Origin of the sequence: Paracoccus marinaquae (genome assembly GCF_018860165.1) — a bacterium.
Taxonomy (GTDB): Bacteria; Pseudomonadota; Alphaproteobacteria; order Rhodobacterales; family Rhodobacteraceae; genus Paracoccus; species Paracoccus marinaquae.
In genome coordinates this window covers 1-43,210 of the sequence record NZ_JAHKNG010000032.1, presented here as the reverse complement: position 1 = coordinate 43,210, position 43,210 = coordinate 1, and the positions used below count along the sequence as shown (strand labels likewise).

General features: G+C 67.9%; 39 protein-coding genes and 2 pseudogenes. 22 read left to right on the top strand and 19 right to left on the bottom strand.

The genetic code is table 11. From position 1 onward, the window contains the following. Positions 1–89 precede the first annotated feature (89 nt). The 5 genes from KNW02_RS15330 to KNW02_RS15310 all read left to right on the top strand — a co-directional run bounded on the left by KNW02_RS15330 (position 90) and on the right by KNW02_RS15310 (position 6,061). Complete coding sequence (locus KNW02_RS15330; RefSeq protein WP_216034155.1) at positions 90–287, top strand: hypothetical protein; 198 nt, start codon at positions 90–92, stop codon at positions 285–287. Between the two features lie 65 nt (positions 288–352). Next, positions 353–1,576, top strand: a complete 1,224-nt coding sequence (locus tag KNW02_RS15325) for an AI-2E family transporter (protein WP_216034154.1) — start codon at positions 353–355, stop codon at positions 1,574–1,576. A 9-nt stretch (positions 1,577–1,585) separates the two neighbouring features. Continuing rightward, positions 1,586–2,275: a P-loop NTPase family protein gene (locus KNW02_RS15320; protein WP_216034153.1), complete on the top strand. Its 690-nt coding sequence runs from the start codon at positions 1,586–1,588 to the stop codon at positions 2,273–2,275. Between the two features lie 28 nt (positions 2,276–2,303). Then, positions 2,304–4,469, top strand: coding sequence for an RNA degradosome polyphosphate kinase (locus KNW02_RS15315; protein ID WP_216034152.1), 2,166 nt, complete (start codon positions 2,304–2,306; stop codon positions 4,467–4,469). Positions 4,470–4,525: 56 nt separating this feature from the next. Beyond that, positions 4,526–6,061, top strand: coding sequence for a Ppx/GppA family phosphatase (locus tag KNW02_RS15310; RefSeq protein ID WP_216034151.1), 1,536 nt, complete (start codon positions 4,526–4,528; stop codon positions 6,059–6,061). On the opposite strand, the gene KNW02_RS15305 is transcribed toward KNW02_RS15310, so the two are convergent. The 4 genes from KNW02_RS15305 to KNW02_RS15290 all read right to left on the bottom strand — a co-directional run bounded on the left by KNW02_RS15305 (position 6,058) and on the right by KNW02_RS15290 (position 10,427). Continuing rightward, positions 6,058–6,825 carry an SDR family NAD(P)-dependent oxidoreductase gene (locus KNW02_RS15305; RefSeq protein ID WP_216034150.1) on the bottom strand — a complete coding sequence of 256 codons (768 nt, stop codon included), beginning with the start codon at positions 6,823–6,825 and terminating at the stop codon, positions 6,058–6,060. The two genes, KNW02_RS15310 and KNW02_RS15305, sit on opposite strands and share 4 nt — an antisense overlap. A 77-nt stretch (positions 6,826–6,902) precedes the next feature. Continuing rightward, the gene (locus KNW02_RS15300) at positions 6,903–8,063 is read right to left on the bottom strand and encodes an NAD-dependent epimerase/dehydratase family protein (protein WP_216034149.1); all 1,161 of its coding nucleotides are present in this window, start codon (positions 8,061–8,063) and stop codon (positions 6,903–6,905) included. Positions 8,064–8,172: 109 nt separating this feature from the next. Next, positions 8,173–8,841, bottom strand: a complete 669-nt coding sequence (locus tag KNW02_RS15295) for an ABC transporter ATP-binding protein (protein ID WP_216034148.1) — start codon at positions 8,839–8,841, stop codon at positions 8,173–8,175. Beyond that, the gene (locus tag KNW02_RS15290) at positions 8,838–10,427 is read right to left on the bottom strand and encodes a KpsE/RkpR family capsule polysaccharide export protein (RefSeq protein WP_252733949.1); all 1,590 of its coding nucleotides are present in this window, start codon (positions 10,425–10,427) and stop codon (positions 8,838–8,840) included. The genes KNW02_RS15295 and KNW02_RS15290 overlap by 4 nt, the downstream gene beginning before the upstream one ends. Positions 10,428–10,545: 118 nt before the next feature. Here KNW02_RS15290 and KNW02_RS15285 point away from each other — a divergent pair, with 118 nt between their 5' ends. Continuing rightward, entirely contained in the window at positions 10,546–11,391 is an 846-nt protein-coding gene (locus KNW02_RS15285; protein WP_216034147.1) for an ABC transporter permease, read from the top strand. A 12-nt stretch (positions 11,392–11,403) separates the two neighbouring features. On the opposite strand, the gene choV is transcribed toward KNW02_RS15285, so the two are convergent. The 3 genes from choV to choX form a co-directional block, all read right to left on the bottom strand. Then, positions 11,404–12,435 (bottom strand): choline ABC transporter ATP-binding protein, encoded by a 1,032-nt coding sequence (choV, locus tag KNW02_RS15280; protein WP_216034146.1) that lies wholly within the window; start codon positions 12,433–12,435, stop codon positions 11,404–11,406. Continuing rightward, positions 12,432–13,280: a choline ABC transporter permease subunit gene (choW, locus tag KNW02_RS15275; protein WP_216034145.1), complete on the bottom strand. Its 849-nt coding sequence runs from the start codon at positions 13,278–13,280 to the stop codon at positions 12,432–12,434. Before choW ends, choV begins: the two co-directional genes overlap by 4 nt. 118 nt (positions 13,281–13,398) lie before the next feature. Next, the gene (gene choX, locus KNW02_RS15270; RefSeq protein ID WP_216034144.1) at positions 13,399–14,349 is read right to left on the bottom strand and encodes a choline ABC transporter substrate-binding protein; all 951 of its coding nucleotides are present in this window, start codon (positions 14,347–14,349) and stop codon (positions 13,399–13,401) included. Between the two features lie 88 nt (positions 14,350–14,437). On the opposite strand from choX, the gene betI reads away from it, so the two are divergent. From betI to purN, 7 genes are all read left to right on the top strand, one after another. Beyond that, positions 14,438–15,004, top strand: coding sequence for a choline-binding transcriptional repressor BetI (gene betI / locus KNW02_RS15265; protein WP_216034143.1), 567 nt, complete (start codon positions 14,438–14,440; stop codon positions 15,002–15,004). A 2-nt stretch (positions 15,005–15,006) separates the two neighbouring features. Continuing rightward, positions 15,007–16,446 carry a betaine-aldehyde dehydrogenase gene (betB, locus tag KNW02_RS15260; protein WP_216034158.1) on the top strand — a complete coding sequence of 480 codons (1,440 nt, stop codon included), beginning with the start codon at positions 15,007–15,009 and terminating at the stop codon, positions 16,444–16,446. Positions 16,447–16,545: 99 nt separating this feature from the next. After that, positions 16,546–18,171 (top strand): choline dehydrogenase, encoded by a 1,626-nt coding sequence (gene betA / locus KNW02_RS15255; RefSeq protein WP_348524742.1) that lies wholly within the window; start codon positions 16,546–16,548, stop codon positions 18,169–18,171. A 204-nt stretch (positions 18,172–18,375) separates the two neighbouring features. Beyond that, positions 18,376–18,840, top strand: a complete 465-nt coding sequence (locus tag KNW02_RS15250; protein WP_216034141.1) for a MaoC family dehydratase — start codon at positions 18,376–18,378, stop codon at positions 18,838–18,840. 75 nt (positions 18,841–18,915) lie between these two features. Continuing rightward, complete coding sequence (locus tag KNW02_RS15245; RefSeq protein ID WP_216034140.1) at positions 18,916–19,188, top strand: DUF6489 family protein; 273 nt, start codon at positions 18,916–18,918, stop codon at positions 19,186–19,188. Between the two features lie 117 nt (positions 19,189–19,305). Then, positions 19,306–20,346, top strand: a complete 1,041-nt coding sequence (gene purM, locus KNW02_RS15240) for a phosphoribosylformylglycinamidine cyclo-ligase (RefSeq protein WP_216034139.1) — start codon at positions 19,306–19,308, stop codon at positions 20,344–20,346. Further along, positions 20,343–20,930, top strand: a complete 588-nt coding sequence (purN, locus tag KNW02_RS15235; protein WP_216034138.1) for a phosphoribosylglycinamide formyltransferase — start codon at positions 20,343–20,345, stop codon at positions 20,928–20,930. Before purM ends, purN begins: the two co-directional genes overlap by 4 nt. Before the next feature lie 78 nt (positions 20,931–21,008). Here the strand turns inward: purN and KNW02_RS15230 are convergent, their stop codons facing one another. Further along, on the bottom strand, positions 21,009–23,435 hold the full coding sequence (locus KNW02_RS15230; RefSeq protein ID WP_216034137.1) for a penicillin acylase family protein: 2,427 nt from the start codon (positions 23,433–23,435) through the stop codon (positions 21,009–21,011). 185 nt (positions 23,436–23,620) lie between these two features. Between KNW02_RS15230 and KNW02_RS15225 the strand changes: the two genes are divergently transcribed. The 3 genes from KNW02_RS15225 (at position 23,621) to KNW02_RS15215 (ending at position 26,595) form a co-directional block, all read left to right on the top strand. After that, positions 23,621–24,487, top strand: coding sequence for an NAD(P)-dependent oxidoreductase (locus KNW02_RS15225; protein ID WP_216034136.1), 867 nt, complete (start codon positions 23,621–23,623; stop codon positions 24,485–24,487). A gap of 29 nt (positions 24,488–24,516) precedes the next feature. Next, positions 24,517–24,885: a hotdog fold thioesterase gene (locus KNW02_RS15220; RefSeq protein WP_216034135.1), complete on the top strand. Its 369-nt coding sequence runs from the start codon at positions 24,517–24,519 to the stop codon at positions 24,883–24,885. Positions 24,886–24,969: 84 nt separating this feature from the next. Then, a complete protein-coding gene (locus tag KNW02_RS15215) occupies positions 24,970–26,595 on the top strand; it encodes a long-chain fatty acid--CoA ligase (protein WP_348524741.1) in 1,626 nt (541 codons plus the stop codon). A 40-nt stretch (positions 26,596–26,635) separates the two neighbouring features. Here KNW02_RS15215 and KNW02_RS15210 read toward each other — a convergent pair whose 3' ends face one another. The 4 genes and pseudogenes from KNW02_RS15210 to KNW02_RS15195 form a co-directional block, all read right to left on the bottom strand. After that, the gene (locus tag KNW02_RS15210) at positions 26,636–27,496 is read right to left on the bottom strand and encodes a CHAD domain-containing protein (protein ID WP_216034133.1); all 861 of its coding nucleotides are present in this window, start codon (positions 27,494–27,496) and stop codon (positions 26,636–26,638) included. 78 nt (positions 27,497–27,574) lie between these two features. Continuing rightward, a complete protein-coding gene (locus tag KNW02_RS15205) occupies positions 27,575–28,015 on the bottom strand; it encodes an acyl-CoA thioesterase (RefSeq protein WP_216034132.1) in 441 nt (146 codons plus the stop codon). 100 nt (positions 28,016–28,115) lie between these two features. Then, the gene (locus tag KNW02_RS15200; protein ID WP_216034131.1) at positions 28,116–28,898 is read right to left on the bottom strand and encodes an EcsC family protein; all 783 of its coding nucleotides are present in this window, start codon (positions 28,896–28,898) and stop codon (positions 28,116–28,118) included. Positions 28,899–28,995: 97 nt separating this feature from the next. Next, a pseudogene (locus KNW02_RS15195) lies at positions 28,996–29,475 on the bottom strand (GNAT family N-acetyltransferase); the annotation flags it as partial. Between the two features lie 109 nt (positions 29,476–29,584). Between KNW02_RS15195 and KNW02_RS15190 the strand changes: the two are divergent. The 3 genes from KNW02_RS15190 to KNW02_RS15180 all read left to right on the top strand — a co-directional run bounded on the left by KNW02_RS15190 (position 29,585) and on the right by KNW02_RS15180 (position 32,175). After that, entirely contained in the window at positions 29,585–30,187 is a 603-nt protein-coding gene (locus KNW02_RS15190) for a flavin reductase family protein (protein WP_216034129.1), read from the top strand. After that, positions 30,184–30,717, top strand: coding sequence for an adenine phosphoribosyltransferase (locus KNW02_RS15185; RefSeq protein ID WP_216034128.1), 534 nt, complete (start codon positions 30,184–30,186; stop codon positions 30,715–30,717). The genes KNW02_RS15190 and KNW02_RS15185 overlap by 4 nt, the downstream gene beginning before the upstream one ends. A gap of 222 nt (positions 30,718–30,939) precedes the next feature. Continuing rightward, positions 30,940–32,175, top strand: a complete 1,236-nt coding sequence (locus KNW02_RS15180; RefSeq protein WP_216034127.1) for an AGE family epimerase/isomerase — start codon at positions 30,940–30,942, stop codon at positions 32,173–32,175. On the opposite strand, the gene KNW02_RS15175 is transcribed toward KNW02_RS15180, so the two are convergent. After that, on the bottom strand, positions 32,176–33,045 hold the full coding sequence (locus KNW02_RS15175; protein ID WP_216034126.1) for a hypothetical protein: 870 nt from the start codon (positions 33,043–33,045) through the stop codon (positions 32,176–32,178). A 103-nt stretch (positions 33,046–33,148) separates the two neighbouring features. On the opposite strand from KNW02_RS15175, the gene KNW02_RS15170 reads away from it, so the two are divergent. Then, positions 33,149–34,873 (top strand): ABC transporter permease, encoded by a 1,725-nt coding sequence (locus KNW02_RS15170; RefSeq protein WP_216034125.1) that lies wholly within the window; start codon positions 33,149–33,151, stop codon positions 34,871–34,873. Between the two features lie 14 nt (positions 34,874–34,887). Here the strand turns inward: KNW02_RS15170 and KNW02_RS15165 are convergent, their stop codons facing one another. Together KNW02_RS15165 and hemE are read right to left on the bottom strand one after the other, a co-directional pair. Further along, positions 34,888–35,763 (bottom strand): DMT family transporter, encoded by an 876-nt coding sequence (locus KNW02_RS15165; protein ID WP_216034124.1) that lies wholly within the window; start codon positions 35,761–35,763, stop codon positions 34,888–34,890. Further along, positions 35,760–36,788, bottom strand: a complete 1,029-nt coding sequence (gene hemE, locus KNW02_RS15160; protein ID WP_216034123.1) for a uroporphyrinogen decarboxylase — start codon at positions 36,786–36,788, stop codon at positions 35,760–35,762. The genes KNW02_RS15165 and hemE overlap by 4 nt, the downstream gene beginning before the upstream one ends. Positions 36,789–36,873: 85 nt before the next feature. Between hemE and hemC the strand changes: the two genes are divergently transcribed. Next, positions 36,874–37,806, top strand: coding sequence for a hydroxymethylbilane synthase (gene hemC, locus KNW02_RS15155; RefSeq protein WP_216034157.1), 933 nt, complete (start codon positions 36,874–36,876; stop codon positions 37,804–37,806). Positions 37,807–37,825: 19 nt separating this feature from the next. On the opposite strand, the gene KNW02_RS15150 is transcribed toward hemC, so the two are convergent. After that, complete coding sequence (locus KNW02_RS15150) at positions 37,826–40,093, bottom strand: heavy metal translocating P-type ATPase (protein ID WP_216034122.1); 2,268 nt, start codon at positions 40,091–40,093, stop codon at positions 37,826–37,828. Between the two features lie 93 nt (positions 40,094–40,186). Here KNW02_RS15150 and KNW02_RS15145 point away from each other — a divergent pair, with 93 nt between their 5' ends. Beyond that, on the top strand, positions 40,187–40,627 hold the full coding sequence (locus KNW02_RS15145) for a MerR family transcriptional regulator (RefSeq protein WP_216034156.1): 441 nt from the start codon (positions 40,187–40,189) through the stop codon (positions 40,625–40,627). 30 nt (positions 40,628–40,657) lie between these two features. Here the strand turns inward: KNW02_RS15145 and KNW02_RS15140 are convergent, their stop codons facing one another. The 3 genes and pseudogenes from KNW02_RS15140 to pheS form a co-directional block, all read right to left on the bottom strand. After that, the gene (locus tag KNW02_RS15140; protein WP_216034121.1) at positions 40,658–41,083 is read right to left on the bottom strand and encodes a DUF4177 domain-containing protein; all 426 of its coding nucleotides are present in this window, start codon (positions 41,081–41,083) and stop codon (positions 40,658–40,660) included. A gap of 144 nt (positions 41,084–41,227) precedes the next feature. Continuing rightward, a pseudogene (locus tag KNW02_RS15135) lies at positions 41,228–41,497 on the bottom strand (transposase); the annotation flags it as partial. Between the two features lie 173 nt (positions 41,498–41,670). Next, complete coding sequence (gene pheS, locus KNW02_RS15130; RefSeq protein ID WP_216034120.1) at positions 41,671–42,750, bottom strand: phenylalanine--tRNA ligase subunit alpha; 1,080 nt, start codon at positions 42,748–42,750, stop codon at positions 41,671–41,673. Positions 42,751–43,210: the final 460 nt, after the last annotated feature.

The window sequence follows — 43,210 nt, the reverse complement described above, 5'->3', positions numbered from 1 at the left end:
GGCCGAAACGTCCGGGAATGGTTTGCGGCCCGCAACCAGTTCGCCATAATGTTCGGCGAGCGCTTCGCCGCTTGAGTATCTGAAACTGCATGGGCCGGATCAGATACACAGAGTTCCTGACACTCCCTGCCAGCGTCATCCTGCCGCCCGGCGTGACCCCGCCGTGGCACTGGCCGAAATGGGAGTTTCCGCCGTCTCCATTTGATGGAACGCCCACCTTCGACGACGAATGGCTCCGCTGGCGTGCCGATCCCGACGCCTACACCCCGCCACCAAAGCCCGATTGACCCCGCCCTTGCAACCCCGCCGCCAAGCCGGCACATACAGCCCGAGATCACAGAGGACACCGTCGATGCGCATCCCGGTCCAGAAGCAGCTGAAATGGTGGGGCATCGCGGCGGCGGTGCTGCTGGCGGTGATGTGGCTCTTGGGGCAGGCGATCCTGCCCTTCATCCTCGGCGCCGGCGTCGCCTATCTGCTGGATCCGGTGGCCGACCGGCTGGAACGCGCCGGGCTGTCGCGGCTCATGTCGGTGGTGGTGATCACCGTCGGCGCGGTGCTGATCTTCGCCGCCGTCATCCTGCTGGTGGTGCCGGTGCTGATCCGCCAGGCCGCCGCCCTGATCGAGACCGCGCCGCAGATGATCGAGCAGGGCCGCGCCTTCCTCAGCGCCCGCTTTCCCGACCTGCTGCCCGCCGGCGGCACCCTCGGCACGGCGCTGACCGATCTGGGCCGGGCCATGGGCGAGCATTGGAGCAATATCGCCCAGACCGTGCTCAGTTCGGTCGGCGGCGCCATCAGCGCCATCGCGATCCTGGTGATCGTGCCGGTGGTGGCCTTCTACCTGCTGCTGGACTGGGACCGGATGGTGGCGAAGATCGATTCGCTGCTGCCGCGCGAACATGCGCCCGTGCTGCGCCGCCTCTCGCGCGAGATCGACCGGGCGCTGTCGGGCTTCGTGCGCGGGCAGGGGCTGGTGATCCTGATCCTCGGCACCTGGTATTCCATCGCCCTGATGCTGGTCGGGCTGCCCTTCGGCTTCTTCATCGGCATGATGGCGGCGATCCTGTCCTTCATCCCCTATGTCGGCGTGCTGATCGGGGGCGCGACGGCCATCGGCGTGGCCCTGTTCAGCTTCTGGAGCGATCCGGTCTGGATCGGCGCGGTGATCGCCATCTTCGCCGCCGGGCAGGTGGTCGAGGGCAATTACCTGCAACCCAAGATCGTCGGCGGCCATGTCGGGCTGCATCCGGTCTGGCTGCTTCTGGCGCTGTCGGTCTTCGGATCGCTGTTCGGCTTTGTCGGCATGGTCGCCGCCGTGCCGCTGGCCGCCGGGCTGGGGGTGCTGGCGCGCTTTGCCATCGAGATGTACCGCGAAAGCGCGCTCTATACCGGGCAGGGCGTGCCTGCGCAGGCCGAGACGCCGCTGCTGGTCGAGATCGCGCCGCGCGGCACCGTCGCCGCCGAATTGCGCAAGGCCCGGCAGGATGCCGACCGGACCCTGGCCGCGGTCCATGACGAGGCCCGCCTGACCGGCACCCAGTCGGCCGGCGCCCCTCCGCCCGGCCGCGACTGAGCCCGCGCCTTGTCACGCCAGCTGACCCTCGATCTGACCACGCCGCCCGCCCATTCGCGGGCCGATTTCCTGCCGGCGGCGGCCAATGCCGCGGCGATGGCTGCGCTGGATCAGCCGCAGGGCTGGCCGCAGGGACGCATGCTGCTGATCGGGCCCGAGGGGGCGGGCAAGACCCATCTGGCGGCCTTCTGGGCGGCCGAGAACGGCGCCCGGCGGGTCAAGGCCGCGGCGCTGCGCCCCGAGGCCGCCGATCATCTGGCGGCCGAGGGCGGCGCGCTGGTGATCGAGGATGCCGACCGCGCGGGCCGCGCGGCCGGCGCCGAACAGGCGCTGTTTCACCTGTGGAACCTCTGCGGGGCGCGCGACTGCCTGCTGCTGCTGACCGCCCGGCATGCGCCGCGCGACTGGGGGCTGGTGCTGCCCGACCTGCGCTCGCGCATGGACGCGATGCCGCAGGTCCGGCTGGGCCCGCCCGACGAGGCGCTGATGGCCGCCGTTCTGGTGAAGCTGTTCGCCGACCGGCAACTGGCGGTCTCTGCGGGCTTGATCGACTGGCTGGTCTTGCGTATGGACCGCGATCTCGGTCAGGCGCGGCGGCTGGTGGCGGCGCTGGACCGGGCCGCGATGGCGCAGAAGGGTCCGGTGACACGGCGCCTCGCCGCCGCGTTGCTGGACAATCCGGTGCGCGCCGACGCATGATCGCGCGCCCATCCCGACACGAGAGACGATGACCCAGGCCGATTACCTCCGAACCCCCTTTCCCGAAGCCAGCGACCTGCCGGACGGCGTGCCCGAGGGGCCGGCGCGCTTCTTCAACCGCGAGATCAGCTGGCTCAGCTTCAACTGGCGGGTTCTGGACGAGGCGCGCAACGCGCGGGTGCCGCTGCTTGAACGGCTGCGCTTCATCTCGATCAGCGCCACCAATCTGGACGAGTTCTATACCGTCCGCGTGGCCGGGCTGCGCGAACTGGTGCGCGAGGGGAACACCACGCCCTCGGATGACGGGCGGACCGCGGCCGAGCAGCTGGCCCTGATCAATGCCGATGCCCGCCGCCTGATGGGGGCGCAGCAGGGCGTCTGGAACCGCCTCCAGCGCGAGATGGAAGAGGCCGGCATCGTCATCCTGACGCGCGACCGCCTGACGCCCGAGGACGAGGAATTCGGCCGGCGCTATTTCGAGGCCAAGGTCCTGCCGGTGCTGTCGCCGCTGGCCATCGACCCGGCGCATCCCTTTCCCTTCATCCCCAATGCCGGCTTCTCGCTGGCACTGGAACTGGCGCGCGAGACCGACGGCCGCAAGATGCAGGCGCTGCTGCCGATCCCGACCCAGCTGGGGCGGTTCATCCGCCTGCCGGGGGGCGAGCGTTTCCTGCGGCTGGAAGAACTGCTGCTGATGTATCTGTCGAGCCTGTTCCCGGGCTATCGCGATACCGGCCATTGCGCCTTCCGGGTGCTGCGCGACAGCGATCTGGAGGTCGAGGAAGAGGCCGAGGATCTGGTCCGCGAATTCGAGACGGCGCTGAAACGCCGCCGCCGCGGCAGCGTGATCCGGCTGAAGATCACCTCGGGCGCGCCCGAACGCCTGCGCCGGCTGATCATGGACGAACTGGCGGTCAACCCCGACGAGGTGGTCGAGGTCGAGGGCCTTCTGGGCATGGCCGATCTGCGCGAACTGGTGCTGGATCACCGCCGCGACCTCTTGTGGCCGGGCTTCACCCCGCGCGTGCCGGAACGGGTGCAGGACCATCACGGCGACATGTTCGCGGCGATCCGGCAGAAGGACATGCTGCTGCACCACCCCTACGAGACCTTCGACATGGTGGTGCGCTTCCTGCAGCAGGCGGCGCGCGATCCCGACGTGCTGGCGATCAAGCAGACGCTCTACCGCACCAGCCGCGACAGCCCGATCGTCGAGGCCCTGTGCGAGGCGGCCGAGGCCGGCAAGTCGGTCACCGCGCTGGTGGAACTCAAGGCCCGCTTCGACGAGGCCGCCAATATCCGCCAGTCGCGCCGGCTGGAACGGGCCGGCGCGCATGTCGTCTATGGCTTCGTCAACTACAAGACCCATGCCAAGATCAGCGCCGTGGTCCGGCGCGAGGGCGACAATCTGGTCACCTATACCCATTATGGCACCGGCAACTATCACCCGATCACGGCGCGCATCTATACCGACCTGTCGCTGTTCACCTGCGATCCGGCGATGGGGCGCGATGCGACCAAGGTGTTCAACTACCTGTCCGGCTATGTCCAGCCCGACAACCTCGAGAATCTGGCGATCTCGCCCATCGACCTCAAGGAGACGCTGCTGACGCTGATCGCGCGCGAGGCGGAATATGCGCGTCAGGGCCGGCCGGCGGCGATCTGGGCCAAGATGAATTCGCTGATCCAGCGCGACGTGATCGAGGCGCTCTATGCCGCCAGCGCGGCCGGGGTAAAGATCAGCCTGGTGATTCGCGGAATCTGCGGAGTTCGCCCCGGAATCAGGGGCTTGTCCGAGAATATTCGGGTGAAGTCGATCATCGGCCGCTATCTGGAACATTCCCGGATCGTCTGTTTCGGCAATGGCTTTGGCCTGCCGTCCAGAAGGGCGCGGGTGTTCTTTTCCTCGGCCGACTGGATGGGGCGGAACCTGTCGCGGCGGGTCGAGACACTGGTGGAATGCCACAACGACACGGTGAAGGCGCAGATCGTCAGCCAGATTATGGCCGCGAACATGGCCGACGAGGCGCAAAGCTGGCTTCTGCACCCGGACGGGCGCTATATCCGCTATCTGCCGGACGGGCGCGACGATCTGTTCAACTGTCATCGTTTCTTCATGGAAAATCCGTCACTTTCGGGTCGGGGGACGGCCGGGGCGCGTGACGTGCCGGCATTGACCCATTCCCCGGATTGACCGACGCGGCATCAGCGGTCATTAACGGACCCGATGCGCAAGCAGGAGCCTTTGCCATGAACGGCGTGCTGACAACCTCGGGCAGGCAGGTCGAGCCTTTCGGCAGGACCTTCGAGAAACTGCCCAAGCGGGCGCTGTCGCGCGTCGGCGTGGTCGATGTCGGCTCGAACTCGATCCGGCTGGTGGTGTTCGACGGCGCCGCTCGCTCGCCGGCCTATTTCTACAACGAGAAGGTGATGGCCGGTCTGGGGGCCGAGATGGCCGCGACCGGGCGGCTGAACCCGGCCGGGGTCGAGCGCGGATTCAACGCGCTGCGCCGCTTTGCCGCGCTGGCCAAGGGCATGGATATCGAGCCGCTGACCTGCGTGGCGACCGCCGCCGTGCGCGATGCCGAGGACGGCCCGGCCTTCCAGCAGCGGGTCGAGCGCGAGACCGGGCTGAAGCTGCATGTCATCGACGGCGAGGAAGAGGCGCGGCTGTCGGCGCAGGGCGTGCTTCTGGGCTGGCCCGATGCGAAGGGGCTGGTCTGCGACATCGGCGGCAACTCGATGGAACTGGCCGAGGTGGCCGATGGCAAGGTCGGGCGCCGCGCCAGCTCGCAGCTGGGCCCGTTCCGGCTGCAGCAGGTCAAGGGCGGCAAGGACGGGCTGCGCAAGCATATCCGCGGGATCATGGCCGATCTGGTCGCCCGGCTGGGCACGGATCACGACCGCATCTATCTGGTCGGCGGCTCGTGGCGGGCCATCGCCCGCCTCGACATGGAGCGGCGCGGCTATCCGATGATCGTGCTGCACGAATACCGGATGACGCCGAAATCGGTCGAGGAGACCATCGACTGGATCGCCGCCAATGACCTGAACGATCTGCGCGGCCGGGTCGGCATTTCCGCCTCGCGGATGGAACTGGTCCCGCTGGCCTCGCAGGTCCTCGCCGAACTGATCGCGGCCTTCAAGCCGGCCGAACTGGCGACCTCCAGTTACGGCATCCGCGAGGGGCTGTTGTTCGAGCATATGTCAGAACGCCTGCGCCGGCGCGATCCGCTGATCGAGGCCGCCCGCTTTTCCGAACGGCAGATGGCGCGGATGCCCGGCTTCGGCCGAAAGCTCTACGAGTTCCTGCTGCCGATCTATGGCGATCTGTCGCCGCAGCGGGATCGCCTCGTGCGCGCTGCCTGCCTGCTGCATGACACCACCTGGCGCGCCCATCCCGAATACCGCGCCGAGGCCTGTTTCGACAATGTCACCCGCGCCAACATGGCCGCGCTGAGCCACCCCGAGCGGGTGTTTCTGGGGCTGGCGCTGCTGCACCGCTACAAGAACAGCCGGGCGAATTCGCCGATGGCGCCGCTGTTCTCGCTGCTCGACGAGGCCGAGCTTCAGGATGCCGAGATTCTGGGCAAGGCGATGCGCTTCGGGGCGATGTTCGCCATCGACGACCCGCAGGACGCGGCAGTGCTGAAATACCTGCCGAAGAAGAAAACCCTGCAACTCAAGCTGACCGCGACCGGGCGCGAACTGATGGGCGAGGTCGCCCATGCGCGGTTCAAGTCGCTGTGCAGCGCCATGGGGGCCGAGCCGCTGGTGCTGGACTAGCCGTCCCGCCCGGCCTTCTGCCCGCGCAGGGCCGGCAGGCCGACGCCGGTGGTCTCGAAGCCGCCATCGACGGCCAGAACCTGCCCCGAGATATAGCTGGCCCTGTCGCCCGCCAGAAAGACGATGGCATTGGCCAGTTCCTCCTCGGTGCCGTAGCGGTTCAGCGGGATCGCGTCGTGATAGGCGGCGATGATCTCGGGGCTGTGGACGGCCATGGCCAGCTTGGTGCGCACCGGGCCGGGGGCGACGCAATTCGCGCGGATGCCGTATTCGCCCAGTTCCGCCGCCTGCTGACGGGTCAGTTGGATCACCGCCGCCTTCGAGGTGCCATAGGCGACCCGCAGCGTCGATCCCCGCAACCCCGAGATCGAGGCGATGTTGACGATCGCCCCGCCGCGTTCCTTCAGCGCCGGGATGCAGGCCTGGCTGACCAGGAAGGTGCCGTCCAGATTGGTCGCCATGACCGCCCGCCAGCGGGCGAAATCGGTCTCTTCGATCGGGCCGAAATCGGCGACGCCGGCATTGTTCACCAGCGCGTCGATGCGGCCGGTCCGGTCCAGCACGCCTGCGACCATCGCCGCGACCTGATCGGGCTGCGAGATGTCGCAGTCGATGCCGAAGCCGGTCGCGACCTCGGGCACGGCCCTGGCCAGTTCCGGGCCGTCGCGGTCGATCATCGCGACCTGCCAGCCCTCGGACGCGAACAGTTTCGCCGTGGCGAGGCCAATGCCCCGTGCCGCCCCGGTTACGATTGCCGTCTTCATCTGCGGATTCCCCCAGCTTCTGTCGCGGCCAGTCTAGGCATGGGCGCGCGGATGAAAAGGGCGGTCGGCCCGAGCGCCTAGCCGCGCCATTGCGACAGGCAGGGGATCTTCTCGCGGTCGCAGCGGCCGGCATATTTGCGCGCGATCTCCTGCACCTCGGCCAGAAGCCCGTCCTCCAGCTTGATCGGTTCCAGCCCCAGCCCGAGGAAGCGGTCGTTGGCGACGTGCAACTCGTTCTCGTCGGCCTCGTTGCGCGGGTTCTTCAGGAAGGCCACCTCGACCCCGGTCTGATCGGCGATCATCCGCGCCAGGTCGCGGACCCGGTGCGTCTCGGTCATCTGGTTGAGGATGTTCACCCGGTCGCCGCGTTTCGGCGGGTTCATCAGCGCCAGTTCGATGCAGCGGCAGGTGTCCTGGATATGGATGAAGGCGCGGGTCTGCCCGCCGGTGCCATGCACCGTCAGCGGATAGTTCACCGCCGCCTGCATCAGGAAACGGTTCAGCACCGTGCCGTAATCGCCGTCATAGTCGAAACGGTTGATCAGCCGGTCGTCCATCCGGGTTTCCTCGGTCTGGGTGCCCCAGACGATGCCCTGATGCAGGTCGGTGATCCTGACGCCATCGTTCTTGTTGTAGTAGAAGAAGAACAGCTGATCCTGGGTCTTGGTCATGTGGTAGATGCTGCCCGGATTGGCGGGATAGAGGATTTCCTGCCGGTGCGGGCCGTTCTCGGTTTCCACCACCACATCCAGATAGCCTTCGGGGATCTTCATCCCGGCGGTGCCATAGCCATAGACGCCCATCGTGCCCAGATGCACCAGATGGATGTCCTGCCCGCTTTCGACGATGGCGGCCAGCACGTCATTGGTGGCGTTCAGGTTGTTGTTGACGGTGTAACGCTTGTGCCAGCTGGATTTCATCGAATAGGGGGCGGCGCGCTGTTCGGCGAAATGGATCACGGCATCGGGCTTTTCCTGCTGCAGCAGGGTCAGCAGCCGGTGGTAATGTTCGCCGACGGTGAAATTCTCGACGCGGATCGTGTGGTTGGTCAGTTCGTGCCAGGCCCTCACACGCTCGCCCAGGGGGCGGATCGGGGTCAGGCTGCTGACCTCCAGTTCCACGTCGATCTTTCGCCGCGACAGGTTGTCGACGATGATGATGTCATGGCCGCGCGCCGACAGGTGCAGCGCGGTGGGCCAGCCGCAGAACCCGTCTCCGCCCAGAACGATGATCTTCATGTTGGCAACGCCTTCGCAATCCGTCTTCGGGCGATGTTCTAGGACGGCTGCGAGGCGGTTTCCATCCCGTGAAACGCGACCGATACAAAGCCGTTACAATCGGCGGCGATCAGCCGGTCGGGCCGCGCTGCATGTTCTCCAGATGCACCTGGATCGCGTCGCTCACGTCATGGTAATAGCTGAGCCGGCCGTTCTCGAGCACGGCGCCGGCCTGGCAGGTTTCGCGCAGCATGGGCATCGAATGAGACACGACCAGCGCCCCGGCATTGGCCAGGCGGTTGTTGAAGACCCGGTTCGACTTCTCCTTGAAGGCCGCATCGCCGACGGCCGAGACCTCGTCGACGAGGTAGGTGTCAAAGCGCACCGCCATCGAGATGCCGAAGGACAGCCGCGATCGCATGCCGGCGGAATAGCTGCGCAGCGGCAGGTAGAAATGGTCGCCCAGTTCGGCGAAATCCTCGACGAAATCGCGCATCTCGTCGGTATCCACGCCATAGACGCGGGCGACGAAGCGGCAGTTCTGCTCGCCGCTCAGTTCCTGGTTGAACGAGCCGGCGAAGCCGACCGGCCAGCTGATCGTGCCGTTCGACAGGATCCGCCCCGAGGTCGGCAGCATCGCCCCCGAGATCATCCGCAGAAGCGAGGACTTGCCGGCGCCGTTGCGGCCCAGCAGCGCCACCGACACGCCGGTCGGGAAGACGGCGGTGATGTCGTCGGCCACCAGCTTGTGGCGGCCGTTCAGCGTGTACATCTTGGTCAGGTTCTGCAGCCTGATCATCGCCGGTCGCGCAGGCTGTAGAAGACCAGCACCCCGACCACCCACAGCAGCGCCAGAAAGCCGCCGATGATGATGATCAGCTTGCTGCGTTCGGGATATTCCGCCGCCTGCGCCAGCGTCGGCTTGACATAGGCGGCAAGATAGCGCGACTGCCGCACGGCCTCGGCCCGGGCGGTGTCATAGGCGGCCAGCGCGGTGATATAGGTCTGCTCGGCGAATTCGCGCTCGACCGCCAGCGTCTCGTACTGCCCGACCAGTTCCGACAGCACCTCGCCGCTGGCCGTCTCCGAGCCGAATTTCTGCCGTTCTTCCTTGATCTGCTCGCGGATCACGTCAACCCGCAGCTGGGTCTGCTCGATGCGGGGATCGTTGGGCTGGGCGTTGGCGCGCAACAGGCCCAGGGCGACCAGCTGCTCGGCCAGCTGCTGCTGCAGCGATGAGACGACGCCGATCTGGCCCTGCACATCGGCCGAAGGATCGACCAGCTGGTGACGGTTGCGGAACTCGGTCACCGCCTTCCGCGCGGCCTGCAGCCGGGTCTGGGCATCGTCCAGCTCGGTCCGGGAATAGCGCAGCGCGTCCTCGCGCGCGACATCGTTCAGATCGTTGATCAGCACCGTGCTTTCATCGAGGATCGCCTCGGCGATCCTGCGCGCATCGACGGGATCGAAGGCGTTCACCCGCAGATCGATCATGCCGTCGTCGTAATAGACCCTGACCTTGCGTTCCCATTCGTCCAGCAGATCCTCCAACGAGGCGTCGCCGGTATAGCGAAAGATGGGATCGCCCGGCGCCTTGGACCAGATCGCGCGCAGATCCAGATCGGTATCGACGCGCTCGACCAGATCGCGGCTCTGGATGAACTTGTAGAGGATGTCGGTATCGCTGCTGGAACTGCTGGTCACGCCGACCAGCGAGGTGGCCAGCCCGCCCAGCAGGTCGGTCGAGGTCCCGCCCGACTCGCTGCGCACCGAGAACCCGAGATAGGAGGCATATTGATCCACCGCGCGGGCATAGAGATACCAGGTGCTGCCCGCGATCGGCGCCAGCACGACGAGGAAGAAGCTGAGCAGCAGCCACAGATGCCGCCGCTCGAACCCGGCCGGTTTCGCGGGCGGGCGGACCTGCGGTTGCGGGTTCGCAAGCCGCTGCGTCTGCAGGCGCTCGGCCTGCTGGCGCTGGACCTGCTGGCGGTGGCGTTCCGCCTCGGCCGGACCCATGGGCCTTTGCTGCTGGCCGGGGCCGGGTTGCGGCCTCGGCGGCTGGCCCGGTCCGGGTTTGGGCTGCGCGCCGGCCTGAGCGCCGGGCGCCGGCTTCGGGGCCGGTTGCCCGGCTGCGGGGCCCGCTGCCGGTCCGCCCGGACCCTTGCCCGCCATCGGTGCAGGCCCGGGGCCGCGCGCCGCGGCCTGCGCCGCCGCATGGGCCGGGGCGGCCTGTCCGCCTGCACCCGCCGCCGGGGCGGGCGGGTTCTGCGGCGGCGCGGCGTGATCCAGAAAGGCCGGGCGGGCGCCGCCCGCCTCGCCCGGAGTGTCGCCGCCCCCCGGTTTCTGCGGGTCGGATTTCATCGAGTTGTCATGGGCGGACATGCGCGCGGACTCCCGCCTGTCTGTTGATCTGTCGGCAGTTCTCATACATAAAGCCCGGCGACAGTTCCAGCGCCGATCCCTGACGGGGTCGTGACAAGCACAGGCAGCCAGGCGGCCGATGCCCCAGACATATCCCTCATCGGCAGGCGGTGCCGCAGGCGAGCCGACCGAGCCGCGCCTGCGCCCGGTCCACCAGCAGCGTCCCTATGCCAGCCTGCGCTCGATCGGGGCGCTGTCCCTGCGCGAGATGGCGACCAGCTATGGCGGATCGCCCGGCGGCTATCTCTGGGCGATCGCCGAGCCGGTGGGCGGCATCCTGCTGCTGACGCTGATCTTCTCGTTCGGCTTCCGGTCGCCGCCGCTGGGCACGGATTTCGCGATCTTCTACGCCACCGGCGTCGTGCCCTTCATGGCCTTCCTCGGCATCTCGAACAAGCTCGGGCTGACGATCCGGCAGGCCAAGCCGCTTCTGGCCTATCCTGCGGTCACCTACATGGACGCGATCCTGGCCAAGGTCTTCTTCAATACCATCACGCAACTGCTTGTTGCCTATGTGGTTTTCTCCAGCATCACGCTGATGCTGGACACCCGGACCGATCCGCAGCTGTTCGAGATCGCGCTGGCCTTCGCGATGACCTTCACCTTCGCCATCGGGATCGGGATGCTGAACTGCTTCCTGTTCACCGCCTTCCCCTGGTGGCAGCAGATCTGGTCGATCGTCAACCGGCCGCTGTTCCTGCTGTCCTGCATCTTCTTCATCTTCGACGACGTGCCCGACCAGGTGCAGCCCTATCTGTGGTTCAACCCGCTGGTGCATGTCGTCGGGCAGATGCGCAAGGGGTTCTACATCTCCTATCGGGGCGACTATGTCAGCCCGCTCTATGTGTTCGCCGTCGGGCTGGTGCTGATGGTGATCGGCCTGCTGCTGCTGCACCGCTATCACCGGGATCTGCTGAACAGCTGAGCCCGGCAGGGCTCAGCCGCGCGGGTCGATCAGCCGGGCCAGCACCGTGTCGCGGGTGATGCGGCCGCCGCCCTCGACCGGCAGCGCCTCGGCCCCGGCCAGAAGGCCCATCACGTCCTTCACCGGCATGTCGGCCGGAACCGGCAGGCCTGCGGCCTCGCCGGGCTGGGCCACATCGGCGGCGGTCAGCACGCCCAGCGGGTTCATGTGGGCGACGAAATCGGCGACGTAATCATTGACCGGATTGGCGATGATCTCGCGCGCGGTGCCGATCTGGACGATCCGCCCGCCCTCCATCAGCGCGATCCGGTTGCCCAGCTTGAAGGCCTCGTCCAGATCGTGGCTGACGAAGATGATGGTGCGCTTGGTCTTCTGCTGCAGATCCAGCAACTCGTCCTGCAGCCGGTCGCGGATCAGCGGGTCCAGCGCGCTGAAGGGCTCGTCCATCAGCAGGATCGGCGCCTCGGTCGCGAAGGCGCGGGCCAGGCCCACGCGCTGCTGCATGCCGCCCGACAATTCGCCCACCTTGCGCTCGGCCCATTCGGTCAGGCCGACGGTCTCAAGCTGGTGATCCACCCGCGCCTTGCGGTCGCGGGGCGCGATCCCGGCCAGTTCGAGGCCCAGCCCGACATTCTCGCGCACGCTGCGCCAGGGCAGCAGGCCGAACTGCTGGAACACCATCGCCACATGGCGCAGCCGGATGTCGCGCAAGGCTTTCGCATCCGCCCCGGTGACCGGGATCATCCGGCTGCCGTCCCAGACCCGGACTTCGCCCCGGCAGACATCGTTCAGCGCATTGACCGCGCGCAGCAGCGTCGACTTGCCCGATCCCGACAGCCCCATCAGCACCAGGATCTCGCCCTCGCGCACGTCGATGCTGCAATCATGGACGCCCAGCACCTGCCCGGTCTCGTCCTTGATCGCGCCGCGTTCCTGCCCCTGATCCATCAGCGGCAGGGCAGCGTCGGGATCGTCGCCGAAGACGATGCAGACCCTGTCGAATTCGACGGCGTTGCGCGCGCCCGCGCTGATCGTGCCGGTCATTTCGGGCCCTCCATGCGCAGCATCCGGTCCAGCAGGATGGCGACGACGACGATCACGAAGCCCGATTCGAAGCCAAGCGCGGTGTTGACGCTGTTCAGCGCCCGCACCACCGGCACGCCCAGCCCCGAGGCCCCGACCAGCGCCGCGATCACCACCATCGACAGCGACAGCATGATGGTCTGGTTCAGCCCGGCCATGATCTGCGGCAGGGCGCTGGGCAGTTCGACCTTCCACAGAAGCTGGCGGCCGGTGGCGCCGAAGGCCGTGGCCGCCTCGATCAGCGCCGGCGGGGTCGAGCTGATGCCCAGCTGGGTCAGCCGGATCGGCGCCGGCAGCACGAAGATCACGGTGGCCAGCAGGCCCGGCACCATGCCGATGCCGAAGAACACGATGGCCGGGATCAGGTAGACGAAGGTCGGCAGCGTCTGCATCAGGTCGAGGACCGGCCGCATCCAGGCGTAAAGCCGCGGCCGGTGCGCGGCGGCGATCCCGACCGGCACCCCCAGGGCCATGCAGACGAGGCACGAGGCCAGCACCAGCGTCAGCGATTGCAGCGTCTCCTCCCAGTAGCCCTGGTTGAGGATGAACAGCAGCCCCGCCGCCACCAGCAGGCAGGTCTTCCAGCTGCGCTGCAGCGCCCAGGTCAGCGCCACGGCCAGCAGGATGAAGACGAAGGGATGCGGGAATTCCAGCCCGGCGAGGATGCGGCCGATCAGCCAGTCCATCGCGCCCGAGACGCTGTTGAACAGCAGCGCCGCATGCGCGTTCAGCCAGTCGAACAGGGCCTTGGCCGTCCTGCCCACGGGGATCTTGTTGTCGGTTATCAGCGTCGTCAGCTGATCCATGCGTCATTCCCTTGCTGCCGGGCCGCGTCCCGCTGCGACGGGGCAGGGGGCGCGGCGGGACGGGTTCTGGCAGGGCGCTGCCGCCCGCGCGGGGCGGCGCGCGGCAGCGCCCGCGGCATCAGCCGTTCAGCGCCGCGCTCAGCGCCGCCTGCGCGTCATTGCCATCGACCGTGGTCACGCCCTCCAGCCAGGGGGTGGCGGCATCGGGATTGGCGCTCAGCCAGTCCTTCGCGGCCTTCATCGGCTCCTCGCCGTCATTGAGGATCCGGCCCATCACCTCGTTTTCCATCGCCAGGGTGAATTCGAGGTTCTGCAGGAACTGGCCGACATTGGCGCATTCCGCGGCATAGCCCGAACGGGTGTTGGTGCGCACCTCGGCGCCGCCCAGATCGGGGCCGAACACGTCGTCGCCGCCGGTCAGATAGGTCATCTCGAACTGGGCGTTCATCGGATGCGGCTCCCAGCCGAGGAAGACCACCGGCTCGCCGGCGCTGCCGGCCCGGCTGACCTGCGCCAGCATGCCCTGTTCGCTGCTTTCGACGATCTCGAAGGTGCCCAGCCCGAACTGGTCGCCCGCCACCATCTCCAGAAGCAGGCGGTTGCCGTCGTTGCCCGGCTCGATGCCGTAGATCTTGCCGTCCAGCGCCTCCTTGTGCTCGGCAATCTTCGCAAAATCGTCGATGCCCAGATCGGCGCCGGCCTTGTTGGTGGCCAGGGTGTATTTCGCGCCGGTCAGGTTGGTGCGCAGCGTATCGACCGTGCCGGCCTCGGCATAGGGGCCGATATCGGCCTGCATGGTCGGCATCCAGTTGCCCAGGAACACGTCCACGTCATCGGTGGACATGGCCGTATAGGTGACCGGCACCGACAGGATCTTGGTCTCGGTCTCATAGCCCAGTGCCTGCAGCACGGTCGAGGCCAGCGCCGTCGTCGCGGTGATGTCGGTCCAGCCGACATCCGAAAAGACGACCTTGCGGCACTCATCGGGTTCGGCGGCAAGGGTCGCGGTCGCCGTGGCGGTCATCGCGGTGGCGATGGCCAGCCCGGCGGCAAAGCGGGAAAAGGTCATTGTTGGCTCCCTGTTCTTGATTGACCAGTCAATTAAAGATCGGCTACAGTCGAAAAGCAACCGGAAAGTCCGACAGCAGGTGTACCAGATGCCGAAACTTGGGGCCGAGCCTATCCGAAAAGCCGCGCTGATCAACGCTGCCATTGCCGAAGTCGGGCGGGCGGGGTCGCTGGATGTGACCGTGGCGCAGATCGCGCGGGCGGCGGGCATGTCGCCGGCGCTGGCGCATCACTATTTCGGCTCGAAGGAACAGATGTTCCTGGCGGCGATGCGCCATATCCTCAAGGGCTATGGCCAGTCGGTCGACAAGGCGCTGCCGGGCGCGGGGCCGCGGGGCCGGCTCGAGGCCATCGTCCGGGCCAGTTTCGCGCCGCAGAACTTCCGCCGCGAGGTGATCAGCGCCTGGATGAACTTCTATGCGCTGGCGGTGATCAACAACGAGGCCGAGCGGCTGCTGCGGGTCTATCACCGCCGCCTGAACTCGAACCTGATCGTCGCCCTGCGCCCGCTGACCGACCATCCCGCCCGCACCGCCGAGACGCTGGCGGCGCTGATCGACGGCGTCTATCTGCGCGCCGTGCTGAAACCGGGGCCGACCGACGCCAGGGCGGCCCTGCAGATCGTCAACGACTATCTCGATGAGGCCCTCGCATGAGTCTGAACGCCCAACCCGCCGCCAGCCTGTTCATCGACGGCCGCCCGGTCGAGGGCGAGGGGGTGGTGCTGCCGGTCCACTATCCCTACACGGGCGAGGAAATCGCCAGCCTGCGCGAGGCCAGCACCGGTCAGGTGGCGCGGGCCTGCGCCGCCGCCGCCGCCGCCCAGCCGGCATGGGCGGCGCTGCCGCCGGTGGAACGCGGCCGCGTCCTTGTCCGCGCCGCCGCCATCATCCGGGCGCGCAATGCCGAACTGTCGCGGCTGGAAACGCTGGATACCGGCAAGCCGATTCAGGAAACGCTGGTCGCGGACTGGGAATCGGGCGCCGCCGCGCTGGAATTCTTCGGCGGGCTGGCGGCCGGCCTGACCGGGCAGATGATCCCGCTGGGGCGGGACTGGGCCTATACGATCCGCGAGCCCCTGGGCGTCTGCGCCGGCATCGGCGCCTGGAACTATCCCAGCCAGATCGCCTGCTGGAAGACCGCGCCGGCGCTGGTCATGGGCAATGCCATGGTCTTCAAACCCTCCGAGGAAACGCCGCTGGGCGCCCTGAAACTGGCCGGGATTCTGGCCGAGGCCGGGCTGCCCGCCGGCCTCTTCAGCGTCCTGCAGGGGCGCGGCGCGGTCGGCGCGGCGCTGGTCTCCGACCCGCATGTGGCCAAGGTCTCGCTGACCGGCTCGGTGCCGACCGGGCGGCGCGTCTATGCGGCGGCGGCCGAGGGGATGCGCCATGTCACCATGGAACTGGGCGGCAAGTCGCCGCTGATCGTCTTCGACGACGCCAGCCTTGAAGACGCGGTCGGCGCGGCGATGCTGGCGAATTTCTATTCCTCGGGCCAGATCTGTTCGAACGGCACCCGCGTCTTCCTGCAGGACGGCATCCGCGAGGCGTTTCTGGACCAGCTGGCCGAACGGGTCCGCAACGTGAAGATCGGCGATCCCCTGGATCCCGAAACCCAGCACGGCCCCATCGTCAGCCCGGCGCAGGCCGGCCGGATCCGCGCCGCCATCGCCGCCGGCGAGGCCGAGGGCGCGCGCATCCTCTGCGGCGGGCCGGGCGAGGGCGCCTTCATCCCGCCCACCGTCTTCACCGGCGCGCGCGACGACATGACCATCACCCGCGACGAGATTTTCGGCCCGGTGATGACCACGCTCGGCTTCACCGACGAGGACGAGGTCATCCGCCGCGCCAATGCCACCGGCTTCGGCCTTGCGGCGGGCGTCTTCACCCGCGATCTGGCGCGCGGACACCGGGTCGTGGCGCGGCTCGAGGCCGGGACCTGCTGGATCAACGCCTATAACCTCACCCCGGTCGAGATGCCCTTCGGCGGCGTCAAGCAATCGGGGATCGGGCGCGAGAACTCGGCCGCCGCGATCGAACATTACTCGCAGCTGAAATCCGTCTATGTCGGCATGGGAGGCGTCGATGCGCCCTATTGATCCCGTCGGCTTCCCGGCCGGGACGCAACACGCAACGCCCGCATGCGGTGTACAACCTGTGCACGCGCCGTGCATTGCCGGTGCATCCGGGGTGATGCCGTGACCACGGCCGATTTCGTCATCGTTGGCGCCGGCAGCGCCGGCTGCGCACTGGCCTACCGGCTGACCGAGGCCGGCCGGACCGTCACCCTGATCGAATATGGCGGCAGCGACTTCGGCATCTTCATCCAGATGCCCGGCGCGCTGTCCTATCCGATGAACATGCCCCGCTATGACTGGGGGTTCTCGACCGTGCCGGAACAACATCTGGGGGGGCGGCGTCTGGCGACACCGCGCGGCAAGGTGCTGGGCGGATCCTCCTCGATCAATGGCATGGTCTTTGTCAGGGGCCACCGAAAGGACTTTGATTTCTGGGAAGAATCCGGCGCGACCGGCTGGTCCTACGCGGATGTCCTGCCCTATTTCAAGCGCATGGAAACCTGGCATGGTGGCGTCTCGGACTGGCGCGGCACCGACGGCCCTCTGCACATCACCCGCGGCAAGCGCCGCAACCCGCTGTTCGACACCTTCATCGAGGCCGGGCATCAGGCCGGTTGGCCATATACCACTGATTACAACGGAGAAAATCAGGAAGGTTTCGGGCCGATGGAGGCCACGATCTGGAAGGGCCGCCGCTGGTCGGCCGCCAATGCCTATCTGCGCCCGGCGCAGAAATCCGGCCGCCTGACCGTCATCCGGGCGCTGGCGCGGCGGGTCCTGTTTGAAGGAAACCGCGCCTATGGCGTTGAAATCGAACGAAACGGCAGGGTCGAGGCGATCCGGGCCGGGCGCGAGGTGATCCTCTCGGCCAGTTCGATCAACACCCCGAAACTCTTGATGCTGTCCGGCATCGGCCCGGCCGAGCACCTGCGCGACCACGGCATCGAGGTCCGGGCCGACCGCCCCGGCGTCGGCGCGAATCTTCAGGACCACCTCGAAATATACATGCAATACAAGGCCTTGAAGCCGGTCAGCCTCTATACCTACTATAACCTTCTGGGCAAGGGCCGGGTCGGCGTCGAATGGCTGCTGCAAAAGACCGGGCTGGGCGCCTCGAACCAGTTCGAAAGCTGCGGCTTCATCCGCTCCGGCGAGGGCATCGACTATCCCGACATCCAGTATCATTTCCTGCCGCTGGCGGTGCGCTATGACGGCAAGGCGGCGGCCAAAGGGCACGGCTTCCAGGCCCATGTCGGGCCGATGCGCTCGAAATCGCGCGGCACGGTTCGGCTGGTCTCGTGCGACCCGGGCGCGGCGCCTGAAATTCACTTCAACTATATGTCGCAGGCTGATGATTGGAAAGAATTTCGCGCCTGCGTCAAGCTGACGAGGAAAATCTTCGATCAACCCGCTTTCACCGAGTATCGCGGCGACGAAATCCAGCCCGGTGCAGAGATCCAGAGCGACGAGCAGATCGACGCCTTCATCCGCGAACACGCCGAATCCGCCTTCCATCCCTGCGGGACCGCCCGCATCGGTCAGGCCAGCGACCCGCAGGCGGTGGTGGATCCGGAATTGCGGGTGATCGGGGTCGAAGGGCTGCGGGTCGCCGACAGCTCGGTCTTTCCCCGCATCACCAACGGCAACCTGAACGCCCCCTCGATCATGACCGGAGAGAAGGCCGCCGACCACATTCTGGGCCGCCCGTTGATGCAGGACCGGATCGCGGCGCCGGCGGCGACCTGACGGTGCGACACCTCCGATCTTCGCCCTTGCCGAGGGGCGGACAAAAATGCCCAATGACAGGACGGCCCGGACCCCGGGCTTGCCGGCACCGCCGCGTCAACGGCGTGCCGGTCCGCGCCTTGCGCAGGTCTTTCGGGCGTCGCCTGCGCAACAGATCACCTCGTTTCGGGGGGCGACGCCGCATCGGAGAGGGAGAGTGCCGCCATGGCCGAGATCACCTGCGCAAATCTGTCGGAATATGTGGGCAAGGAACTGGGGGTTTCGGACTGGATCACCGTCGAGCAGTCGATGATCAACCAGTTCGCCGAATGCACCGGGGATCGGCAGTGGATCCATGTCGATGTCGAGCGTGCCAAGCGGGAGAGCCCGTATCGCTGGCCCATCGCGCATGGCTATCTGACGCTGTCTTTCGTCGCGCCGCTGTTGATGCAGGTCGGTGCCGTACCGACGGATGCCGCGGCGGCCTTCAATTACGGTCTGGACAAGGTGCGCTTCCTCGCGCCGGTCCGCGCCGGCGCCCGGGTGCGGCTGCGCGTCTCGGTCACCGATGTCGAGACGAGGAAGGACGGCCAGATCATGCTGAAGACCAGCAATGTCCTCGAGATCGAGGATTCCGACAAGCCGGCCCTGATCGCCGAGTCGCTTGCGCTGATCTCTCCGCGCGGCTGACATCGGATCAAGGGGGGCGACGGATCGGCGCTGTTCTGCGGCGCGGCTGCCCCGGCAGGGACTTCACGAGGGAGGATGACGGTGAAGATCGTGGTGGAAATGGACCTGACGCCGCTTGAGGCGCGTGAACTGATGGGCCTGCCCGACCTGCAGCCGATGCAGAAGGCGGTGATGGCGAAAATCGAACAGAAGGTTCTTGAGCAGGCTGAAAAGCTGTCGCCCGAGGGGATGCTCAGGACATGGTTTTCCGGCGAAGGAACCGAATTCCTCAGCAACATGCTGGGCGGCTTCATGTCTCAGGGCCGGGGCAGGGGCGGCAGTGCGGCCGGGAAGAAGGCCGAGGAATAGGGGCGCGACCGCGCGCGGGGCGAACCGCCCACCCGGCCCGCCGGCATGATCGCTTGACCGTTGCCCCGGCAGGCCGCTTCCGCTATCGGGGGCGCGACAGAAAGCCGGGGGTGGCGCATGACGAAGAACGGGATCAGCTATCGCGACGCGGGCGTGGATATCGACGCGGGCAATGCGCTGGTCGAACGGATCAAGCCCGCGGCCGCGGCGACGACGCGGCCTGGCGTCATGGACGCGCTCGGCGGGTTCGGGGCACTGTTCGACCCGCGCGCGGCAGGCTATGACGACCCGGTGCTGGTGGCGGCCACCGACGGTGTGGGCACCAAGCTGCGCATCGCCATCGATACCGGCCATCTGGACGGGATCGGCCAGGACCTCGTGGCCATGTGCGTCAACGATCTTGTCTGCCAGGGGGCAGAGCCGTTGTTCTTCCTCGACTATTTTGCCACCGGCAAGCTGTCGGTGGATGAGGGCGCGCGCGTCGTCGAGGGCATTGCGCGCGGCTGCCAGCAGGCCGGCTGCGCCCTGATCGGCGGCGAGACGGCCGAGATGCCGGGCATGTATCACGATGGCGATTTCGACCTTGCCGGCTTCGCGGTCGGCGCCATGCAGCGCGGCACGGCGCTGCCCGCAGGCGTGGCCGAGGGCGATGTGCTGCTGGGGCTGGCCTCGGATGGGGTGCATTCCAACGGCTATTCGCTGGTCCGCAAGGTGGCCGAGCATGCGGGCCTCGGCTGGAGCGACGCGGCACCCTTCGCCGACACCGATCTGGGCCAGGCATTGCTGGTCCCGACACGGCTCTATGTGAAGCCGGCACTGGCGGCGATCCGGGCCGGCGGCGTGCGTGCGCTGGCCCATATCACCGGCGGCGGCATCACCGAGAACCTGCCGCGCGTTCTGCCCGAGGGGCTGGGCGCCGAAATTGATCTGGGCGCATGGGACCTGCCGCCGATCTTCGGCTGGCTGGCGCAGGCCGGCGGGATCGAGCAGGGCGAAATGCTGAAGACCTTCAACAGCGGCCTCGGCATGATCCTCGTCGTGGCCGCCGACCGCGCCGAGGCGTTGACCGCCCTGCTGGTGCAGGCGGGCGAACGGGTTCACCGGATCGGCCGCGTCGCTGCCGGGGCGGGGGTGCGCTACAGCGGGACGCTTGCGTGAAGCGCGTCGCGATCCTGATTTCCGGCGGCGGCTCGAACATGCTGCGGCTGGTCGAGGACATGCAGGGCGATCATCCGGCGCGTCCGGTGCTGGTGGCCTCGAACGACCCGGCAGCGGCAGGGCTTGCCAGGGCCGCAGCAGCCGGGGTGCCAATTGCCGCCGTGGATCATCGCGGCTTTCCCGGCGACCGGGCGGGGTTCGAGGCGGCGCTGCTGGAACCGCTGCTGGCCGCGCGTCCCGACATCATCTGCCTCGCCGGCTTCATGCGCATCCTGACGCCGGATTTCGTGTCGCGTTTCGCCGGTCGGATGTTGAACATCCATCCGTCGCTTCTGCCGAAATATCCGGGCCTTCATACCCATGCCCGCGCGATCGAGGCCGGCGACGCCGAGGCCGGCGTCACCGTGCATGAGGTCACGCCGGAACTGGATGCGGGGCCGATCCTGGGGCGGGCACGGGTGCCGGTCCTGCCGGGCGACACGCCCGAAGCACTGGCCGCACGGGTGCTGGCGCAGGAACACCGCCTCTATCCGGCGGTGCTGCGCCGGTTTGCTGCGGGGGATCGCAGGCCGGTCTGTCTGTGAGATAGACGCCTGCTCTCTGGCAGGGCGCTGAAACAGTCGGAGCGTGCGCGCCCTCTCGCCGGGCGCCGGCGCGCGCCACTACCGGCTTTCGGGGATGAGGCGGGTGGTTCCGATGGCGGCCGCGCGCGCCAGATCGGGGTCGAGGGACATGCCGACATATTCGCCGCGCCGCCACAATGCGGCGAAATCGTCGAAATGGCGCGAGAGCGGATGGCCCGACTGGCCGGTCGAGGTGATGAAGACCGAACTGTCGGGATCGGCCAGGTCATAGACGCCGCGATAGCCCGCGCCGGTGGCCGCTTCATAGGGGTTCCGGCCCCGCCCCAGAAGGCCGCTTGTGGAAATCGTGAAGCTGCCGCCCGAAAGCGACTGGGTCAGGTTGACGACCCAGCCCAGTGCCGGCAGGCCGCCAAGGCCCGGATGCTGGTGGCGGGCCTGATGCACATCGCCCCAACGCCAGCTGGCGACCTGCGGGCCGAAGCGATCGGTCAGATCCAGAAGCGCGCGGTCCAGTGCCTGACGGGCGATCGTGGTGCAGTCCTCGGCCGGAGCGCTTTGAGCGATGTCGCACCAGCGCGCGGCCCCGCCGCGGTCGCGGAATACCGCGTCGATGAAGCCCGGATGCAGCGTGGCGATATCGTCGGCCAGCGGACCCAGTTCATCCCGGATCAGCCGGTCCTGCAATTCGCGCATCCAGGCCGCATAGATCAGCGGCTCGGGCAGGTGCTCGTTCATCTGCCCGTCCCATTCCGCCAGCAGGGCCAGCGCGTCCTGCCGCTGCGCGTCGATCGTGCCGGCCGGCGCGGGCTCGCCCGTGAACCACAGGTTGGCCCCCACCAGCGGCAGCAACGCGCGGGCGGCCGGGCTGACAATGTCGGTCTGGGCGGCGATGAAGCTGTCGCGGGAATGCACCTCGCGGTCCTGCAGCAGCCGGGTCAGGCGCCCGCGTCGCATGGCCGCCGCACCGGGTTCCTCGGTGGCGATGAGGATCCCGGCCGGGGCGCGCCCGCTCGGGTCGGCTGCGGAGGCCGGCATCTCGCCGTTCCAGCGGGTCGTCGCCAGCCAGCCCGGCACCGGCATGGCGCCGCCGGTCGGATGCTGTGCCGAGCGGCCCGGCAGCAGGCCGGCGCTCACCTGGCGGATCCCGTCGCCATCCGCCAGCGTCACCGTCATCGCCGGGGCCACCACGCGCGACAGTGCGGCCGCGGCGCTGTCGGTATCGGGTGCGCGCATCAGGCCGATCAGGGCCGACATGGTGCCGTCCTCGCGCGAGAGGCCGGTCCAGCCCAAGGCGGCGACATGGCCCTGCGGGATGATGTCGCGCAGGCCGCGTTCGAGCGCGGGCATCAGCGGCCCGTTCTCGGTCCGGCGCAGCGTGATGACTTGATCCTCGCCGTCAAGGATGCGGATCACCTCGCGCCGGCTGGCAAAATCTGCCCAGCCGTCCCGCCCGCGATAGCGGTCGCTGTTGCCGGGCTGGATCTCCTCGATGAAGATATCCGCGTCGTCGATGGCGGATGGCGTCATGCCCCAGGCCAGATGCGGGTTGCGCCCCGACAGGATCGCCGGGATGCCGGGGATGGTGGCGCCGATCACGCCGCCCGATGACAGCTGCAACCGCGCCAGGTAATAGAGCGAGGGTGCCGTCAGCGGCCCATGCGGGGCATTGGCCAGAAGCGCGCCGCCCGCCGCCGTCCGATCCGGTGCGGCCGCAAAGCCGTTGCCGCCAAGGCCGAGGGCGGGGCGCAGGAAGCCGGACGGATCACGCGGTGCCTCGGTGCCGTCCTGCGGGGCGGGCGCGCCGAATTTCGCGCCGGGGAACAGCGAGGCATAGACCGGCAGACCGGCCGGGGCCGCCTCGCCCGACAGCACGTCCGGGCCGTATTGCGGCGCCGCCAGAGACAGACGGGCGCGCAGGATCTCGGCCGGGACGGCATTGCTGGAGGCCGCGGCCAGAAGCTTGAGGATCGCCAGCGAATCGGCGGGCTGCCAATAGGCGATCTGCTCGGGGAAAAGGAAGAATTCGGGGGCGCCGCGGCCCAATGCGCTTTCGTTGACCTCGGTGATCCACTGGTTCACCCCGGCGGAATAGGCTTCCAGTGCCGTGCGCGTGTCGCTGTCCTGGGCGTCGAGCGAAGCCTGCGCGTTGCGATAGAGTTCGAGCCGCCGCACCAGAACGTCGCCGGCGAAGGCGCCGGCCCCGCGCACCTCGGACAGCCGGCCCTGCGCGGCGCGGCGCAGCATGGTCATCTGGAACAGCCGGTCCTGCGCATGGGCGACCCCCAATGCGAAGAACATGTCCTCATCGCTCTGCCCGAAGATATGCGGCACGTTCTCGGTCGAACGGACGATCTCGACCGGGGCCTTGAGGCCGCTCATGCCATAGCTGGCATTGTAGTCGGGCAGCGAGCGGACCGCGAAATACCAGGCCAGCACCACGGCCAGAACCAGCACGGCGATCAGGGCGACGGTCAGCCGGAGCAGCCAGCGGAAAAGGGTCAGCATGCGGAGAGGGCTTCCATGGGCGGGTCGTGCGGGCCTCGGCGGGGCGCGTCCGTCTCTTGACCGGGACACGCTGGGGTGGTGGGGTGCTGCATAAGCCAGCCGCGCCGCCATTTCAACGCGTCAGCGGCAGGGACAGGACAATCCCCGTCCGGTGGTCGGAACAGGGCAACAGAGAAAGGGAGTTCATGGCAAAGCTGGCGTTTCTGGGCCTTGGGGTGATGGGCTATCCGATGGCGGGCCATCTGAGGGCGGCGGGACATGAGGTGACCGTCTATAACCGCAGCCCGGCAAAGGCCGCCGCCTGGGTGGCGCAGCATGGTGGCGCCTCGGCCCCGACCCCGCGCGAGGCGGCGCGAGGGGCGGAGTTCGTGCTGGCCTGCGTCGGCAATGACGACGATCTGCGGTCGGTCTGTCTGGGCGCGGAAGGCGCGTTTTCCGGCATGGGGCAGGGCGCGGTCTTTGTCGATCACACCACGGTCTCGGCGGCGGTGACGCGGGAACTGGCCGAAGCCGCGGCGGCGGCGGGCAACGGCTATGTCGATGCGCCGGTGTCGGGCGGGCAGGCGGGGGCCGAGAATGGCCAGTTGTCGGTGATGTGCGGTGGCGGGCAGGCCGATTTCGACCGTGCCGCGCCGGTCATCGCCGCCTATGCCAAGATCTGCCGCTTGATGGGTGAGGTCGGAGCCGGGCAGATGACGAAGATGTGCAACCAGATCGCCATTGCCGGGCTGGTTCAGGCGCTGTCGGAATCGCTTGCCTTCGCCCGGAAGGCGGGGCTGGATGTCGAGAAGGTGGTCGAGGTGATCAGCCAGGGTGCCGCCGGAAGCTGGCAGATGGCCAACCGCCACAAGACCATGGCCGCGGGCGCGTTCGAGCATGGCTTTGCCGTGGACTGGATGCGCAAGGACCTTGCGATCTGCCTGGCTGCGGCAGACGAGGTTGGCGCCTCGATGCCGGTCACGGCGCTGGTCGACCAGTTCTACAAGGAGGTGCAGGGCATGGGCGGCGGTCGCTGGGATACATCCTCGCTGATCGCGCGACTGACGCGGTGAGGGGGGCGAGGGCCATGGGACAGGACAGCATGAGCGGGCAGATCGCCTTTGACCTCACCGGGGTCAGCGAAACCGGCGCCGAGGGTGAAATGGAGATCGGGCCGGGGATACTGAACCCCTTCGGCACCGTCCATGCCGGCGCGCTGATCTGGTTCGCCGATGTGATCGCGACCAATCTGGTGCTGGGCGGTCGCCCGGTCAGCGAGGGGATGGACAGCTTTCCCGTCGCGGTGACGCTGAATGCGCAGTTGTTGGCGAACCGGCGCGAGGGGCGGCTTACGGCCCGGTCGCGTTGGGTCAGGCGCGGGCGGCGCGTCTCGACCGTGCGCACCGAGGTCGTCGATGCCGGCGGGCGTGTACTGCTGGATCTGACCTCGACCCATATCGACGCGCGGTGACGCACCGTCGCGCTTGATCAGCAGGGGGCCTTTACGTCAAGTTCCGCGCCATGAAATGGAGGAGAGGACACCATGGATGGCCTGATGATGAATCGTCCGCTGCTGCAGAGCGGGCTTCTGGACTATGCTGCCGACATCTATCCGGCCGCCGAAATCGTCTCGCGCCGGGTCGAGGGCGACACGCATCGCGAAAGCTATGTCGAGGCGCGGGCGCGGACGGTGCAACTGTCCTTCGCGCTTGAGGACCTGGGCATCCGGATCGGTGATCGCGTGGCCACCCTGGCGTGGAACGGCTATCGCCATTTCGAACTTTATTACGCGATCTCGGGGATTGGTGCCGTCTGCCACACGATCAACCCGCGCCTCTCGGCCGAGCAGATGATCTATATCGTCCATCACGCCGCCGACAAGATCCTGTTCACCGACGCGACCTTCGTGCCGCTGCTGGAGAAGCTGAAGGACCATCTGCCGTCGCTGCGCTATGTGGTGATGACCGACCGCGCGCATATGCCGGAAAACAGCCTTGACGCCTTGTGCTATGAGGACTTGCTGGCGGGGCAGGCCACCGCGCGCGACTGGCCGGACCTGCCGGAAACCACGGCCTCGGGCATGTGCTACACGTCGGGGACCACCGGCGATCCCAAGGGCGCGCTTTACACGCATCGCTCGAACGTGCTGCACGCGGTCAGCATCGCGCTCAGCCTGTCCGCCGATCTGGGCAACCAGCCGCGCATCCTGCCGGTCGTGCCGCAGTTCCATGTCAACGCCTGGGGGCTGCCGTTCTATGCGCCCCTGGCAGGTGCCAGCCTGATCATGCCAGGGCCGCATCTGGACGGGGCCAGCCTGTGGGATCTGTGCGAGGAAGAACGCGTCGAAAGCGCCTGGGGCGTGCCGACGATCTGGCAGGGGCTGTTCGCCGAGATCGAGAAACGGGGCGCCAAGCCCTCGTCGATGCGTCATCTGGTCGTCGGCGGCAGCGCCATGCCGCGCAGCCTGATCGAAGGCTTCGAAAAGCTGGGCATCGAGGTCAACCACGCCTGGGGCATGACCGAGACCTCGCCGCTTGGCAGCCAGGGCTCGCTGACACGGGACCAGCGCGAACTGCCCTTCGAGCGGCAGATGGCGCTGAAGACCACCCAGGGGCGTCGCGTCTATGGCGTTGACATGAAGATCGTCGACGAGGACGGCAAGCGTCAGCCGCATGACGGCGAGGCGATGGGCGAACTCTATGTCCGCGGCAACGTGATCGCCAGCGCCTATTACAACAACGAGGAAGCGTCGAGAAAGTCGTTCGATGCCGAGGGCTGGTTCGGCACCGGCGATATCGCCTCGATCTCGCCCACCGGATATCTGACGCTGCGCGACCGGGCCAAGGACCTGATCAAGTCCGGCGGCGAGTGGATCAGTTCGATCGACCTCGAGAATTTTGCCGTGGCCCATCCCAAGATCGCCATCTGCGCGGTGATCTCGGTGCCGCATCCGAAATGGGACGAGCGGCCGCTGCTGGTCGTCAAGCCGATCTCGGCCGATGATCTGCCGACGCTGGACGAGGTCTATGAACTGCTGGCGCCGCATCTGGCGCGCTGGCAGTTTCCCGACGACATGGTCATCGTGGAGGAAATGCCGATGACCGCGACCGGCAAGATCAGCAAGCTGAACCTGCGCAAGCTGCTGAAGGATTACGTTCTGCCCGAACTGGCCAAGCGATAGGTGGGAGCGGTCCCCGAACCGGGAACCGCGCCCCGCAAACTCAGCAGTCGGACGCCGCCCACCACAGCGGCGCCTTTCGCAGTTTCCTCCAGGCATCGGTCGCGGATGTCCGTGCGACAGCCTCGCGCTCCTCGGCGTCATGGGGCAGGGGGCCGCTATCCTCGCCGCCGGCCATCACATGCAGGTCGTTCAGCGTGCCAAGCGAATCCTGCAAGACCTTCAACTGCTTGAGAGAGGCCGACGCTGCCTTGCCCGGGCAGAGCGGCCCGAAGGTCTCGCTCAGATAGCGGAAATCCTTTGCGCGCTTGCGGAATTCGTGCAGATCCACGGCCGGCAGCGCGGTCGGATCATCGCCAAAGGCCAGCAGTTCGGTCCAGGCCACCTGCAGCGCGCGCGAGGCAAGGACCGCGACCGGCGCGGCGGCAAGCCGGCGGCAGCGGTCGCCCCTGATCAGCCGTTCGTCATCGGCCAGCAGCGCCTCGATCTGCCCGGGCAGGGCGGGCTCGTCGCTTTTTGCCAGTTCGGCGCGAACCCCGGCGCGCAGCTCGGCTGCCTTCGCGGCGGCTTCCTTGCCGGGGTCGCCCGTCAGGGCCTCGGCCTGAACATCCGCGTCCCGCAGCGGGCCGAGAAAGCGGAACCGTTCTGCAAGATTGCGTTGCAGGCGACGCTCGGCCTTCTCGGTCAGCATGTCCGAAAAGCCCCGCAGGACCGATCGCATGCGGCGCAGCGCCACCCGCGCGGCATGGACATCCTCAGGCGTGCCGTCCTCGGACAGGATGGCCGCGCGCCGGGCTTCATAGGTCGCAGCACCCCGCCGCAGGGCCAATCGGAACGCCTCCTCGGCACTCATCCCCGGGGTCAGGGCGTCATCCGTGTGCTTCTGCTTGGACTTGGCGCTCATGTCGAACTCATCTTCAGGGGCAGGCCGGTTGTCAGGCGCCGCGCGGGCAGTCGTTCGGTCCGGAAGGCGGGCGCGTCCTCACGGCTGCATCAGCGTCTTCAGCCCGTCGCGCTGCGCCTCGGGCGTCGGAACGGGGCGATGCGTGGCATTGTCCACCGTCACCAGAATGAAATGCGCGCGGGCGGCTTCGCTGTGCTCGCCATCGCGGAACATGCCCATTTCGATCCGGCACGAGCTGCTGCCCAGCCCGGTCACGCGCAGCCCGATCACCGGCTGGTCGGGATAGGCGACCTCGCGGAAATAGGTGCAGCCGTTCTCGACCACCACCTGGATCGGATCGCCACCGTGATGGTCCAGCATGCCAAGCGCGCGCAGGCACCGGTTCATCGCCTCGTCGAACAGCTCGTAATAGGTGACATTGTACATATGGCCGAACTGGTCATTGTCGTTCCAGCGGGTCTGGATCGGCTGAAACGCCACATAGGCGTCACGGCTGCGGGGCGGCTCTCGGTCGGTCATCAGTCCCTCGATCCCGGGCAGAGGCTAGCCGCTTCCCGGCGCAGGGGAAAGCCCCAAGAACCCGGCATTCTTCCGAGACAGTCCCTGTCGGCGGGGCGCCTTAGCCCAGCCGTTTTCCGTGCCGCTGGATCGACAGCCGCAGCGCCTCGACCAGTGCTTCCTGCGGGATGCCGGTCTCGTTGGCCAGCCGCATGAGGCCGAAATGCACCCGCGCGATCTCCTGGTAATAGCGCACGAAGGTGTAGTTGATCGAGGCGCCGGCAAAGGCGCCGAGGACGGGCGCGGCCTGCGCCGCCAGCTTCTGGCCGAGCGTGATCGACAGTTTCGGCGCCACCTTTCCGATCAGTCCCTGAACGGTCTGGCCCGTCACCGACAGCCGCGCGGCGAGAAGGCCAAGATCGGTGCCATCGTCATCCTCCAGCGGGCCGGCCGTGGCAAAGATGCGCAGGCATTCCTTGCGCACCTCGTCGCTGTCGGGATCGAGCCCGTGTTCGGCCGCGATTTCAAGCATCGCGCGCAGCAGCAGCGTCACCGTGAAGGGCAACTCGATCATCGAGCCGGCAAATCCCCCGGCGCCGCCCGCCGCTCCGCTGACGGTCGAGGCCAGCCGGTTGAACCAGTCGCCCCGGTCGCGCAGCACCCGCCGCGTTCCTGCCGCCGCCGCAAAGGCACGGTCCAGCGCCAATCGGGTCACCCGGTCCAGCCGTTCGCGGGCGAAATCCGGCAGCTTCTTGATCAGGTCTTCGGCCGTGCCGCCGATGGCGGCCATGATCTCCATGCCCAGGCCCCCGGCATCGGCATAGCGCCGGGCAAGCCGGTCGATCTGTTCATGGACCGTCGGATCGTTGATCGGAGGCAGCACCTGCTGCGGATTCGTGTTCATTCCTGGCGCCCCTCGGATGCGGAAGCTCTTGACATGCCATCTGGATATGGGATGCCGCGCCGCGTTCGACCAGTCCCCCCGGCCTCTCGGGTGGCGCGTCGCGCGTGACTGGCCCGCTGATCCCGCGCCACGCGCCCTCGCGCAGCTCCAGCCCCAGAACCCGGTCGGGATTGGTGGGGGGCGGCATCTCGACATTGTCGAGCCGGGCGAAGCCGAAGCGTGAATAATAGGGCGCATCGCCGACCAGAAGCACCCGGTCCCAGCCGGTCGCACGCGCCCGCAACAGGCTGTCGCGCATCAGGATCCCGCCCAGACCTTCGCCCTGTGCCGTCGGATGCACGGCGATCGGTCCCAGCAGCAGGCTGCGGCGCCCGCCGACGCGCACCGGCCAGAACCGGATCGCGGCCAGCATGATGCCGGCCGAATCGCGCAGGACGAGGCACAGATCGGCCACCCGCGGCACGCCCTCGCGCAGCCGGTACGAGGACAGGGCGGTGCGCCCCGGTGCGAAGCACAGGTCGTAAAGCGCCTCGACCTCGTATTCATCCTCGGCCGTCTCGGGGCAGATCTCGTACATCGCGCCTCCTTGCTTCCGCGCCCCCTTAGCATGGTGATATGACAGGCGGAACATTGCAGAGCCTGAAAAGCAATGGCAGTTTGGGCCGGATCACGCCAGGAGGCTGCCCATGTTCTATCGCCCTGAAGCCGGACACGGCCTGCCTCACAATCCGTTCAACGCCATCGTGGCGCCGCGCCCGATCGGCTGGATCTCGACACGGGGCGCGCAGGGCGACAATCTGGCGCCCTATTCCTTCTTCAACGCTGTCGCCTATGTGCCGCCGCAGGTCATGTTCGCCTCGACCAGCGCCAAGCCGGATCGGCCGGGCACCAAGGACAGCGTGGCCCAGATCGCCGAGACCGGGGTGTTCTGCGTCAATATTGCCACCGGCGATATGCGTGATCAGGTCAATGCCAGTTCCGCCGCATTGCCCGCCGGGACCAGCGAGTTCGAGGCGGCGGGCATCGCCGCCGCGCCCTGCCAGGGCATCGACTGCGCGCGGGTGGTCGATGCCGCCGCCTCGCTGGAATGCCGCATGACCCGGATCCTGCCGCTGGCGGGTCGGGCGAATTTCGCCGTCTTCGGCGTGGTCACCGGGGTTCATATCCGCGACGACTGCCTCATCGGCGGCCGCTTCGATCCGCGCCCGGCGGGCGGCTGGATCGCCCGGCTGGGATACATGGACTATGCCGCCGTCCACGATCTCTTCGAGATGGAGCGCCCGGCATGACCCCGACGATCCGCGACTATATCCGCACCATTCCGGACTTTCCGCATGCGGGGATCATGTTTCGCGATGTCACCACGCTCTTTGCCGATGCGCGCGGCTTTCGCATGGCGGTCGATCAGTTGCTGACCCCCTATGCCGGTATCCGCTTCGACAAGGTCGTGGGGCTGGAGGCGCGCGGCTTCATCCTGGGGGGCGCGGTGGCGCATCAGTTGTCGGCCGGGTTCGTGCCGGCCCGCAAGAAGGGCAAGCTGCCCGGCGCCGTCATCTCGGAAGCCTATCAGCTGGAATATGGCGAGGCGGTGATCGAGATCCATGACGATGCACTGAAGCCGGGCGAGCGGGTGCTGATCGTGGACGACCTGCTGGCCACCGGCGGCACCGCCGAGGCCGGGATCAGACTGTGTCAGCGGCTGGGCGCCGAGGTGATCGGCTGCGCTTTCGTGATCGATCTGCCCGATCTTGGCGGCCGCGCGCGGCTGGAGGGATTGGGCATGGCCGTCCACGCCCTGACCCATTTCGACGGCGCCTGACGCAAGCTTCGCGGTCTGGCGTCGCGCCCCACCCGGATGCAGCTTGCACAATGCGGGCGGCACCTATGTCAGCCTGCCCCCGCCATCAGCGGGTATTCGGATCTTCCCTATTCGCGGGGCCAAAGATAGGATGCCGCCGCGAAGAAAACCGGCGCTCCGAGCATCCGCGGCCACCCGCGCCGCCATCCCCGACATAACCCGTAAGCAGACACTGGATTCGTGATGACAACCCCGCAGCATCCTGACCTCGATGACAGCGTTTCCTGGCTTGACCAGCCGGCCCATCGCGACTGGCTGCTGCGGGATGCCCGGACCCAGTTCGATTTCTTCCGTGCCAGCCTGCGCGACGGGGCAGGCTTTCATGTGCTGGACCTTGACGGGACAGCACTTCCCGACAGCGTGCAGCAACTGCACACGACGACGCGGCTGATCCATTCCTACGCCCTGGGCAAGCTGGCGGGTTTCGCCGATTGCGAGGCGATCATCGATCAGGGGATGGCCTATCTCTGGAGCCACCATCGCGACAGCGCGCATGGCGGCTATCACTGGGCGCTGGATGGCGATGAGGTCGCGGATCAGCGCAAGCTGGCCTATGGCCATGTCTTCGTTCTGCTGGCGGGTGCCAGCGCGAAACAGGCCGGCCACCCGGATGCGGACCGCCTGATCGAGGATGTCAGCGCGGCTCTGGACCGGCACTTCTGGGAAGAGGATCACGGCCTTTTTGCCGATGAATGGAACCGTGACTGGACTCCGTTCAGCGACTATCGGGGCATGAATGCCAATATGCACGGGGTCGAGGCGCTGCTGACCGCCCATGAGGCGACCGGGCGCGAGGTGTATCTGGACCGCGCCGGCCGCATCCTCGATGTCTTCATGGGCCGGATCGCGCCGGAACACGGCTGGCGGCTGCCCGAGCATTATACCCAGGACTGGCGGATCGACCGCGATTATGCCGGCGATCCGATGTTCCGCCCGGCCGGCACGACGCCCGGCCATTCCTTCGAACTGGCGCGGCTGCTGCTGCAATACTGGGATCTGCGCGGGCGCCCGGCGACCGACGCGCCCGGGATCGCCCGCAAGGTGATGGAGCAGGCGCTGGCCGACGCCTGGGACGAGGCCCGCGGCGGGCTGATCTACACGCTGGATTTCGATGGCAGGCCGGCGATCCGGTCGCGCTATTGGTGGCCGGTGACCGAGGCCATCGGGGTTCTGGCTGCGTTTCTGAAGTTCGCGCCGCAAGCGACTGACGAGGCATGGTATCGGCGGCTGTGGAGCTTTGCCGACAGCCATTTCATCGACCATCGTCGCGGCGGCTGGTTCCCCGAGATCGACAGCGACGGCAAGCCGACCTCGATCCAGTTCGGCGGCAAGCCCGATATCTATCACGCGATTCAGGCGGTCCTGTTTCCGCTGGCACCGGGGATTTCGCGCATGTCGTCCAGCCTGGCCGGGGCCTGATCAGGGCAGGATGAACTCGACCCCGGGCAGCACCGCGATCTCGGCCACGTCGGCGCGATAATTGTCGGTCACCTCATCGACCAGATCCTGGGTCCAGCCCGGCAGGTTGATATCCTCGTCCAGCGCGTCCGGCAGAAGATGCTGTTGCAGGATCTCGGCATGGATGCGCCGACGCTGGGCGATGGTCAGCTGATCGCGCCCGCCAAGCGCCGCGCGCAGCTTGGCCAGCCCGGCATCGCCCAGCAACTCGTGCATGTAAAGCAGGCCGCCCGACAGGGGCGCATCCGGGGACATGTCGCCGGTCAGCCGGATGAGTTCGGGCCAGATCATCGGCACGTCCTCGTGGCACCAGATGACCACGCGGCGGCCCTGCGCCGCACTGACCAGCCGCCGGATGGTATCACGCCAGCGCAGCGCCTGCGGCGGGCAGCCCTGCATCATCGCCTCGTAGCCGCCGATCTGTGGCGCCAGCTTGGTCAGCAGCACGGCCGGATTGCGGATTGCCAGGAAAAATTCGCTCTGCGTCTGCGGGAACAGGTTGGCCAGCGCCGCGACCCGGGCGCCGATCTGGGGATACAGCCCCTGCGGCCCGACCGCGCGCGAGGGCGTGCCCAGCAGCGAGGGCGAGGACATGACGACCCGGTGCGGCGCCTCGCTCTCCAGCATCGCATCCATCATGATATGCTGCATCTCGGGCGTGGCGGGACCGCCGTTCAGCGCCATCATCGCCTCTTCGAACAACCCGCGATGGCGGGCCGGGGGCACCACCTCGGTCGCATTCTGCAACAGCCAGGCGCGGTTGTTCAAAAGTGTCTTCAGCAACCTGTCGCCATCGGTGCCATGCACCCCGAGGTGAAAGACCATCTGCATTCAAGCCTGCCCGTCCGTTTGTTCTTGCAACCATTTGGTGTGGCGAGCGCAGATTAGCGGGCATTCGTGGACAGTCAAACCGGTTTGCAGTATCGCCCGGAAGATGACTGCCGGCGAACCTTCCCGGCCGGGGCTTTCGCGCCGCCGCCATGACCACGCGCTTCGTCAGACCGGAGGGCGCGGCTGGTCCGTTGCGGCGGTCCTGATTGCCGGGCTGGTCTTGATGCCGATCGCGGCGGTGGCCTGGATGGCGCTCAATCCGACCGAGAATATCTGGCCGCATCTGCTGGCCACGGTGATGCCGCGCTATATGCTGAACACGGTGATCCTGGCGGCGGGAACCGGGGCGCTGGCCGCCGCCATGGGCGCCGGGTCGGCCTGGCTGGTCAGCATGTATGACTTTCGCGGTCGGCGGGCGCTGGAATGGCTGCTGCTGCTGCCGCTGGCGGTGCCGGCCTATATCGGCGCCTATGCGCTGGCCGATTTTCTGGACTATTCCGGCCCGGTCCAGACCGCCCTGCGCGGCTGGTTCGGCTGGGCCAGCGCGCGCGATTACTGGTTTCCGCGCGTCCGTTCGATCGAGATGTCGATCATCGTGCTGGCCGCGGCGCTTTATCCCTATGTCTATCTGCTGACCCGCGCGGCGCTGCACGAACAGTCGGGCAGCGCCTACGAGGTCGCCCGCGCACTCGGCTCGGGGCCCTGGGCGCTGTTCCGCCGCGTCGGCCTGCCGCTGGCCCGGCCCGCCATCGTCGCCGGTTCGGCCATCGCCATGATGGAGGCGGTCGCCGATTATGGCGTGGTCAGCTATTTCGGCGTGCAGACGCTGAACACCGGGATCTTCACCACCTGGCTCGAACGCCGCAACGCCGGCGGGGCGGCGCAGATCGCCTGCGTGATCCTGTTGGTCGTGGTGATTCTCGCCCTCTGGGAACGCTTTGGCCGCCGGAACGCCCGCTATCACCAAAGCGCGCGCCAGCCGCGCCCGGTCCTGCGCCAGCCGCTGAGCGGGGCGGCAGGGCTGGCGGCCGGGATCGCCTGCAGCCTGCCCTTCGCGCTTGGCTTCCTGCTGCCGGTGGCGGTGATCCTGCGCTATGCGCTGGCCTATCCCGAGGGCTGGATCACGCCGGGACTGATCCGCGCCGCCTGGCACACGGTCAGCCTTGGCGGCATCGCGGCCCTGCTGACGGTGGGGCTGGGACTGGTCATGGTCTATGGTGTGCGCTTGTCGGGACGGGCGCTGCCGCGCTTGCTGCTGCCGGTCACGATGGTCGGCTATGCGGCGCCGGGCGCGGTGCTGGCGGTGGGGATCCTGATCCCGCTGGCGGCGCTGGATCACCGGGTCGCCGACGGCTGGCTGATGCTGACCGGCACCGATCCGGGGCTGATCCTGACCGGCAGCGGCGCGGCCATCGTCCTGGCCTATCTGGTTCGCTTTTTCGCCATCGCGCAGGGCGCCATCGACGGCGCCTTCACCCGGGTCTCGCCCTCGCTGCCGATGGCGGCGCGCTCGCTCGGGCGCGGCTCTGGCGGGGTCCTGCGCGATGTGTTCCTGCCGCTGATGCGCGGTTCCGTCGGTTCGGCCCTGCTGCTGGTGTTCGTCGATTCGGCCAAGGAACTGCCGGCCACGCTGCTGCTGCGGCCGTTCAATTACGAGACGCTGGCGACACGCGCGCATGAGCAGGCCAGCCTCGAGGATCTTGGCAATGCTGCGCCGGCCGCATTGCTGGTGATGGGAATGGGATTGCTGGCGGTGGCGCTTCTGGCACGGGCCAATCTGGGACCGCACGGATCGGGCGGGAAGCGGGCAGGGCGACGCGGGCAGTAGGAGGCGAAGGTGCCCTATGCGGCCACGGCCAGCAGCCAGCCCACGCCAAGGATGATCAGCGCCATTCCGGCCAGTTGCAGCCGGCCCGTCGATTCGCGGAACAGCCGGCCCGAGACCATCTGCGCGAAGACCACCTCGACCAGCGCCAGCGTGCGGACATTGGCGGCCGGCGTCAGCGCAAAGCCGATGAACCAGAACAGCGAGGCAAAGGCGCCAAGCGCGCCGGCGGTCAGCGAGATCCGCCATTCGCCCCTGATGCCGCGCAGGGCGGGACGGTCGGCCAGCGCCAGCCAGAGCAGCATGACCGCCGATTGCAGGGCAAGCGTCAGCACCAGAACGCTCAGGGCGCGAAGGAAGAAGCCGCCTTCGGGCAGGGCCAGAAGCGCGCCGCGAAAGCCGATGGCCGAGAGGCCGAACAGCGCCCCCGCCGCCACCCCGGTCAGCACCGGGCGCATCGCCACCCGTGACCATGTCGCCCCCGATGCCAGCACCACCCCCAGCGTGGCCAGACCGATCGCGCCCAGCCGCGCCGGTCCCAGCGGCTCGGACAGGATCAGCGCGCCGATCAGCGCCAGCGTGACCGGTTCGGTCTTCATCAGCGCCGTGGCGACGCCAAAGCTCTGGCCGCGCATGGTCAGCAGCATGAAGGCGGTGGCGGCGATCTGTGCGCCGGCGCCAAGCGCGGCCCAGCCAAGCACGGTCGCATCGAGGCGGGGCAGGCTCACGAAGGGCGACAGGACCAGCAGGGCCAGCGCCGCGAAGGGCAGGCCGAAGATGAAGCGCACGGCGGTCGCGCCGATGGTGCCGATGCGCCCGGTCAGTCCGGCCTGCGCGGCGTTGCGTCCTGTCTGGGCGACCGCCGCGATCAGGGTGGCCGCGACCCAGATCATGCGCTGCGGACGGCCTCGATCATGGCCGCGACATTGTCAGGGCTGGCCTCCGGGGTGATGCCATGGCCGAGGTTGAACACATGCGGCCCGCCGCGCAACGCGCGGGTGATCCGCTGCGCCTCGGCCACCAGTTCCGCCCCGCCGGTGACCATGTGCCGGGGCGCCAGATTGCCCTGCACGCAGCCGTCGGTCTGCACATGCGCCGCGGCCCATTCGGCGCTGACGGAATTGTCCAGCGCCACGCAATCGGCGCCGGTCGCGCGGGCGAATCCGACATAGCGCCCGCCCGCCTCGCGCGGGAAGGCGATGACCGGGATGCCGGGATGACGCGCCTTCAGCGCCGCGATGATGCGGCGGGTCGGCGCGATGGCGAAATCGTCGAAATCCGCGCTGCCCAGGCTGCCAGCCCAGCTGTCGAACAGCTTGATCACCTCGGCCCCGGCCTCGATCTGCGCGGACAGGTACAGGACCGTCGCCTCGGTGATCCGGTCGATCAATGCGGAGAATGCGGCGCGGTCGGCCGCCTTGAAGGCATGGGCCGGCCCCTGATCGGGGGTGCCGCGCCCGGCGATCATGTAGGTGGCGACCGTCCAGGGCGCGCCGGCAAAGCCGATCAGGGCCGTCTCGGCGGGCAGTTCGCGGGTCAGGATGCGGATCGTCTCATAGACCGGTGCCAGCCGGTCGTGAATGTCCCCGGCCGGTTTCAGCGCCGCCACCCCGGCGGCATCAGTGATGGTCGAGAGGCGCGGCCCCTCGCCGGTGACGAACCACAGATCCGCCCCCAGGGCCTGCGGCAAGAGCAGGATATCGGCAAACAGGATCGCCGCGTCGAAGCCGAAGCGGCGGATCGGCTGCAGCGTCACCTCGGCGGCCAGATCGGGATTGTAGCACAGCGACAGGAAGTCGCCCGCCTGCGCCCGGGTGGCGCGGTATTCCGGCAGGTAACGCCCGGCCTGGCGCATCATCCAGATCGGCGGGGTGGGCAGTGTCTCGCCCGCCAGCGCGCGCAGCAGAAGTTTGGTCATGGGGCCTCCTTGCCCGCCCCATCAAGTCGAGGCGACGGGCGTTGTCAAGCAGCCCGGCGGCGGCTATGGCAGGGCCATGACACAGATGCCCGACCCCTCGCACCCCCTGAAGATCGGCACCCGCGGCTCGGTGCTGGCGCTTGCGCAGGCGCATGAGACGCGCGCCCGGCTGATGGCCGTCCACGGCCTGCCCGCCGAAGCCTTCGAGATCGTCGTCATCAAGACGACCGGCGACCGGATCACCGACCGGCCGCTGAAGGAGATCGGCGGCAAGGGGCTGTTCACGCGCGAGATCGAGGAGGCGCTGACGGCGTCCGAGATCGACATCGCCGTGCATTCGATGAAGGACATGCCGACCCTGCAACCGGACGGGCTGATCATCGATTGCCTGCTGCCGCGCGAGGATGTGCGCGATGCCTTCGTCAGCCCGCATTTCGGTTCGATCGCCGAGCTGCCCGAGGGGGCGGTGGTCGGCTCGTCCAGCCTGCGGCGGCGCGCGCAACTGGCCCATCGCCGGCCGGACCTGACCTTGGTGGAGTTTCGCGGAAATGTTCAGACGCGATTGAAAAAGCTGGAAGATGGCGTGGCGGCGGCGACCTTCCTTGCGATGGCGGGGCTGCGGCGGCTGGGGATGCCGCAGGTCGCCCGCAGCGCCATCGACCCGGCCGAGATGCTGCCCGCCGTCGCGCAGGGCGCCATCGGGGTCGAGCGTCGGGCCGACGATCCCCTGATCGCCGCATTGCTGGAGCCGATCCACGATGTCCCGACCGGGCAGCGCCTGACCGCCGAACGGGCCTTTCTGGCGCGGCTGGACGGGTCCTGCCAGACGCCGATCGGCGGGCTGGCCGAACTGGCCGGCGACCGGTTGATCCTGCGCGGCGAGATCCTGCTGCCGGACGGGTCGGTGTCGATCAGCGGCCAGCGCGAGGGCGAGATCGCCGCCGCCGCCGCCATGGGGCAGGATCTGGCCGAGGAACTGCTGACCAGAGCGGGGCCGGGCTTTTTCACCGGCCCCTGAGCCGGGGCCAACGCGGGATCTAGACGCGCTCGGGCCGGAAGGCCAGCAGCCGCAGCGCGTTCATGGTGACCAGCACGGTCGCGCCGGTATCGGCCAGAATCGCCAGCCACAGCCCGGTGATGCCCAGAACCGAGGTCACCAGAAAGACCGCCTTCAGGCCCAGAGCCAGGGTCACGTTCTGGCGGATATTGCGCATGGTGGCGCGGGCCAGCCGTATCAATGCCGGCACGTCGGTCACCCGGTCGCGCAGGATCGCCGCATCGGCCGTCTCCAGCGCCACATCGGTGCCCGATCCCATCGCAACCCCGACGGATGCCTGTTTCAGCGCCGGCGCATCGTTGATGCCGTCGCCGATCATCATCACACCATTGGCGGCCATGTCGCGGATCGCGGCCAGCTTGTCCTCGGGCAGCATGTCGGCCCGGAACTCCATCCCCAGCCCGCCGGCAATGGCGGCCGCGGTGCGCGGGTTGTCGCCGGTCAGGATGACGGCCGAGACCCCCATCGCCTGCAGCTGACGGACCGCCTCGGCGGCATCGGCCCGCGGCTCGTCGCGCATGGCGATCAGGCCCAGCGGGTGGTTGTCGCGGAACACCGCCACGGCGGTCTTGCCCTCGTCCTCGAAGCCCGTTGCCCGCTGGCGTCCGGCCTCGTCCAGCCCGCCGATCCCGGCGGCATGCCGGGGCGAGGCGACCCAGGCGGCAGTACCCGCAACCATTGCCGTCACCCCCTTGCCGGCCAGCGCGCGGGCGTCGCTTGAAGCCAGGGGCGCAATGCCTGCTGCCTCGGCATGATCCAGAATCGCCCGGGCGAGGGGATGGCTGGAGCCGGTTTCGACCCCGGCCGCGACGGCCAGCAACTCGGCCTCGGTGGTGTCGCCGAAGGTGACGGTATCGGTCACTTTCGGGCGGCCATGGGTCAGGGTGCCGGTCTTGTCGAAGGCCACGCGATGGGCTGCTGCCGCGGCCTCGATCACGGCGCCGCCCTTCATCAGCAACCCGCGCCGGGCGCCGCTGGACAGCGCCGAGGCGATCGAGGCGGGGACCGAGATCACCAATGCGCAGGGGCAGCCGATCAGCAGCAGCGCAAGTCCGCGATAGACCCATGTTTCCCACGGTTGCCCGAAGGCCAGCGGCGGCAGCAGGATCACCAGCGCCGCCAGCGCGACGATGGCCGGCATGTACCAGCGGCTGAAACGGTCGATGAAACGCTCGGTCGGCGCGCGCGCCTCCTCGGCTTCCTCGACCAGCCGGATGATGCGCGAGATGGTGTTGTCCTCGGAGGCGCGGGTGACGGTGACGCGCAGCACCGCCTCGGTATTGATCGAGCCGGCGAAGACCGCCTCGCCGGGTCCGCGCGTCACCGGCACGCTTTCGCCGGTGACCGGGCTTTCGTCGATCCCCGAGATGCCCTCGGCGATCTCGCCATCGGCGGGGATGCGGTCGCCCGGACGGACCAGAACGGTCTGGCCGATGGCAAGGCTGTCGGCGGGCACTTCGCGGGTGCCGCCCCCGGTTTCCAGCAGCGCGGTCTTCGGAACCAGATTGGCCAGCGCCCGGATGCCGTCGCGCGCCTTGCCGGCGGCAACGCCTTCCAGCACCTCGCCCACGGCGAACAGGAACACGACCAGCGCGGCCTCTTCGGCGGCGTCGATGAACAGCGCGCCGATGGCGGCGACGGTCATCAGGCTTTCGATGGTGAAGGGCTGGCCCAGCCTGAGCGCGGTCCAGGCGCGGCGGGCGATCGGGGCGACGCCGATCAGGCAGGCCGCGGTGAAGGCCCATTTGCCGATGCCGGACGAGGTCAGCATCTGCACCGCCCAGGCCGCGCCCAGCAGCAGCGCGGTGAAGATCACCAGCCGGCCCTTGCCGGTCTGGTACCAGTGCTTGCCGCGATCGGCGGGATCGTCATGCACATGACCCGGGCTGCCATGGCCGGCGTCGCCCCTCGAAGCCGGCGCGTCGCCGGCATCGTGGTCATGGTCATGATCGTGATCATGGTTGTGATCGTGGCCCGAACAGGCCGGCGCGGCGCGCGGGCCGGTGGCGCCGGCGCGGCGCGGCGCGATCTGATAGCCAAGGGCACGCACCGTGCTCTCGACCTTTTCGCGCGGCGTGGCGCCCTCTTCCAGCGTCAGCTTCAGGCGTTCGGTCATCAGGGCGACCTCGGCGCCGCTGACGCCGGGCAGGCGCATGACCGCATCCTTGATCTTGGCCGCGCAGGATCCGCAATCCATGCCCGTCACGGTCCATTCGCAGGTTTCCGTTGTCTTCGTCTCGCTGCTCATCTTGGCCTCGCAATTCCTCGGGGCACGAATGACTTGCCCCCGACGAATCAGAAAGCTAATGTCTCTAGCAACTATAGCTTCAAGGGGAAAATGATGCTGACCATCGGAAAACTTGCCGGGGCAGCCCGGGTGAAGGTGCCGACCATCCGCTATTACGAGCAGATCGGCCTGTTGCCGCAGCCGGAACGCAGCGCGGGCAACCAGCGGCTCTATGACCGGGCGATGCTGGACCGGCTGGCCTTCATCCGCCATGCCCGCGATCTGGGCTTTCCGATCGAGGCGATCCGCGACCTGCTCAGCCTCTCCGACGGCCCCGACCAGCCCTGCGCGGCGGCCGATTCCATCGCGAAGATCCAGTTGGCCGATGTCGAGGCGCGCATTGCCCGGCTGGTCGCGCTGAAGGCCGAGCTTGAGCGCATGCTGGCCCAATGCGCCGGCGGCTGCATCGCCGATTGCCGGGTGATCGAGGTGCTGGGCGACCACTCGCTTTGCACCGGCGAGCATCGGCTGCAAGACGCCGCGCCGGTGATGTGACCCTTACCGCAACGGTGCGGGGCCCCGGGTTCAGTTGTCCGATGATCCGCCTGTCGTGACCGGCTCAGCGCGATCTGCCGCAGGGGCGGGGGCCTCCTCGTCCCGGGCCGCCGCTTCGCGACGGGGCGCCGGATCGGCGGGCGGCAAGGGCGCCTCGTCGCGCGCGGCGGTCGCCGGGGGCGCTGTGTCTGCGGCGGCAGGCTGCGCGCCGCCGGGCGTCGCTGCGCCGGATGCGCGGCGAAAGATCAGCAGGTTGTGATAGACCGTGCTGCGCCCGGTCAGGCCGCTGCGTTCTTCCGCGGGCAGCACATCGGCGCGCATGTATTCCCAGCCATCGGCGGCCATCCGGTTCAGTTCGGCGGTCAGGGCCAGTGCATAGCGATCACCGGGGGTCCTGGCCTCGCGGGCCTTTTCGCCGCGCAAGGGGGCGGGGATGGCGGTATATTCATAGCGCATGGAATGGTCCTGCCAGATCGTTGCCGCCAGTGATAGGGCAATTGGCCGGGCAAGAAAAGTGCGCGCGCCGACAGTCAATCGTGAACGCGGGGCGACCAACTTGTCGATCGAATTGAGAATCCGATCCAAATGGGGTGAGAGATTTCAGTCAGTTATGATTGCCTTGGTCATTCGCCTGATATGAGCGATGAGGACCCATGCCTCTGCGCTCCTGATGGTTTTCTCCCAACCCTTTGCCAACCTGCGGCATTTCCCCAGCCAGGCGAAGGTGCGTTCGACCACCCATCTTCGGGGCAGGACTTCGAAGCCTTGCGCCGCGTCGGATCGCTTGACGATCTCGATGGTCCATCTGCCGATCCCGATCAGCGCCTCGCGCAGTTTCGGTCCGGCATAGGCCCCATCGGCGAAGACGTTGTCGCGCCCGGCACCCTTGCCGCCCATGCTGATCCTGATGCCGCGGGCGAGCCGGAAGCACAAACGATTCAGCGTTTGGACGAAAGACTTTAGCGCGATCACCGAGACCGATAGGATAACGATGGGCAGGCTCTCGATGAGGTCTTTGAAATTGCTTCCACTCGAACTTTAGTTCACCTGTTCAGCCCGCCCGCCACCGACGGCACGTCGCCCGGGGCGAAGCCGAAATGCCTCAGCCAGCGCAGGTCCGATTCGAAGAAGGCGCGCAGGTCGGGGATACCGTATTTCAGCATGGCGATGCGGTCGATGCCCATGCCGAAGGCGAAGCCCTGCCAATGATCCGGGTCGATGCCGCCCGAGCGCAGGACATGCGGGTGGACCATGCCCGAGCCGAGGACCTCGAGCCAGCCGTCACCCTCGCCCACCTTCAGCGTGCCGCCTTCCCAGGAACACTGGATGTCGACCTCGGCCGAGGGTTCGGTGAAGGGGAAATGGCTGGCGCGGAAGCGGGTCTTCACGCGGGTGCCGAAATAGGCGCTGAAGAATTCCTCCAGCACCCATTTCAGCTGTGCCATCGAGATGTCGCGGTCGATGGCCAGACCCTCGATCTGGTGGAACATCGGCGTGTGGGTCTGGTCCATGTCCATGCGGTAGACGCGGCCCGGCGCGATGATGCGGATCGGCGCGCCCTGATCCTGCATGGCGCGGATCTGGACCGGCGAGGTATGGGTGCGCAGGACATGCGGCGGGCGGTTGTCGCCGGGCGCGCGGTGCATGAAGAAGGTGTCGTGTTCCTGCCGCGCGGGATGTTCGGGGGCGATGTTCAGCGCGTCGAAATTGTACCAGTCGGTTTCGACCTGCGGGCCTTCGGCGACAGCGAAGCCCATATCGGCGAAGATCGCGGTGACCTCGTCCATGACCTGGCTGACCGGGTGGATCGTCCCTTGCGGGCGCGGCCGGCCGGGCAGGGTCACGTCCAGCCATTCGCCGGCAAGGCGGGCCTCCAGCGCGGCGTCGTCGAGGCTGGCCTTGCGGGCGCGCAGGGCGCTGTCGATCTCGTCGCGGAGCTCGTTCAGGGCGCGGCCGGTGGTCTGGCGTTCCTCGGGCGTCATGCGGCCCAGTTCGCGCATCTTCAGGCTGATCTCGCCCTTCTTGCCGAGGGCGGCGAGGCGCACATCCTCGATCGCGGCCGGGTCGGCGGCGGATTTGATGCGGTCAAGCCATTGCTGGCGCAGGGGGGTCAGATCGTCCATCGTCATGCCTCGGGTCGCTGTCGCGCCCCGGTTAGCACTTGTCGAGGGTCGGGGGAAGGCCGGGGCAAAGGCGAAAGGCCCCCGGATCCGCCCCGGCCCGGAATCGGGGGCCTGAAAGGCTCCCCCGGGCGGTTGCAGCATCCCGCAGGCCTGCCGTGCATTCCGGTGGCACGTGTCGCAGGATAGCGGCTGAGGGTCTGCTATGCGGGACAAAGCGGCCGGTGGCGCGACTGAAATCTATGCGGGCAAAATCGTGCGAAATGTCCCGGGAGTGTCAGGAACTCTGTGTATCTGATCCGGCCCATGCAGTTTCAGATACTCAAGCGGCGAAGCGGTCGTGTCTCGGAAGTGGTGGAAATTGGCTGGCGGCGTAATCTCCGGGTGAACTGACACCCACCCAAACAGCGGCTGCAACCGCCAGGGAGACCACGCCATGACCGAGAATAACGACGCTGCGAGC

Bases quoted from the DNA above. Each gene is read 5' to 3' on its own strand.
- KNW02_RS15330 (WP_216034155.1), top strand. From the start codon at position 90: ATGGGCCGGATCAGATACACAGAGTTCCTGACACTCCCTGCCAGCGTC.
- KNW02_RS15325 (WP_216034154.1), top strand. From the start codon at position 353: ATGCGCATCCCGGTCCAGAAGCAGCTGAAATGGTGGGGCATCGCGGCG.
- KNW02_RS15315 (WP_216034152.1), top strand. From the start codon at position 2,304: ATGACCCAGGCCGATTACCTCCGAACCCCCTTTCCCGAAGCCAGCGAC.
- KNW02_RS15310 (WP_216034151.1), top strand. From the start codon at position 4,526: ATGAACGGCGTGCTGACAACCTCGGGCAGGCAGGTCGAGCCTTTCGGC.
- KNW02_RS15305 (WP_216034150.1), bottom strand. From the start codon at position 6,825: ATGAAGACGGCAATCGTAACCGGGGCGGCACGGGGCATTGGCCTCGCC.
- KNW02_RS15300 (WP_216034149.1), bottom strand. From the start codon at position 8,063: ATGAAGATCATCGTTCTGGGCGGAGACGGGTTCTGCGGCTGGCCCACC.
- KNW02_RS15295 (WP_216034148.1), bottom strand. From the start codon at position 8,841: ATGATCAGGCTGCAGAACCTGACCAAGATGTACACGCTGAACGGCCGC.
- KNW02_RS15290 (WP_252733949.1), bottom strand. From the start codon at position 10,427: ATGTCCGCCCATGACAACTCGATGAAATCCGACCCGCAGAAACCGGGG.
- KNW02_RS15285 (WP_216034147.1), top strand. From the start codon at position 10,546: ATGCCCCAGACATATCCCTCATCGGCAGGCGGTGCCGCAGGCGAGCCG.
- choV (WP_216034146.1), bottom strand. From the start codon at position 12,435: ATGACCGGCACGATCAGCGCGGGCGCGCGCAACGCCGTCGAATTCGAC.
- choW (WP_216034145.1), bottom strand. From the start codon at position 13,280: ATGGATCAGCTGACGACGCTGATAACCGACAACAAGATCCCCGTGGGC.
- choX (WP_216034144.1), bottom strand. From the start codon at position 14,349: ATGACCTTTTCCCGCTTTGCCGCCGGGCTGGCCATCGCCACCGCGATG.
- betI (WP_216034143.1), top strand. From the start codon at position 14,438: ATGCCGAAACTTGGGGCCGAGCCTATCCGAAAAGCCGCGCTGATCAAC.
- KNW02_RS15250 (WP_216034141.1), top strand. From the start codon at position 18,376: ATGGCCGAGATCACCTGCGCAAATCTGTCGGAATATGTGGGCAAGGAA.
- KNW02_RS15245 (WP_216034140.1), top strand. From the start codon at position 18,916: ATGACGGTGAAGATCGTGGTGGAAATGGACCTGACGCCGCTTGAGGCG.
- purM (WP_216034139.1), top strand. From the start codon at position 19,306: ATGACGAAGAACGGGATCAGCTATCGCGACGCGGGCGTGGATATCGAC.
- KNW02_RS15230 (WP_216034137.1), bottom strand. From the start codon at position 23,435: ATGCTGACCCTTTTCCGCTGGCTGCTCCGGCTGACCGTCGCCCTGATC.
- KNW02_RS15225 (WP_216034136.1), top strand. From the start codon at position 23,621: ATGGCAAAGCTGGCGTTTCTGGGCCTTGGGGTGATGGGCTATCCGATG.
- KNW02_RS15220 (WP_216034135.1), top strand. From the start codon at position 24,517: ATGAGCGGGCAGATCGCCTTTGACCTCACCGGGGTCAGCGAAACCGGC.
- KNW02_RS15215 (WP_348524741.1), top strand. From the start codon at position 24,970: ATGATGAATCGTCCGCTGCTGCAGAGCGGGCTTCTGGACTATGCTGCC.
- KNW02_RS15210 (WP_216034133.1), bottom strand. From the start codon at position 27,496: ATGAGCGCCAAGTCCAAGCAGAAGCACACGGATGACGCCCTGACCCCG.
- KNW02_RS15205 (WP_216034132.1), bottom strand. From the start codon at position 28,015: ATGACCGACCGAGAGCCGCCCCGCAGCCGTGACGCCTATGTGGCGTTT.
- KNW02_RS15200 (WP_216034131.1), bottom strand. From the start codon at position 28,898: ATGAACACGAATCCGCAGCAGGTGCTGCCTCCGATCAACGATCCGACG.
- KNW02_RS15190 (WP_216034129.1), top strand. From the start codon at position 29,585: ATGTTCTATCGCCCTGAAGCCGGACACGGCCTGCCTCACAATCCGTTC.
- KNW02_RS15185 (WP_216034128.1), top strand. From the start codon at position 30,184: ATGACCCCGACGATCCGCGACTATATCCGCACCATTCCGGACTTTCCG.
- KNW02_RS15180 (WP_216034127.1), top strand. From the start codon at position 30,940: ATGACAACCCCGCAGCATCCTGACCTCGATGACAGCGTTTCCTGGCTT.
- KNW02_RS15175 (WP_216034126.1), bottom strand. From the start codon at position 33,045: ATGCAGATGGTCTTTCACCTCGGGGTGCATGGCACCGATGGCGACAGG.
- KNW02_RS15170 (WP_216034125.1), top strand. From the start codon at position 33,149: ATGACTGCCGGCGAACCTTCCCGGCCGGGGCTTTCGCGCCGCCGCCAT.
- KNW02_RS15165 (WP_216034124.1), bottom strand. From the start codon at position 35,763: ATGATCTGGGTCGCGGCCACCCTGATCGCGGCGGTCGCCCAGACAGGA.
- hemE (WP_216034123.1), bottom strand. From the start codon at position 36,788: ATGACCAAACTTCTGCTGCGCGCGCTGGCGGGCGAGACACTGCCCACC.
- hemC (WP_216034157.1), top strand. From the start codon at position 36,874: ATGCCCGACCCCTCGCACCCCCTGAAGATCGGCACCCGCGGCTCGGTG.
- KNW02_RS15150 (WP_216034122.1), bottom strand. From the start codon at position 40,093: ATGAGCAGCGAGACGAAGACAACGGAAACCTGCGAATGGACCGTGACG.
- KNW02_RS15145 (WP_216034156.1), top strand. From the start codon at position 40,187: ATGCTGACCATCGGAAAACTTGCCGGGGCAGCCCGGGTGAAGGTGCCG.
- KNW02_RS15140 (WP_216034121.1), bottom strand. From the start codon at position 41,083: ATGCGCTATGAATATACCGCCATCCCCGCCCCCTTGCGCGGCGAAAAG.
- pheS (WP_216034120.1), bottom strand. From the start codon at position 42,750: ATGGACGATCTGACCCCCCTGCGCCAGCAATGGCTTGACCGCATCAAA.